Source organism: Pseudonocardia sp. ICBG1034 (genome assembly GCF_020131375.1).
Lineage (GTDB): Bacteria > Actinomycetota > Actinomycetes > Mycobacteriales > Pseudonocardiaceae > Pseudonocardia > Pseudonocardia alni.
This window is the reverse complement of record NZ_JAHLEK010000023.1, coordinates 504,518-560,332: the sequence shown is the minus strand read 5'-3', so window position 1 is coordinate 560,332 and position 55,815 is coordinate 504,518. Positions and strand designations below refer to the sequence as shown.

Sequence of the window (55,815 nt, the reverse complement as noted above, 5' to 3'; positions counted from 1 at the left end):
CCCTGCTCGGCGGCACCGCGGCACGGGTCCACGGGTTCGACCTGGCCTGCACCACCGTCCGTCCGCGCCGTCGAGGAGTGTTGAGCCCCACCTGAATGCAGGAGAGGCAACCCTCAGAACGTGTCCTATCCTTCCGCCGGACGAGGGAAGGGAACGCACATGGGACTCACCCGACGGCAGATGCTTCTCACGACGGTGGCTGCGGCCGGTGGCGCCGTACTGGCCGGGTGCGGCGGGGGCGGCAGATCGGAGACCGGCACCGGTGCCGCGACGGGGAGTGCCGGGTTCCCGGTGACGATCGAGGGCAAGCTCGGTGCGGCGACGATCCCGCAGGCCCCGCAGCGGGTGGTGTCCGTGGGCTACACCGACCACGACGCGATCCTCGCGCTCGGGGTGGCGCCGGTGGCGGCGCGCTACTGGTACGGCGACGAGAAGGTCGTCGTGCAGCCGTGGGCCCTGGCGGCCGCGCAGGCGGTGGGCGCGGCACCGGCGGTGCTGAACATGTCCTCCATCGAGCCGGAGAAGATCGCCGCACAGCGCCCCGACCTGGTGATCGGCCTCTACTCCGACCTCGACGCCCAGAGCTATCCGGTGGTGAGCGCCGTCGCGCCGACCGTCGGACCGCCCCGGGGGTTCGACGACTACGGCGCACCGTGGCAGGAGTACACCCGCGAGACCGGGCGGGCGCTGGGCAAGGAGGCCGAGGCCGAGAAGCTGGTCACCGACCTGGAGGCCAGGTTCGTCGCCGCCCGCGACGCCGACCCGCAGTGGAAGGGGCGCTCGGTCGTCGTCGCGAGCCGCAGCGCGGACAAGATCAGCGTGTTCTCCTCGCAGGACCCCCGCTCGCGGTTCTTCACCCAGCTGGGGTTCACGGTGCCGCCCAGGATCGACCAGCTGGCCGCAGGCAGGTTCTACACCGAGTTCAGCTTCGAGCAGGCGAGCGAGCTCGACCACGACCTCATCGTCTGGGACCAGCTGTCGTTCACCCCCGGCGGGAAGGCGACGGTCGTCGGGGACCCGCTGCTGTCGCGGTTGCCCGCGATGCGCGACGGGCGCACCGTGTTCCTGGAGGGGGCCACCGAGCTGGCCTTCGCCTGGCAGACCGTGCTCAGCCTTCCGTCCGTGCTCGACGCGGTCGTCCCCCAGCTGCAGCGGGCGATTCCGAGGACCTGACCCGCCGGCCCGACCGCCGTTCCGGGGGTTGCCGTGGTGGTGGTCAGGCACGACGACGCCGGACGGCCGGGGTGAGCAGGAGCAGCACCGCGGCCGTCGTGCCGAAGGCGGCGGCGAACCCGAAGGGCTCGGCGATCGCGCCGAGCCCGGTCGCCCCCAGGCCCGTCCCGGCGTCGTAGGCGATGTTCCAGGCGGCGCTGGCCGCGCCGTAGTGCAGCGGCCCGGCGGCGGCGAACAGGGCGACCATCGCGTCGTTCTGCACCAACCCGAACCCGGCGCCGACCACGGCCGCCCCCACCACCAGCAGGACCGACGCGTACGGCGCGGCGAGCACCCCGAGCAGCCCGACCGTGGCGCACGCCGTCCCGACCGGGAGCAATGCCCCGGGACGTCCGCTGCGGTCGGTGAGGGTGCCCGCGACGCCACGGCCGAGCAGCGCGCCGAGTGCGGTGGCGAACAGCGCGGCGGGCACCGCGACCGTCGCCCCGGGGGCGACGAGCGGGGCGAAGGTGATCACGCCGCCCTGCGCGGTGGAGCAGCCCAGCATCGCCAGGACCGGCGCGGCGGGGAGCCGCCTGCGGGTCTCGTGGGGGTGCGGGACGGCGTCGTCGCGGCGGGGTGCCGGGGCCCGCCGGGGGCCCCGCACGAACGCCACCACCAGGGCCCCGGCGACCGGGGTGATCCCCGCCAGCAGGAACACTCCGGTGAACCCCAGCGCGTCGACGACCGCGACACCTGCGGGCAGGAACACCAGCTGGGGCAGGCCGACGGCGTAGCCGTAGCGCGCCGACGCGCGACCGTGTGCGGAGGGCTCGACCAGCTCCGCGACGAGCGCGCTCCCGGCGACCGTCGCCAGCCCGAACCCGATCCCGCGGACCGCGGAGATCGCCAGCACGGGCCCGAGGTCGGCGGTCAGCGCGAGCAACGGCGTCGGGAGGCCGAGCAGCAGCGACCCCACGACCAGCACCGGACGGTGCCCGACCCGGCGCAGCATCGCGGGCACCAGCAGCTGGGTGGCCACGGTGGCCGCCATCAGCACGCCGGTGCTCAGCCCCGCACCGAACTCGCCGGAGCCGCCCCGGGACACCCACAGCGGCACGACCGGCAGGAGCAGGGCGTACCCGCCGAACGCCAGCGCGGTCGCGGCGAGGAGCAGGCGGAACGGGAGCGACGACAGCGACCGGGGCACGCCCCACCGTGTCAGACCGCACCGGTCCCGGCCCGCCCCTCCCCGGATCCGGGACCCGTTTGTGGATCTCCCCGGCCCGCTGGGGTGCATCTCGGCGGGGGAACGGCTGCGGCCCGGCCCCTCGGGGTGAGGGGCCGGGCCGCGTCGTGTGCGGGGGTCAGGATCCGTTGCGGATCCATTCCTCCAGGTGGGGTGCCTCGTCGCCGATGCGGGTGGAGTCGCCGTGTCCGGTGCGGACCCGGGTGTCGGCCGGCAGCGGGAGCAGGGTGGTGCGGATGGACTCGATGATGGTGTCGAAGCTGGAGTAGGACCGTCCGGTGGCGCCGGGTCCGCCCTGGAACAGGGTGTCGCCGGTGAAGACGATGCCGAGTTCGGGGGCGTAGAGGCAGGACGAGCCCGGCGAGTGACCGGGGGTCTGCAGCACGGTGAGGTCGATCCCACCCGCGGTCAGGACCTGGCCGTCGGCGAGCTCCTGGTCGGGCTTGCGGTCGGGCCAGGTCATGTCCCAGAGGACCATCTCGGCCGGGTTGAGCAGGATCGGCGCGGAGAACCGGTCGGCGAGGGTGGGTGCCTGGTTGACGTGGTCGTCGTGGGCGTGGGTGCACACGACGGCCTTCACGGTGCGGTCGCCGACCGCGGCGGCGATGGCGTCGGCGTCGTGGGCGGCGTCGATGACGATGACCTCGCGGTCGTCGCCGACGATCCACACGTTGTTGTCGACGTCGAAGGAGCCGCCGTCGAGGTTGAAGGTGCCGGAGGTGACGACGTGGTCGATCGGGGCCATCAGAGGATCACCACCGAGCGGAGGACCTCACCGGCGTGCATCTTGTCGAAGGCCTGCTCGACGTCGTCGATCCCGATCTCCTCGGTGACGAATTTGTCGAGCGGGAACCGGCCCTGCAGGAACAGGTCCACGTACATCGGGAAGTCGCGGCTGGGCAGGCAGTCGCCGTACCAGGAGGACTTGAGGGCGCCGCCGCGGCCGAAGTAGTCGATGAGCGGGATCTCGGGGGCCTGCAGGTCCGGGGTGGGGACGCCGACCAGGACGACGGTGCCGGCGAGGTCGCGGGCGTAGAAGGCCTGCTTGTAGGTCTCGGGGCGTCCGACGGCCTCGATGACGACGTCGGCGCCGTTGCCGTCGGTGACGGACCGGATGTACTCGACGGGGTCCTGTTCCTTGGCGTTGACGGTGTGGGTGGCGCCGAACTCGCGGGCCCACTCGAGCTTCCGGGGGTCGGTGTCGACGGCGATGATCGTCGTCGCCCCGGCCAGGGTGGCGCCGGCGACGGCGGCGTCGCCGACGCCGCCGCAGCCGATGACGGCGATGGAGTCGCCGCGGCCGATCTGGCCGGTGTTGACCGCGGCACCCAGCCCGGCCATGACACCGCAGCCGAGCAGGCCCGCGACCTTGGCGGGAGCGTCGGGGTTGACCTTCGTGCACTGCCCGGAGTGGACGAGGGTCTTCTCGATGAACGCGCCGATGCCGAGTGCGGGGGAGAGCTCGGTGCCGTCGGTCAGGGTCATCTTCTGGGTGGCGTTGTGGGTGTCGAAGCAGTACTGGGGCTTGCCCTTCTTGCAGGCCCGGCAGTTGCCGCAGACGGCGCGCCAGTTGAGGACGACGTAGTCGCCGGGGGCGACGTCGGTGACGCCCTCGCCGACGGACTCGACGATCCCGGCGGCCTCGTGGCCGAGGAGGAAGGGGAACTCGTCGTTGATGCCGCCGAGCTTGTAGTGCAGGTCGGTGTGGCAGACCCCGCAGGCCTGGATCTTCACCACGGCCTCACCGGGACCGGGGTCGGGGACATTGATCGTCTCGACGGTGACCGGCTCACCCTTGGCGCGGGCCACGACGCCGCGTACCTGCTGTGCCATTGCTCGTACTCCACTCGTCCTCGATGCCGCCCGCTCGGGACGGATGCTCGGATGGCGACTCTGGCATGGGTGACCGGACGGTGCCAGGTCGGCTCCGCCCCTGCAACAGGTGTTGTGCCGACAGGCCCCGGCCCGCGGGACGCGGACCGGGGCCGTGGCCGTGGCCGGGCGACCTCAGAAGTCGAAGTCGCCACCCATGTCCATGCCGCCGTCGTCGAAGCCGGGGTCCTCGGCCGGGGGCTCCTCGGCCGCGGCCACGTCCTCACCGGCACCGGCGTCGTCGAACATCGCGCCGGCGATCGCCGTGCCGATGAACGCGCCCGCGACACCCGCGAGCAGCGACCCGGCGATCATCCCGCCCATGCCCGGACCACGGCCGCCGCCGAGCGAGCGCTCCATCGTGCCGGGGTTGCGCATCTCGGCGCGGGTCGCCATCCGCGCCAGCTCCTGCGGGTCGGTCGACCGCGCCCGCTCGGCCTCGGGGACCTGCGCGCCGACGTCGTTCAGCACCGCCTGCCGCTGCTCGGGGGTGAGCTTCGCGAAGGCCTCCGCGTGCGCCTGCTCCACCTGCTCCGGCGGGGCGGTGCGGAGCATGTAGCGGTAGCGCTCGATCGCCTGCTGGTCGGGATCCTGCTGCTGCTGCGCCCGGCCGGAGCCCTGGTGGGGCGCGCCCCCGAAGCCCTGCTGCGGCTGTGTCTGCGCGCCTCCGGTGAGGCGTTCCTTGAGCTTGTCGAGCAGACCCATCTGCGGGTGTCCTCCTGCGTCCCGGGTGAGTTCCCGGTGGTGTGTCGGTACGTGCCCGATCCGGACGGATCGGGCACACCGGTCGAACGCGTGACAGCCGCGGCGAGTTCCCACCCACGCCGTCGCCGGATCGCCTACGGTCGGGGACCGTGACGACTGCGCCACCGCCGACGACCGTCCCCGCCCTCGCGCTCGGCGCCGTCGCCGGGAAGGGGCGCCCCGGGAGCTCGCGCATCGCCTGCCCGCTGCCCGACGGTGGCCTGCTCGACGTCGGCTCGCTGGCCACCGCGCAGCGCGGCCCGTACCCGGACCTGCTGGCCGCGCCCGACCTGACCCGGCTGCTCGACGCCGGTGCCCCGGCCTGGCGCGAGGTCGTCCAGTGGCTGCGCGGCTGGCGCGAGGACCTCGAGCGGGCCGCCGCGTACCGCCTGCCCGACGAGGGACTGGTCCCGGTGCTGCCCTTCGCCGTCGCCGACTACGTCGACTTCTACGCCTGCGAGCAGCACGCACGGAACGCCGGACTGATCTTCCGTCCGGACGCCGAGGACCCGCTCACCCCGAACTGGCGGCGGATGCCGGTCGGGTACCACGGCCGCTCCGGCACGGTCCGGGTCACCGGCACCCCGGTCGCGCGCCCGTCGGGGCAGCGCGGGCCCGAGGACTTCGGTCCCTGCGCCAAGCTCGACTTCGAGGCCGAGCTCGGCTTCGTCCTCGGCGGGCCGGCCCCGGGGCCGGTCGGGATCGACGACGCCGCCGACCACGTCCTCGGCGTCGTGCTGCTCAACGACTGGTCCGCCCGCGACATCCAGTTCTTCGAGTCCCGCCCGCTGGGCCCGCACCTGGGCAAGTCCTTCGCGACGTCGATCTCGGCGTGGGTGACACCGCTCGACGAGCTGTCCGAGGCCCGGGTCCCGCTGCCCGCGCACGATCCCGCGCCGCTGCCCTACCTCACCCCGGGTGAGCCCGCGCTCGGACTGGACCTCGACCTCGCCGTGCACGTCAACGGCGAGCTGGTCGCGTCCCCGCCCACGAGGGACCTGTACTGGTCCCCGGAGCAGATGGTGGCCCACCTCACCTCGGGCGGCGCCGGGCTGCGCGCCGGCGACCTGCTCGGCTCGGGCACCGTCTCCGGCCCGGAGCGCAGCGGGTTCGGCTCGATGCTGGAGCTGTCCTGGAACGGCCGCGACCCGGTCGTGCTCGCCGGTGGCGCCTCGCGCACCTGGCTGGAGGACGGCGACGAGGTCGTGATGACCGCGACCGCGCCCGCCCGCGACGGCGGCCGGGTCGCCCTCGGCGAGGTCCGCGGCCGGATCCGCGGCGCCTGACCGACGCAGCCGGCGGGGGAGACCCCTGCCCCGGGACGGCTCAGGGGCGCAGCGGCATCAGCGGCTCGGGGTCCCCGAGCGCGTTCAGGATCAGCGCCGGCACCTCCTGCTTGCCGGTGCCGTCGACCGCGATGACCACGTAGACGGTGCGGCAGTCGCAGGTGACGATGCGCTCGCCCGCGTCGTCGAGGGCGCGGACCTGGAAGTCGAGCGCGAAGCTGGTCCGGCCGATCCGCGCCGTCGACACCGCGACGACGACGTCCTCGCCCCACCCGACCCCGGCCCGCCAGTCGAGCTCGGTGTGGACGAGCTGGACGTCGTAGCCGGCGTCGAGCATCGCCCGGTAGGTGAGGCCGCGGGACTCGAGGAACTCGGTCATCGCCTCGTCGAACCAGGCCAGGTACCAGGCGTTGAAGACGACGCCCTGGGCGTCGACCTCGTGGTAGCGCACCCGGACCGGGAACTCGAAGCTCGCCATGGGCCGATGTTACGGCTCACCCGGCCGGGCTCACCCCTCGTGCCGGTCGGCGCCCCCGGAGGAGTCGACGCGCTCCCGGATGGCCCGGTTGACCGCCCGCCCGAACGCTGCGACGACGCCCTGCACGGTGATCGGCTTGAGCCGGGAGAAGGCGGCGGCGAGCCGTCGCCGCTCGTCGGCGGGGCGGCCGCGGTCCCGGTAGGGCTGCAGGACCTCGTCCTGGAACAGCGTCATCAGGTCCTCCGCGAGCGCGGCGGTGTGCCGCTCGATGAGGTCGTGCGAACGCTTCCACAGCTCGGGGGGCAGGCCGGAGTCCAGTGCCTCCAGTGCGGAGCCGAGCGCGACCGCGCCGTGCAGCCGGACGGTCGCCGGGCCGTCGCCGGGCAGCCGGGTCAGGGCGCCGAGCCGTTCGAGGGTGGTGACGTCGTCGTCGGACAGACGGCGACCCGCGCGCCGGTCGAGCCCGGCCCGGTCCAGCTCCTCGTCGACCTCGGGCAGCCAGGGCGTGAGCAGCGCGCGCTGCAGGGCCAGCTCCTCCGGCGCGGTCTCCAGCGGTACCCGTTCCAGCTGCCGTTCGATCGCGGCGAGGGTGAAGCCCAGCCCGGTGAGCTCGCCGATCAGCTCCAGCCGGGCGCGGTGCGCGGCATCGTAGAGACCCGTGCGGCCGCGCAGCCGGGGCGCGGGGATGAGCCCCTTGCTCGCGTAGAAGCGGATGGTGCGCACCGACATCCCGGTCCGCTCGGCGAGCTGGTCGACGGTGAGGAGATCCCCGTCGTCGGGGGTCGGGCTCATCGCGGAGCCGTCGATGGCGGCGGACATGGCGAGCAGGTTACGGGTCGGCCGCTCGATATGACAGTGCTGGTGTGACATCATCCGTGTCACATGCACGCCGGTCCGTCTTGACCCATGTGACAGTGCTGCTGTAACAAAAGCTACCAGTAAGTAGGGGCAGTGCCGCCTGTACCGCCCCCGTGCCGACCACCCCACGAGAGGTTCGGATGAGCGAGATTCCCGAGGCCTACATCTACGACGCGATCCGTACACCGCGCGGACGGGGCAAGGCCTCCGGTTCGCTGCACGAGGTCAAGCCGATCTCGCTGGTGACCGGGCTGATCGACGCGGTCCGCGAGCGTCACCCGGACCTGGACACCAACACGATCGACGACCTCGTGCTCGGCGTCGTCTCGCCGATCGGCGACCAGGGCGGCGACATCGCCAAGACCGCCGCGATCGCGTCCGGGCTGCCCGACACCGTCGCCGGTGTGCAGCTCAACCGCTTCTGCGCCTCCGGCCTGGAGGCCGTGAACACCGCCGCGCAGAAGGTCCGCTCCGGTATGGAGGAGCTCGTCCTCGCCGGTGGCGTCGAGGGCATGAGCCGGGTGCCGATGGGCTCCGACGGCGGCGCCTGGGCGATGGACCCCGACACCGCCTACGCCACCGGCTTCGTGCCGCAGGGCATCGGCGCCGACCTCATCGCGACCGTCGAGGGCTGGTCCCGCACCGACGTCGACACCTTCGCCGTCGAGTCGCAGACCCGGGCCGCCAAGGCGTGGGCCGACGGTCGCTTCGCGAACTCGGTCATCCCGGTCAAGGACCGCAACGGCCTGACCATCCTCGACCGCGACGAGCACATCCGCGCCGGCGCGACCGTCGAGGCGCTGGGCGGGCTCAAGCCGTCCTTCGAGATGATGGGCCGCGACGGCGGGTTCGACGCGGTGGCGCTGCAGAAGTACCACTGGGTCGAGAAGATCGACCACGTCCACCACGCGGGCAACAGCTCCGGCATCGTCGACGGTGCGGCGCTCACCCTCATCGGCACCGAGGCCGCCGGGAAGGCCAACGGCCTGACCCCGCGTGCGCGCATCGTCGCCACCGCGCTGTCCGGCGCCGACCCGACGATCATGCTGACCGGTCCGGCGCCCGCCGCGCGCAAGGCGCTGGCCAAGGCCGGGCTGTCGGTCGGCGACATCGACCTCTTCGAGATCAACGAGGCGTTCGCGGCCGTGGCCCTGCGCTTCATGCGCGACATGGACATCTCCCACGAGATCACCAACGTCAACGGTGGGGCCATCGCGATGGGCCACCCGCTGGGGGCCACCGGCGCGATGATCCTCGGCACCCTCGTCGACGAGCTGGAGCGCCGTGACCTGCGCCGCGGCCTGGCCACGCTGTGCGTGGGCGGCGGCATGGGCATCGCCACCATCGTCGAGCGCGTCTGAAAGGGACTGGATCAGTGACTGAGCAGAAGGCCGTCCGCTGGGAGTCCGACGCCGACGGCGTCGCCGTCGTCACCCTCGACGACCCGGCCAGCAGCGCCAACACCATGAACGACGCCTACCGCGAGGCCATGCGGGAGGTCGTCGACGACCTGGAGAAGCACAAGGACGACATCGTCGGTGTCGTCGTCACCTCGGCCAAGAAGACCTTCTTCGCCGGCGGGAACCTCGAGCAGCTCAGCGCGGCCGGTCCCGACGACGCCGAGAAGATCTTCGAGCTGGTGACCGAGGTCAAGGCCCAGCTGCGCAAGCTGGAGACCTTCGGCCGCCCGGTCGCGTCCGCGCTCGTCGGCACCGCCCTGGGCGGTGGCCTGGAGATCGCGCTGGCGACCCACCACCGGGTCGGCGTCGACGCGAAGGGCGTCGTCTACGGCCTGCCCGAGGTGAGCCTGGGCCTGCTGCCCGGTGGCGGCGGCGTCACCCGCGTCACCCGCATGCTGGGCATCGCGAACGGCTTCATGAACGTCCTCGCGCAGGGCCAGCGGCACAAGCCGGCCAAGGCGCTGGAGCTGGGCCTGATCGACGAGCTCGCGGCCACCCGCGAGGAGGCCTTCGACAAGGCCCGCGCGTGGGTGCTCGCCAACCCCGAGCACACCACCCAGCCCTGGGACCAGCCGAAGTACCGGATCCCCGGCGGCACGCCGTCGAGCCCCTCGCTGGCCTCGATCCTCCCGGCGTTCCCGGCGAACCTGCGCAAGCAGCTCAAGGGTGCGCCGATGCCGGCCCCGCGCAACATCCTCGCGGCTGCCGTCGAGGGCAGCCAGGTCGACTTCGAGACCGCGCAGAAGATCGAGGGCCGCTACTTCGCGGAGCTCGTGACCGGCCAGGTCTCGAAGAACATGACCAAGGCGTTCTTCTTCGACCTCAACGCCATCAACGGCGGCAAGTCCCGCCCGGACGGCCCCGCCAAGTGGCAGCCGACCAAGGTCGCCGTGCTCGGCGCCGGGATGATGGGCGCGGGCATCGCCTACGTCTGCTCCCTCGCCGGCTGGGACGTCGTGCTCAAGGACGTCTCGAAGGAGGCCGCCGAGAAGGGCAAGGCCTACTCGCAGGGTCTCGTCGAGAAGGGCGTCAAGCGCGGGAAGACCACGCAGGAGAAGGGCGACGCGCTGCTCGGCCGCATCCTGCCGACCGACGACTACGCCGACCTCGCCGGCTGCGACGTCGTCATCGAGGCCGTCTTCGAGTCCGTCGAGCTGAAGCAGGAGGTGTTCCGCGAGGCCGCGAAGTACATCAACTCCGACGCGCTGCTGTGCTCGAACACCTCGACGCTGCCCATCACCGAGCTGGCCAAGGGCGTCGACCGCCCGGACGACTTCATCGGTCTGCACTTCTTCTCGCCGGTCGACAAGATGCCGCTGGTCGAGATCATCAAGGGTGAGCGCACGAACGACGAGGCCCTGGCCAAGGCGTTCGACCTGACGCTGGGGATCAGGAAGACCCCGATCGTCGTCAACGACTCCCGCGGCTTCTTCACCAGTCGCGTGATCGGCACCTTCATCAACGAGGGCGTCGCGATGATCGCCGAGGGCATCGACCCGCAGACGATCGAGCAGGCGTCGTCGCAGGCCGGGTACCCGGCCCCGGTGCTGCAGCTGATGGACGAGCTGACCCTCACGCTGCCGCGCAAGATCCGCGAGGAGACGAAGAAGGGCGTCGAGGCCGCCGGCGGCACCTGGACCCCACACCCGTCCGACCCGGTGATCGACCGGCTGGTCGACGAGTTCGACCGCAAGGGCAAGAGCAGCGGCGCCGGGTTCTACGAGTACTCCGACGGCAAGCGCACCGGCCTCTGGCCCGGTCTTCGCGAGCACTTCGGCGCGACGAACCACGACGTCGACCTGCACGAGCTGTCCGAGCGGATGCTCATCATCGAGTCGATCGAGACCGTGAAGTGCGTCGACGAGGGCGTGCTGACCACCGTCGCCGACGCCAACATCGGCTCGATCTTCGGTATCGGCTTCCCGGCCTGGACCGGCGGCGTGCTGCAGTACATCGAGGGCTACCCCGGCGGCCCGGCCGGCTTCGTGGCCCGCGCCGACGAGCTGAAGGCGAAGTACGGCGAGCGCTTCGAGGTCCCGCAGTCGCTGCGTGACCGCGCGGCGAAGGGGGAGTCGGCCACCGCGGCCGCCTGATCCCGCCCGACACCGACCCCCGCCGGCGCCTCCGCCGGCGGGGGTCCGTGCGTTCCGGGCCCGCTCAGCGGGGCACGGTGGGCTGCAGCGTCGCCTCGACCAGTGCCTCGGTCCGGATGTGGGTCCCCTCCTGGTAGCCGGGGTCGCGGACCATCTCGGAGAAGGCCCGCCGGCTCGGGTAGGACACCAGGAGCACCGCGTCCCACTCCTGGCCCGGCTCGGCGACGACCGGTGCCAGCCCGCGCCCGAAGTAGACGACCTCGGCGCCGAACCGGGCGGCGGTGGCCCGGAAGTGGGTGACGTAGTCGTCGTAGCGGGCCTCGCCGCCCTCGGCGAAGCGCAGCAGGTTCAGCATCACGACCGGCTGGTCGGGGTCCTCGGCGAGGAAGGCCTTCATGTCCGCGCCGGACGGGTTCACTGCCATCGGCCAAGTCTAGGGTCGATCTCCGGGGGCGGTACCCGACGACGACGGAAGGAGCCCGGCACATGATCCGCAACGTGGTGGTCGGCCGGCTGAAGGACGGCGTGGACCCGGCCGGGATCGAGGAGGGCCTCCAGGCGCTGCGCGACCTGCGCGTCGAGGGCCTCGACCTCGACCTGGAGGCCGGCCTGGACCTGGGGCTGCGCGAGGGCAACGCGCACTTCGTGCTCACCCTCGACCTGCCCGACGAGGAGTCCTACCGCGTCTACGACTCCGACGACGAGCACAACCGGATCCGCCGCGAGCTGTTCGCCCCGCTCTGCTCGTCGATCGAGCGGATCCAGTTCCGCCTGCCCTGACCGGTCGAACCGGACCAACCGGATGACCTGAACCTCGGGCACCATGGTGTGCGTGACGCAGTGGGTGTTCGACATCGTGGACCGGCTCGGCGCCGCCGGCATCGGGTTGCTGATCTTCCTGGAGAACGTGGTCCCGCCGATCCCGTCGGAGGTGATCCTCCCGCTGGGCGGCTTCCGCGCCTCGACCGGCGCGATGGACCCGGTCGCGGTCTGGGCGGCGGCCACGATGGGAGCCGTCGCCGGGGCGCTGGTCCTCTACGCGCTGGGCCACTGGCTGGGGTACGAGCGGGTGCACCGGCTCTGCGGGCGTCGCTGGTTCGTCGTCTCCAGCCAGAAGGACCTGGAGAAGGGGCTCGCGCTGTTCGAGCGGTGGGGGAACTGGTTCGTCCTCGGGGGGCGCTGCATCCCGATCGTGCGCAGCCTCATCTCGATCCCGGCCGGGATCGCCCGGATGCCGCTGCTGCGGTTCACCGCGCTGTCCGCGCTCGGCAGTGGTGTCTGGAACGCGCTGTTCGTCTACCTCGGGTTCGTACTCGGCGAGCGCTGGGAGGTCATCGAGGTCTACATGTCGCCGATCAGCAAGGTCGTCGCCGTGCTCGGCGCGGCGGTGATCGTGTGGCTGGTCGTGCGGAAGCTCCGGCAGCGTCGCCACCGCGACGCCGGGGTGTCGACCGGGACCGGCTGAACGCGCCGAGCCGACGTCCGGCTGCGCCGGACGGGTGATCGCGACAGCCCTGCGTACCGGTGCCGCCACGGGCCGTACCGCCGGGCCACCGCCGGGCCTCGGGCCCGCGCCGCTGTGCGAACCTGATCGTCACGCACGGGCGGCGACGAGCGGTGGAGGTGGTCGGGTGCGCCTGGTCGGGATCCACCACACCCACCCGTCGGGGGCGGTCGCCCTGCGCGGTGCCGACCTCGACGTCGACCCTGCCGTGCCGACCGTCGTGCGGGGAGGCAACGGGGCGGGCAAGTCCACACTGCTGCGGATCGCCGCCGGTGCACTCGCCCCGACCGCGGGCGAGGTCGAGGACGTCCCCGAGGTCGTCGGCTACCTGCCCGACCGGTTCCCGGCCGCCCGCAAGCTGACCCCGCGACGCTGGCTCGACCACATCGCCCGGGTGCGCGGCGTCGACGTCGACGACGCCGCGGACCGCGCCGAGGTGCTGCTGACCGAGCTCGGGTACGACGGCGACGACGACGAGCCGATGGCCGACCTGTCGACCGGCAACGCCCGCAAGGTCGGGCTGGTGCAGGCGCTGGCCTGCGAGCCCGGCGTGCTCGTGCTCGACGAACCCTGGAACGGTCTCGACGACGACGCCGCGGACGTCCTGACCCGGCTGCTCACCGCCCGAGCCGCCCCGACCCTGCTGACCGACCACACCGGTACCGCGGCCGATCTGCCCGGTGCCCGCCTGCACCGGCTGCGCGAGGGCCGGATCGCGACCGCCTCCGACCCGGACTCCGTGCCGTTGCCGACCGCGCCGCCGCCCGGGGCGATGATGCGCCTGGACATGGCCTGTGCGGGAGACCCCCGCCCGCTGCTGGAACGGGTGCTGCCGCCCGCCCGCGTCGAGGGTGCGGCGCCGGGCCGGTTCACCGTGCGGGTCCCCGCCCCCGAGAGCGACGCCTGGCTGGCGGCCGCGCTCGCCGCGGGCTGCGCGGTCCGCTCGGTGCGGCCGGTCCGCCCGGCTCCCGGGGAGGGCGGCCGGTGAGGCGGCGGGTGCGCTCGGCGTTCGCCGTGGCGATGCTGCTGGGCGAGGACGTCGGCCGCACCGAACGCTTCGTCGCGCCGCTGGTGCTCTACGCCGGCGCTCTCGCCGTGCTGTTCGGCGGCGCGCCCGGCCCGCTGCCCGCGCCGTGGGCGGCCAGCGCGCTGCTGCTCTACCCGGTCGGGGCCTGGCTGGCGCACGCGCTGGCCGAGTCCGAGGACGACGACGCCCGCACCGTCACCCTGTCCGCCGCGGGCGGCCCCTGGCCGGTCGCGGCCGGCGTGCTGATCGCCGCCACGGCGGGCGTGGCGGTGCTCGGGCTGCTCGCCGTGGTGTGGGGCGTGGTCGCGGCCTGGGGCACGGCGACGACCGGGAGCCTGCTCGACGGGCTGCTCGCCCACCTGGCCTGCGGGATCACCGGCGCCGCGGTGGGGTCGGTGTTCTCCCGGCCCGTGGTCCGCAACGAGGGCGTCGCGCTGATCGGTGCGCTGGTCGTGCTCGTGGTGACCGGGACGCAGTCGTGGCTGCCGCCGGTCGGGACCGCGGCCGCGGCCCTGGGGAGCGGGCGGCTCGGGGTGGGCCCGTTCGGCGACCTGGTCGTCGCGCTGCTGGTGGCGGTGGCGTCGACGGCGCTGGTGGTCCGGGTCGAGCAGGGCGGCGGGCTGCGCGAGCTGGGTGCACGTCTCGGCCGGCGCGTCGGCCGTCTGCGCCGCTGACCTGCTGCTCCACCCGGCAGCGCCCCCGGGTCCGTCCTCAGATCAGGCCCGCGACCCGGCCGAGGCGTTCGACGGTGCCCGCGAACAGGGCGTCGCGGGCGTCGACTGCGTTCTCGAACTGGCCGAACAGCTCGAAGGACAGGTGCCCGAACAGCCCGGTCCAGGCGGTGAGGGCGGCGAGCACGGCCCCGTCGGGCAGGTCCGGGAGACCCAGCGCGGCCCGGATGCGGACCGCGTCGTCGGCGAGCGCGGGATCCGGGTCGGTCGCCGCGGGGAGCGTGCCCGCGGCGTGCGCGGCGGTCAGCGCGCGGGCGAGCGGCTCCAGGACCCGGGCCGCGACGGGGACGGTGTCGGTCGGCGCGCGGTAGCCCGGTACGGGGGAGCCGTAGATCAGGGCGTACTCGTGCGGATGGGCCAGCGCCCAGCCGCGCAGGGCCTGCGCGATGCCCCGCCAGTGCTCCGCCGGGCCGGTGCCGGGGTCGGCCGCGGCGAGGGTGTCGGCGAGCCCGTCGTAGCTCTGCACGATCAGGGCGGTGAGCAGGTCGTCGCGGGTGGGGAAGTAGCGGTGCAGCGCCGAGGACACCATCCCGATCTCGCGGGACACCGCTCGCATGGACAGCGCGGCCGCGCCGGTCTCGGCCAGCTGTCGACGGGCCGCCGCGGTGATCTCGGCGACGAGCTCGGCGCGGGCCCGCTCACGGGCGGTGCGGGAGGCGTTCACGTGGCCACGGTAGAGCATCGGTCTGTTCCCCGAGCGCTGTGCTGATCCAAGAGCGGCGATCTCGTTCGTGGCCGTCGCCCCGGTGGGTCCCGGCGACCGTCAGTCCGGCAGTGCCACTCCGACCAGCGCCGGCAGGGCGGTACGACCGGACGCCGTGAGGCGCACGGACCGCCGGTCGCGGCCGCGCTCGACCCAGCCGCGGTCGAACAGGGCCCGGCACAGCACCGCGCCCGCCGTGCCCGCGAGGTGGTGGCGGCGCTCGGTCCAGTCCAGGCACGCCCGCACCACCGGGCGCCCGCGGCGGGCGAGCGCGTCCGGCCCGGCGAGCCCGGCGAACCACAGCCTGCCGGCGGGGGTGAGGGCGAGGCCGTCCCCGGTCGCGAGTAGGTCGTCGGCGACGAGCCCGTCGAAGAGCGCGACACCCAGGGCGCCCGCGAGGTGGTCGTAGCAGGTCCGGGCGGAGGCGAGCCTGGCTGCGGCGCGCGAGGCACGCAGTGTCGGGGCCGGCGGGGCGGGCGCGGTGCCCGCGGCGAGCGTCTCGATCGTGCGTGCGACGTCCGGTCCGCCGAGCCGCAGGTAGCGGTGCCGGCCCTGCCGCTCGGCGACGAGCAGTCCCGCGTCGACCAGCCGGTCCAGGTGGGCCGACGCCGTCGACGGAGCGACGCCGGCGTGCCGGGCCAGCTCGCCCGCGGTCCAGGCGCGACCGTCGATCAGCGCGAGGCAGAACGCGGCCCGGGTCCGGTCCGCGAGCAGCGCGGCCCGGGCGGCGAGGGCGGCCGGGTCGATCGGGCCCCCCGAGCCGAGGCCGCCGTCCGTGCCGGGACCGCCGGTCACCGCGGGCCCCGGTCCCCGCCGGACCCCGGCACCCCGCCCGCCGCGACCCGGCTCTCCCGCGCCGGCCGCCCCCGGTAGCGGGACAGCGCCACCCCCGTCAGTGCGAGCACCCCGCCGAGCAGCGCCAGGGGCGGCGGCAGCTCCCCGAGTACCGGCCACGCCATGAGCACCACCAGCGTCGGGACGAGGTAGGTGGTGACGCCGAGCTGTCCCGCGTCGATCCGCGACAGCGCGTACGCCCAGGTCCCGAACGCGAGCGCCGTCGGGACGAGCCCGAGGTAGACCATCCCGGCGATCTCCGGCCCGGACGCCGTGCCGAGAGCGTCGACCAGGTTGCCGGCCCACGGCAGCGTGGCGACCGCTCCGACCACGCAGGCGACCTGGGTGACCTGCACCGCGGGCAGGCGCCGGAGCACGGGTTTCTGGGCGAGCACCCCGATCGTCCAGGTCGCGGCGGCCAGCAGGCACAGCAGCGCGCCCACCGGGCCCCCGGCGCCGGCCGGGCCGTCGCCCGAGGTGGCGAACCCGATCAGCACGGCCCCCGCGAACCCGATCCCGGTACCCGCCAGCAGCGGGCGCGGGAAGCCCTCCCGCAGCACGACGCCGGCGGAGAGCGCGATGAGGATCGGTCCGACGTTCACCAGCATCGCCGCGGTCCCGGCGTCGAGGCGTTCCTCGGCCGCGTTCAGCGCGACGTTGTACACCGCGAACCAGCTCACCCCGCACACCACCATCAGCAGCCACTCCCGCGCGGTCGGCCGCACCCAGGACCGCGATGCCAGCACGGCGAGCGTGAGCGCGGCCCCGCCGACCGCCAGTCGTCCGAGCGCGAGGGCACCGGCGCCGAACGCCGGCCCCACGGCCCGGATCGCCACGAACGCCGACGCCCACGCCAGCACGGTCACCCCGGCCGCCGCGGCGACCCGCATCCCTGTTCCCGTCACGGCGACGACGCTAGGCGCCCGACGTTTCGGCCCGCACCGAATTCAGCCCCGGTAGTACGGTGCCGTCGCCGCGAGGGTCGCCTCCCAGTCCGGCATCGGCGCCCCGGCCAGGACTGCGGCGAGCCGGTCGAGGTACCAGTGCCAGCCCGGGCCGACGTCGGCGGGGGAGAACCCGTCGGGCAGCACCTGCTCGAACACGAGCACGGTGCCCCCGCCGTCCGGGGCGAGCGTCACCGACAGCTCCCACGGCTCGCCGTCGCCCTCCCGGATGTCGACGACCAGCCGGTGCGGAGGCTCACAGTCCCGGACGAGCACGGTGGACGGGGCGCCGCCGCCGTCCTCGTCGCTGGTCAGGACGAGCTCGACGGTGCCGCCCGGTCGCCCGTCGCCGCTCCATCGCCCGAACCACCGCGCGCAGCGGTCCGGGTCGGTGACCGCCGACCAGACGTCGGCGACGGGTTCGTCGTGGACGCGGCGGAACCGCAGCACGGCACGCCCGCCGGTGCCGCGGACCACCTCCCCGGCACGGCTTCCGGTATCGGTCACGGGTTCCTCCTCGATCCACGGGCCAGTTCGGTGTCGAGCGCGTCGACCCGCTGCGCCCAGAAGCCGCGCAGCCCGGCCAGCCACTGCTCGGCCGCGGCAGGCCCGGACGGGTCGACCGCGTAGAGCCGCCGGGTTCCCTCCGCCCGGACGGTGGCGAACCCGTTGTCCCGCAGCACACGCAGGTGCCGGGAGACGGCCGGCTGCGATATCCCGAACTCGGCGCGGACGACCTCGGTCACCCGCCCTGCCGTCCGCTCGCCCCCGGCGAGGAGCTCGAGGATGCGCCGCCGGACGGGGTCGCCCAGCACGTCGAACGCTTCCACAACTCCGAGTTTATATAACTCTGACCGAAAATAATAGTCCTCTGGACGGGTCGGTTCCTCGCCGCTATGGTTCATTACATGACTAATGAACCACTGCACTGCGGCACCGGGAGATCGCCGTGATCGACGACGGACGCCCGCTGTTCGCGCAGATCGCGGAGGACATCGCGTCCGCCGTGGTGGACGGGACCTATCCGGAGGAGACCCAGGTGCCGTCCAGCAACGAGCTCGCCGCCTTCCACCGGATCAACCCGGCCACCGCGGCGAAGGGCCTCAACCAGCTGGTCACGCAGGGCGTGCTCTACAAGAGACGGGGGATCGGCATGTTCGTCGCCGAGGGGGCACGGTCCCGGCTGCTGGACAGCCGCCGCGAGGACTTCGCCCGGCAGTACATCGCTCCGCTGGTCACCGAGGCCCGCAAGCTCGGCATCGACCCCGAGCAGCTCAAGAAGATGATCGACGTCTGGGGGGACGACCGATGAGCACCGACGTGATCGCCATGCACGGCGTCACGAAGCGCTACGGCGACGTGACCGCGCTCGACGACGTGACGTTCGCGCTGGCGGAGAACCGCATCCACGGGCTGCTCGGCCGCAACGGCGCCGGCAAGACCACCGCGATGCAGATCCTCACCGCGCAGAACTTCGCGACCTCCGGGCGCGCCGAGATCTTCGGCGAGCAGCCCTACGAGAACGCCCGGGTGCTCGCCCGCACCTGCTTCATCCGCGAGTCGCTGAAGTACCCGGACGAGTACCGGGTCCACCACGCGCTCCGGGCCGCCGCGAGCGTGTACCCGCAGTGGGACCAGGCCTTCGCCGACCGGCTCGTCGGGGAGTTCGGGCTGCCGCTCACCCGGATCTGCAAGAAGCTCTCCCGCGGCCAGCAGTCCGCGGTCGGGGTGGTCATCGGACTGGCCTCGCGGGCCCCGCTGACGTTCTTCGACGAGCCCTACCTGGGCCTCGACGCCGTCGCCCGGCAGATGTTCTACGACCACCTGCTCGCCGACTTCGCCGAGCACCCGCGCACCGTCGTGCTCTCGACGCACCTGATCGACGAGGTCTCCGACCTCATCGAGCACGTCGTCCTGATCGACCGGGGACGCGTGCTCATCGACGAGGAGGCCGAGGCGTTGCGCGGCCGGGCCGTCACCGTCTTCGGGCCCGCCGAGTCGGTCGAGCGGTTCGCCCGCGGCCACACCGAGCTGCACCGGGAGCGCCTCGGCGGCTTCCTGCGCGTCACCCTCGCCGGGGTCGCGCCGGCCCGCACCTCCGAGCCGAACCTGCAGTTCGAGCCGGTCTCGCTGCAGCAGCTCGTCGTCCGCACGACCCAGATGAACGCGGCGCCGGGCGCCGGCGTCGCCCAGGAGGTCCTGTCATGACCGCCGTCACCGCCGACCGCAGCCCGGTCGACGCCGCGCCCGCCCGGGTGCGCGCCGCGATCCGCATGGGCACGGTCAACTGGGGCCGCCGGTTCGGGATGGCCTGGCTGATCCTCGGGGTCGTCTTCGTGCTGCACCAGACCGTCTGGTGGGTGGTGCGCAGCAACGGCGGCGACGAGCCGACCGGCTACACCGGCGCGCTGACCTCGTTCTTCTTCATCCTGGCCAGCACCTACCTCGCGCTCATGACGCAGGTGATGCCGTTCGCGCTGAGCCTGGGCATCACGCGACGGCACTTCTACCTCGGCACCGTCCTGCTGGTGGCGGCGGAGACCCTGGTCAGCGCGGTCGGGCTCAGCGTGCTGCTGGCCGTCGAACGGGCCACCGACGGCTGGGGCCTGCGGGTCCAGTTCTTCGAGATGGGCTTCATGGGCCAGTCGAACCCGGTCACCCAGGTGCTCGCGTACTGGGTGCCGCTGCTGACGCTCTCGCTGGTGTTCGTGCTCTTCGGCGCGGTGTTCCGGCGCTGGGGGCAGCTCGGGATCTGGTGCGCGGTCCTGGTGCCCGTGGTGCTCGCCGCGGCCGGGGTGATGGTCCTGACCTGGCAGGACGCCTGGGGGGCGTTCGGCCGGTTCTTCGTCGAGACGCCGACGTCGGTGCTGCTCGCCGGCTATCCGCTGATCCTCGCCGCGGTCGCGGCGGGGGCCGGGTACCTGGTGCTGCGCCGCGCGACTCCCTGACGGAGGACCCGGCGGGGCCCGGCACCCTCGTGGGGGGTGGTGCCGGGCCCTCAGCCGTCCAGCACGAGATCGGCCCGTTCCGGTGCACCACCGGAGCGGGCCAGCTCCTGTTCGGCGCGCCGCCAGCCGTCGCGGTACGGGGCGTAACCCGGCCAGTCCGCCCGCCCGTGCAGCCGCCGCTCCCGCTCGTCCGCCGACGCCTCCACCCAGATCGCCAGCGAGGTCACCGGCGCCAGCTCGGCCGCGCCGCTCCCGCACCCCTCCAGCACGACGACGGCCGCCGGCGCCAGCGTGCGTTCCGGTCCCGGCCGCTCGCGCACCCAGTCCCACGACGTCCAGCGCAGGGTCGTACCGGCCGCCAGCGGGTCACCGATCCCGCGCCGGGCCAGCGCCGGGACCCGGGGCAGCCCGTCCCAGCCGGGGCACAGGTCCTCGATCTCGAGCAGCGGGGCCCCGAGCCGGTCGGCGAGCTCGCGGGCCCGGGTGGACTTCCCGGCCCCGGAGAACCCGTCCACGGTGACCAGCCGGTTCCCGGCGGGCCCGGCGGGGGCGGCGTGCACGAGCCGGGCGACCGTGGCGGTCCAGTCCCGGTCCGCGACCGTCCTCACGGCCGGACGACCACCTTGACCTGCGACGCGTCGGGGGACAGGGCGTCGCCGACGTGGTCGAGGTCGACGTGCCCGGTCACCAGCCGGTCCAGGTCCACCGCGCCCGACGCGGCCAGGCGCACCGCCGTCGGCCAGGTGTTGGCGTACCGGAAGGTGCCGGTCAGGGTGATCTCGCGCGACTGCAGCATCGACACCGGCAGCGTCATCTCGTCGGCACCCATCCCGACCAGCACCGCGGCGCCTCCCGGCCGGACCGCGGGCAGCCCGCCCAGCACCGCGGCCGGCACCCCGGAGCAGTCGACGAAGGCGTCCACACCGGACACGTCGGCGCCCGGTGCGACGACGTCGGTCGCGCCGAAATCGCGGGCCAGCGCTGCCCGCGCCGGGTCCGGATCGCTGACGACGATCTCGGCGGCGCCCTGCACCGCCGCCACCTGCGCGACGAGCAGCCCGATCGGCCCCGCCCCGGCGACGAGCACCCGCGACCCGACCCCGGTGCCCGCCCTGTGGTTCGCCCACAGCGCGACCGACAGCGGTTCGAGCAGCGCGGCGGCGTCGTCGGAGACGTGCTCGGGGACGGGGTGGGCGAAGTCGTCGGCGATCGTCACGTACTCGGCGAACGCGCCGTCGACCGGCGGGGTCGCGAAGAACACCATGTCCGGGCACAGGTTGTAGGCGCCGGTGTGGCAGTACCGGCAGCGACGGCAGGGCACGCCCGGCTCCAGCGAGACGCGCTCGCCGATCCGCCCCGCGTCGACGCCCTCCCCGACACCCACGATCAGCCCCGAAGGCTCGTGCCCGAGGACCATCGGCTCGCGCAGCACGAAGTCGCCGATCCGGCCGTGCCGGAAGTAGTGCACGTCGGAGCCGCACGTGCCGACCGCCGCCACCCGCACCAGCACCTCCCGGGGGCCGGGCCGGGGGACCGGTCGCTGCTGCACCTCCAGCTCACCGGCGGCACGCAGCACGCTGCACCGCATCGACTCCGGCACCTCGGCGATGGTCGTCACGGGCACGACGGTGGCACGCGCGGGCGGGCCGGGCAACGCGGTGCGCCGACCGCGCCGGACGCACCGGTGCGCGCACGGTCGATCATTCCGGCGGACGTCGTCCGCCACCGGGAGGTCCGCCGGTGGTGTACTGCTCCGCGACGAGAGGGAGGACCGGCCGCCCCGCGGGCGGCCGGCGACGAGAAGGACGCCCATGGGCTCGGCCATCGAACGACCGGCGGTCACCGGCTTCCACCACGTGTCGGCGGCCGTGACCGACGTGGAGTCCAGTGCGCTCTGGTACCAGCGCGTCCTCGGGCTGCAACGGCTGCCGATGACCTTCCCGCACCACGACGCCGCCGACGGCTCGTCGGAGAAGGCGGCGCTGCTCCTCGACGTCGTGACCGGAGTGATGATCGAGCTGCACGCCCCGGCCGACGGCGACGGGGGCGGCCCCCGCGGCGCGCTCGACCACCTGGCGTTCGGCGTCGCCGACCGCGCGACCCTCGACGCCTGGGCCGCCTGGCTGGACAGCCTCACGGTGCCGCACGGCGGCGTCGTCGACCGGACCGACCCGACCGGCTACGCGACGCTGGAGTTCCGTGACCCGGACGGCATCGCGCTGGAGTTCATCCACTTCCCCGGCCGCGGCTAGGCGACCGGCGGGCCCGGTCCGGCACGCCGGCCGAGGTGCTCCGGCGGGGCTTCGCCTAGCGGGGGTCCACGCAGACCAGGCCCCACGGGCGGTCGTCGACCCGGGTCATCACCACGGTGGCGTGCCGCGACCCGCGGCCGCGCAGCTTCCGGGCGATCGCCTCGACGTCACCGGCCAGGCCGCGGCGCCGCACGTCGACCGCGCCGACGTCGAGCTCGCGCAGCAGCCGGGGCAGCCGCTTCTGGTCCCACGGACGGGAGTCGAGCACCCGCAGCGGCCGCGCGAACGGCGTGGCCGGGGGCTCGTCGTCGCCGGTGAGGAAGGCGATCCGCGGGTCGATCCGGGCGGTGCCGGTGGCCCGGGCCAGCGCGGAGACCAGTCCGGCCCGGGTGACGGCCGGGTTCGGGTCGAGCAGCCAGGCGCCCGGTTCGCCGACCGCGATCCCGGTGTCCCCGTCCGGCGGGTCCGGCTCACCGTGCAGGTCGTGCACGCCGTCGTCGTCGACGACGGTGGCGCGCGTGCGGGCGCCGGCCAGCGCGGGGGACCAGGCGCAGGCCTCCTTCAGCTCGCGCCCGAGCGCGAGGAACTCGATCTCCCAGTCCGGCGGGACGGTGTCGTGGTCGATCCCCGGTGCCGCCTTGATCCCGACCGCGCCGGCCCGCCGCTCCAGCTCCAGGCACCAGTCCAGCGGCGGTTCGGACTCACCGGTCCGCATCCGGCCGCCGCCGGTGCGCCGGGCCGGATCGATGAACACGCCGTCGGTGCCGGACAGGTCGGCGTCGCGCACGTCGCACCGCACCGTCCGGGCCGAGCCGCCGTGCACGGCCGCGTTGCGGTCGGCCATCCACAGATGCACCGGATCCAGGTCGACGCCGGTGACGTCGTGGCCCGCCGCGACCAGCGAGACCAGGTCGCCGCCGATCCCGCAGCACAGGTCGACGACCGCGCGCCCGGCGAAGCGGGCGGCCCGGTGTCGCGCGATCACCTCCGACGACGCCTGCTCCAGCCCGTCGCGCGTGAACCACATCCGCGCGGCCCGTGCGAACTTGCGGGCGGCCCGGTCCCGCAGCCCGGCCTGCGCCATCGCGTCGGCGACCAGCCCGGCGTCGTGCTCACGGCGCAGCGCGGTCCCCAGCCGGAGCGCGGCGTCACCGTCCCGGTCGGCGACGGCGAGCCGGTCCAGCAGCGCCGTCCCCTCCGGCCCGGCGAGCCGCTCCAGCCGGGCGATCGGATCGTCGTCCACGACGACAGTGTCCACGGCGCCGTCCCCGGCACCGTCGTGTGCCCGCCCCGGCGTCGGCCGCCGCGGACCGGCGGGCGTACGGTCGTCGGCCGGGACGTCGGAGCGGAGGAGCACGTGGTCGAGCACGACGGCCGCGACCCCGCCGTACCCGGTGCACCGGTGCCCGAGCCCCCCTCGGTGCGGGGTGCGACGGCGCTGCCCCGCGAGATCGGCGTGCTGGTCGGGTCGGCGTTCGCGATCGCCATCGGGTTCGGGCTGGTCGCGCCGGTGCTGCCGGCGTTCGCGCGCTCGTTCGACGTCGGGGTGACCGCGGCCGCCGCCGTGATCAGCGTGTTCGCCTTCTCACGGCTGGTGTTCGCCCCGCTCTCCGGCACGGTCGTCGGCCGGTTCGGGGAGCTGCGGGTGTTCGTCGCCGGGCTCGCCGTCGTCGCCGTGACGACGGCCGGTCTGGCCTTCGCCACGGCGTACTGGCAGCTGATCGCGTTGCGCCTGGTCGCGGGCGTCGGCTCGACGATGTTCACGATCTCGGCGGTGTCGCTGCTCGTGCGGCTGTCCCCGCCGCACCTGCGGGGCCGCGCGACGAGCCTGTGGGCGACCGGGTTCCTGCTCGGCAACATCGCCGGGCCGCTGCTCGGCGGCACCCTCGCCGCGATCGACGTACGGGCCCCGTTCCTGGTCTACGCCGCGCTGCTGGTGCTGGTGATCGTCGTGGGCGGCCCGCTGCTGCGCCGGCCGGAGGGTCCGGTCGACGAGGCGCCCCCGCCGCGCATCCGGTTCCGCGACGCCGTGCGCCACCGTGCCTACCGGGCGTCGCTGGCGGGGAACTTCGCGAACGGCTGGGCGGTGTTCGGCGTCCGCATCGCGCTGGTCCCGCTGGTGGTGGTCGAGGCCCTGGGGCGCGAGGACGCGTTCGGCGGCATCGCGCTGTCGGTGTTCGCGGCCGGGAACGCGGCGACCCTGCTGCTGGCCGGACGTCTCGCCGACCGCTCCGGTCGCAGGTCCCCGCTGATCGCCGGCCTCGCGGTGTCGGGTGCGTCGACGGCCGTCCTCGGCTGGGTGCTCGACCCCTGGATGTTCCTCGCGCTCTCGCTCGTCGCGGGGCTCGGCAGCGGACTGGTGAACCCGCCGCTCAACGCGGCCGTCGCCGACGTCATCGGGGAGCGCGCCCGGGGCGGCTCGGTGCTGGCGGGCTTCCAGATGGCGGCCGACCTCGGTGCGATCGCCGGGCCGCTGGTGGCCGGTGCGCTCGCCGAGGTCTGGGGGTACGGGCCGGCGTTCGCCGTGACCGGGGTGCTGTCACTGGTCGCGGCGCTCGTCTGGTGGCGGGCGCCGGAGACCCTTCCGTCCCGGTCCTGACCTGGGGCGTTGCCCGCCGGGGTGACATGAGGGCCGGTCGCTCCGTCCCGCTGGTCCCGATCGTCCCCCGGTTCCCACCCGTCACGCCGGGCCGCCGGTTCGGGTGACCTCCTCCGGAGTGACCTCACCCCACCGACGGGTGGCGGGTGTGGCTGGTGTGCACAGGGTGCTTCTAGCGTCGTGGATATCGGACAAGCCGGACACGGATGGGGACGGGAACGAAGCCATGAGGCGCGGACTGGCACGACGTACGGTGATGAGCGCGGCGGCGGTGGTGACGGTGAGTGCTGTCATGTTCACCGGAGGGGTCCTGGCTCTCACCGACGGTGCGGCCGTGTCCGCGGCCGCGACACCCACGGTGCCCGGGGCCGTCGCGCAGGCCGCGGCCCCGGAGGCGCCGAGCGTGCTCGCCGGGCCGGCGACCACCCCGTCGGGCGCCGCGGCGTTCCCGATCGACTCCGCTCTGCGGTCGTCCTCGGAGGCCGCCGGGGGCTCCGGTGCCGCCGCGGCCGCCCGGCCCGCGGAGGCGGGGACGGACGCCGTCCGCGGGGCCGAGGGCTCCGGTGACGCCGGACCGGCCCGCCCGGCCGCCACCGGGTCGTCCGGTTCCGCGGGCCCGGTCTCGCCGTCCGCGCCCGAGCCCGCCGACGCCGCGGAGCCTGCCGACGTCGCGAAGCCTGCCGACGTCGTGAAGCCTGCCGACGCCGCGAAGCCTGCCGACGTCGCGAAGCCTGCCGACGTCGCGAAGCCTGCGGACACCGCGAAGCCTGCGGACACCGCAAAGCCTGCCGACGCGCCCGCCGACGTGCCGTCCGGCCCCGCGGACGGACCCACGACACCGGTCGCCCCCGCCGAGAAGCCCGCCGGCCCCGCAGCCGACCCGGCGCCGCCCGTGGACGAGCCCGGCGGTCCCGCGGAGAAGCCCGCCGATCCCGCAGGAGGCCCCGCCGTTCCCGCGGACGAGCCCGCTGCTCCCGCGGGGACACCGGGTGGGCCTGCCGAGAAGCCGGCGGATACTGGGGAGACCCCGGCCGTCCCGGCGCCCGCACCCGCCGACGCCGGGACGGAGCCCGCCGCCCCCGGGAAGCCCACCGACCCGGAGGAGAAACCCGTCGCCCCCGCGGACGAGCCCGTCGAGACGCCGACCGACCCCGCGGCCGCGCCCGCCGCGCCCGCCGACCCCTCGGCCCGACCGGCCGACCAGAGCACGCCCCGCCCCGGCGCCACCAGCGCGGCCGAGCGCTACGGCTGGGGAGCGCCGCTGCCGGCGTCGGACGAGTTCGACTACACCGGACCGCCCGACCCGGCGAAGTGGAACCAGGCGGGCGAGTGCTGGCCCGGTCACGCGGGCAACGGCGGCCGCTGCGCCAGCCGGTCCACGGTGAAGGACGGCAAGCTGGTCCAGACCGGGTTGCGCAACGGCGACTCGGCGTGGATCTCGTCGAAGTTCAACCAGCAGTACGGCCGCTGGGAGGCCCGCGTCCGCTCCGAGGCCACCGGCCCGGACAACGGCAGGCAGTACCACCCGCTGCTGATCATCTGGCCGCAGTCGGACCGCTGGCCCCAGGACGGCGAGTACGACTTCCTCGAGAACGGCGCGCCCGGCGAGCAGTGCGCGGAGGCGTTCATCCACTACCCGCACGGCCGCGGCGCGGTCCAGCAGGAGTACGCCAAGGAGAAGAACTGCGGCGCACCGCTGAGCGAGTGGCACAACGTCGCCATCGAGTGGACGCCCGACCACGTGAAGGGCTTCATCGACGGCAAGGAGTGGTTCTCCTTCTCCGGCGGTGCCCGGCCCGGCCGCAAGAACATCCAGGACATGCCCAGCGGGCACCTGACGATCCAGCTCGACAACTTCTTCGGCGGCAACATGCAGCCGGCGACGTACGAGGTGGACTGGGTCCGGATCTACTCCCTCGACGGGAAGTGACCGGCTAACGCCGGACCGTTGCGGGGCGATGAGTGGACGTGCCGCTTCTCACACGCAGGACCGCGGGGTGGCTGCTCGCGGGCGTCGTGGCCCTGGAGGTCGTGATCCCCGCGGTCGGCCTGGCCACCACCGAGCCGCCGCGCCGCTACTCCTGGAGCATGTTCGTCGCGTCGTCGACGGAGTACGCCTACACCGGACGGACCGCCGACGGCGCGTCCCGCGCCCTCGACACCGGGGCCCTGCCGTGGCCGCAGCGGACCGTCCACTACGGAGCCACGGTCCCGGGGCTGCTGTGCGCGGCGACCCCGGACCTCGTCTCGGTGTCCCGGACCCGGGACGGCGCCCCGGAGTGGGAGCAGCCGTGCTGAGGCTCCCCGACACGCTCCCCGCCCGCCCGCTGGCCGGGTACCGGATCCTGGTCGGGCTCGTCGCCGGGCTGAAGGCCGTCGAGCTCGGCGCGAGCCCGCTGCTCGGGACCCGGGCCGGGCCGCTGTTCGGGGTCGGCCCGATGCTGCCCGCCCCGGTCTGGCTCGCGCTCGGCGCGGTGATGGGTCTGGCGGCGCTGGCCGTCGTCGTGGGGTGGAACGCGCGGGCGGCGGCCCTGCTGGTCGGGCTGTGCACCGCCGGCTTCGTCTGGGGTGCGGGCTACTACTCCAACCACACCTACCTGCTGTTCACCGCGGCGGTGCTGCTGTCGTTCTCCGACTGCGACGCCGCCTGGTCGCTCCGGTCACGGCGCGGTCACGGCGCCGACCGGGTGTGGGCGGCGCCCGTGCTGGTGCTGCGGGCGCAGATCACGATCGTCTACTTCTACGCCGCGATCTCGAAGATCCGTCCGGACTTCCTGTCCGGCAACGGTCGGGCGTCCTGGACGTGGGACTCGGTGCTGGTCCCGGCGGCGATGCTGACGCCGGTGTACCTGGTACCGATGGCGTTCGGCGCGGTGCTCACCGAGCTGTTCGTCGCGTTCGGGCTGTGGTCGTCGCGGCTGCGGCCGGTCGCCGTCGTCGCCGGGACCGGGCTGCACCTCGGCATGATCGCGATGCTCTCCGACGGGCTGCACGCCGCGGTCGAGCTCGGGCTGTTCGCCACCCTCACCTGCGGTGGCTACCTGCTGTTCGCGGACCGGGTCCCGGCCGTCGGCGGGCTCCCCGGCGCGGTGGTGGTACCCCGGCAGCGCCGGTCGGAACCGGCGCTGCCGGGCACGGTCACCCGGCGCTGACGCCCATCGCCTCGGCCAGCCGCAGGTGCGGCGCGGCCTCGTCGTGGCGCGAACGGCGCTGCAGGGTGCGCCCGAGGAGCAGGTGGGCGTACCCGTCGGCCGGCTCGCGGCGCACCAGCTCGCGGAGCTCGGTCTCGGCCCGGCCGAGCTGCGCGGAGTGGTAGTACGCGCGGGCCAGCAGCAGCCGGACCGCGGCGGCCTCGGGCTGCTCGGCGACGAGCTCGGCGAGCACCGTCGCGGCCCCCGCGGGGTCGCCGGAGTCGAACAGGTACCCGGCGTGCTCCCACCGGTCGGCAGGCCCTGCTTCCGTCCCGGTCATCCAGGACAGCGCGTCGATCCTCATCGGTGCGGCCTCCTTCCGGCCCGTTCGGTTGATACGTCAACCACAACCGCGACGCCGGGCGTTCTGTTCCCGGCTCAGGCCAGGGCGGCGCGGACCAGCTCGGGCATCCCGGTCGCCGGTCGGCCGAGCAGCGTCGCGAGATCCTCCGACGGCTCGGCGAACATCCCCGACGAGACGAACTCGCCGATGAAGGCCGGCGCCGGGCCCTGGTCGAGCGGTACCCGGCGGTGCGACACCGGCCGGCCGGACTCCGCGGCGGTCGTCGCGGCCAGCTCGTCGTAGGTCCAGAGCGGTCCGCGCAGCTCGTAGGCGCGCCCGGCGTGCTCCTGCGGCCCCCCGGCCACGACGACGGCGGCGGCCCGCGCGAGGTCCGCGATCGTGGCGGTGTTGAGCGCCCGGCCGCCGTCCGCGGCGACCGTCTCCCCGGCCTCCAGCGCGGTGGCGACCACGCCCGGGTTGACGAACATGTCCGAGTAGAAGGTGTTGCGCAGCGGCGTCGCCGGCAGTCCGGAGTCGCGCAGCAGTTCCTCGGTGACGGTGTGGTCGGCGAGGAACGCGGGCGCGCCGGGCCGGTCCGCGCCGATCGCGCTGGTGTAGACGACGTGGCCGACGCCCGCGTCGGCCGCGGCGCGGACCACGTTGCGGTGCTGGCGCTCGCGCACCCCGGGGGTCACGTCGGAGCCGGACACGAACAGCAGCCCGTCGGCGCCGGTGAACGCCGCCTTCAGCGAGGCCGGGTCCTCGTAGTCGCCGACGTGCACCCGGACCCCGGCCGCGGCCAGGTCGGCCACCTTCTCCGCGGACCGGGCGAGGACGCCCACCTGCTCCGCCGGCACGGTCTCCAGCAGCGCCCGCACGGCCGCGCCGCCCAGCTTCCCGCTCGCCCCGGTCACGATGATCATCGTTGTCTCCCATCTCGTCGTGGACGGTGCCGACACTGCCGGATAGACTTACGTTCGGTAAGTACGTACCTTCCGGTAAGTAGGTGGGTGGACGGTGAGCACGCAGGTGGAGCGGCCCACGGGCCTGTTCTCGGGTGACGCGTTCGACAGCAGCTGCCCCTCGCGGGCGGTCCTCGACCACGTGACGTCGAAGTGGGCGGTCCTCGTGCTCGTCGTCCTGTCCCGCGAGGACCACCGGTTCTCCGCGCTCCGGCGCGCCGTCGGCGGGATCAGCGAGAAGATGCTGGCCCAGACCCTGCGCACCCTGGAGGGCGACGGCTTCGTGCACCGCGAGGTCGCCGCGACCACCCCGCCGCAGGTCAGCTACGGCCTCACCGAGCTCGGCCACGGCGTGACCGGCCACCTCGCCGGCCTCGTCGGCTGGATCGAGGACCGGATCCCCGAGGTGCTGGCGGCGCGCGAGCGGGCCTAGGTCCCGGTGATCAGTGCCCGCCGCCCAGGTGCCCGGCGAGCCGCTCGTGGCGGTCGCGGCTGTCGTCGTTCATCCCGGTGACGACGAGCGTGCGGCCGGACCGCGCGTAGCGGCGCCGCAGGTCGTCGAGGACGGCGACGGTCGAGGCGTCCCACACGTGTGCGCCGGACAGGTCGACGGTCACCTCGTCGGGGTCCCCGTCGGGGGCGAACGCCGTGCTCAGCTCGCTGCTGGAGGCGAAGAACAGCTGGCCGGTGACGCGGTAGACGACCGCCCCGCCGCCGTCGACGGTGCGGTCCACCCCGACCAGCCGTGACACCCGGTTCGCGAACAGCACCGAGGCGACGAGCACGCCGGCGCCCACGCCGAAGGCGAGGTTGTGGGTGCCGACGGTGACCACGACGGTCGTCAGCATCACCGCCGTCTCGCTGCGCGGCATCCGGCGCAGCGTCGCCGGACGGATGCTGTGCCAGTCGAACGTCCCGACCGACACCATGACCATCACCGCGACCAGGGCGGCCATCGGGATCAGTGCGACGACGTCGCCGAGTGCGACCACGAGGACCAGCAGGAACACCCCCGCCAGGAACGTGGACAGCCGCGTCCTGGCCCCGGACGCCTTCACGTTGATCATCGTCTGGCCGATCATCGCGCAGCCGCCCATGCCGCCGGTGAAGCCGGTGACGATGTTCGCGACGCCCTGGCCCCACGACTCGCGGGTCTTGTCCGAGCCGGTCTGCGTGATGTCGTCGACCAGGCGTGCGGTCATCAGCGACTCGATCAGTCCGACCAGCGCGACGCCGAGCGCGTAGGGCGCGACGATCCGCAGCGTCTCCCACGTCAGCGGCACCGCGGGGAGGTGCGGGAGCGGCACCGTGTCCGGCAGCGCGCCCTGGTCGCCGACGGTCGGCACGGCGACCGCGGCCGTCACCGTGACCACGGTCAGCCCGACGATGGCGACCAGCGGTGCCGGGACGACGCGGGTCAGCCGCGGCAGCCCGACGATGACCACCAGGCCGACGGCGACCAGCGGGTAGACCGCCCAGGGCACGCCGACCAGCTGGGGCACCTGCGAGGTGAAGATCAGGATCGCGAGTGCGTTGACGAAGCCGACCATCACGCTGCGTGGCAGGAAGCGCATCAGCCGCGCGACGCCCGCGGCGGCCAGTGCGATCTGCAGCACCCCGCCCAGCACGACCGCGGCGAACAGGTACTCGACGCCGTACTCCCGCGACAGCGGGGCCACGACCAGCGCGATCGCACCGGTGGCGGCCGAGATCATCGCCGGTCGCCCGCCGCAGACCGCGATGACCACGGCCATGGTGAACGAGGCGTACAGGCCGACCCGGGGGTCCACCCCGGCGATGATCGAGAACGCGATGGCCTCGGGGATCAGGGCGAGCGCGACGACGAGTCCGGCGAGCACCTCGGTGCGCACCAGGCGGGGTGTCCAGCGCGCACGCAGCGTGGCGAGGTCGGGCAGGGCGGAGCGGGGCACGATACGACGGTCGCTTTCACGTCGGGGGAGGGGCGGAGCCGCGGGCCACGGCGGCGGGAGCGCGCGAACGGCCCGACCGTACTCTCACGCGAGGGGAGGGTCTGCGGTGCGGTGCCCGGATCCCGTCCGGGGTGGCGCGCCCCACACCCCGTTGTCCCACAGGCCGATCTCAGCGTCGTCACAGCGACGGTGAGCACGATGGGGTCCATGGCCATGACTCCCGACGTACCGACCTGGGTGGGTGAGCTCGACCGGCTCGCCCCGGCCCGCGACCTCGAGGTCGACCGGCGGTTCGCCGCCGCCCGGCTGCTGGTCACCGTCGGTGGCACCCCGCAGGGTCAGGTCACCGTGCCGCTGCGCGCCGGGCGCGCGACCGCCGCGGAGCTCTCGCTCGCCGTCGCCGCGCTGCCCGCGGCCGGCACCGTCGCCGTCGCGCCGTCCGCGGCCGACCCGGTCACCGTGGTCGTCGCGACCCGCAACCGGCCCGAGTCGCTGGCCCGCTGCCTGCGCGCGGTCCTCGCCTCCGACCACCCGGCACTGTCGGTCGTCGTCGTCGACAACGACCCGGACGACGAGCGGACCGAGCTGGCCGTGCGGGCCGCGGGTTCCGACCGCGTCCGCTACGTCCGCGAGCCGCGGCGCGGTGCGTCCATCGGGCGCAACCGGGGTCTCGCCGAGGCCCGCACCGAGATCGTCGCCTTCACCGACGACGACACCGAGGTCGACCCCGCCTGGGCCTCGCGCATCGCCGGCGCCTTCGCCGCGGACCCCGAGCTCGCCTGCGTCTCCGGCCCGGTACTGGCCGCCCGCCTGGGCAGCCCCGAGGAGCGCGCCGCCGACGTCGCCCTGGCCTGGAACAAGGGCTTCACCCCACGCCGGTTCACCCTCGCCGAGCCCCCCGCGGACTCCCCGATCTTCCCGTTCGCACCCGGCCTGTTCGGCATCGGCGCCAACCTCGCCGTGCGGGCCGGGGCCGCCCGCGCCGTCGGCGGCTTCGACGAGGCCATGGGCCCGGGCACCCCCACCCACGGCGGCGAGGACTGCGAGTTCCTGGTCCGCATGATCCTGGCCGGCAACGTCCTCGGCTACGCCCCGGGCGCCTACCTGTGGCACCACCACCGCCCCGACCAGGCCGCGCTGAACACCCAGCTCGAGGGCTACGCCGTCGGGCTGGGCAGCTTCCTGGCCAAGGTGGCGCTGTCGCCGCAGGGCCGGTCGGTCGCGCTGCGCCGGCTCCCGGCGGCGGTCGCCCGGCTGCGCCACATCTCCGACCGCGAGGCAGGCGCCGGCGACGCGATGCCCGACAGCGGGCTGCTGGAGCGCGGCGGCCGGATCGCCCGCGGCGGCTGGGCCTACGTGCAGCGGTCCCGCGAGGTGCGGCGCAACGGTGGCGCGGTGCCGCCGATGCTGCTGCCCGCGCGCTCGGCGCTCGTCCCGGCGCACATCCGCCGCGCCGCCGAGGCCGCGCGGGTCCGGACCGGGGCCGGCACCCACGTCGGCCCGACGGCCGTCCCGGCTCCGCGTCCCGACCGGAAGGCCGGGGCCGGCGACGACCGCGGGGCCGCGGAGCTCGCCCGGAACTCCGCGGCCTGAGCCGCTACAGCCCGTAGGACTTCCCGATGATGTCGCGCTGGATCTCACTGGTCCCGCCGTACACCGTCGAGACGACGCTCTGGCGGAGCAGCCGCTCCATGCCGTACTCGGTGGCGTAGCCGTAGCCACCGAGCATCTGCATCCCCTCCAGGGACAGGTGCTTGGCGAGTTCGGTGGCCTTCAGCTTGGCCATCGACGCCTCGCGCGGGAACAGCGCACCCGCGGGGGCCTCGTCGATCACCCGCGCGGTGTCGTGCACCAGCAGGCGGGTGGCCGCCAGCTCGGTGGCGTTGTCGGCGATGCGGTGGCGCATCGCCTGGAAGCTCCCGACGGGGCGGCCGAACTGCTTGCGCTCCTTGACATAGGCGACGGTGTCGTCGAAGGCGCGCCGCGCCAGTCCGAGCATGAGCCCGGCCAGGATCATCCGCTCCAGGTTCAGTCCGGCCATGAGCTGGCGCCAGCCCTGGCCCTCGACGCCGACGACGGCGTCGGCGGGCAGCTCGCACCCGTCGAAGTAGAGGTCGTTGACCTCCTTGCCGCCCATCGTCTCGATGCCGTGGATCGACAGGCCCGCCGCGTCGGCGGGCACGACGAACATGGTCAGGCCGTCGTGCTTGCCGCCCTCGGTGGAGGTGCGGGCGACCAGCAGGATGTGCGACGCGATGTGCGCGTTCGAGCACCAGGTCTTCTGGCCGTCGATCCGCCAGCCGGTCTCCGTCTTCGTGGCCTTGCACTTCAGTCCGCCGACGTCGGACCCGGCCTCCGGCTCGGACATCGAGATCGACAGCACGTCGCCGCGGCACATTCCGCCCAGCAGCTCCTGCTTCTGGGCCTCGGTGCCGAACTTCTCGATCGCCGCGGCGGTGATGGTGGTCGTGCCGAATCCGGCGATCGGGGCCTGGCCGTACGCGGACTCCTCCAGGAAGACCAGCAGGTCACGCATGCCCTGGCCGGCGCCGCCGTACTCCTCGGGCGTGGCGATGCCGAGCCAGCCGAGGTCGGCCATCTTGCGATAGATCTCGTCGGAGTGGGCGTGCCGCCCGCCGCCGGTCAGCTCGTCGCGGCGCTCCTTGCTGCCGATCTCGCGACGGCAGAAGTCGCCGATCGCCTTCGCCAGGTCGGTCTGGTCCTCGGTCAGGGTGACGGGCATCAGGGGTCTCCTCGGTCGTCGGACCACATTCCGGTGCGGTCCAGGTGGGTGAGCAGCAGGTCCCGGCCGTCGAGCACGTGGCGGCGCATCGCCGCCCGCGCGGCGTCGGGGTCGGCGGCGCCGAGCGCGTCGAGCAGGACGACGTGGGCGTCGACCGCGCCGGCCCGCCACTCGGGCGAGCCGGTGTAGAAGTGCGCCGGCAGGTAGTGCGACGAGCGCCCCACCAGCCAGGCGAGCTTGCGTGAGCCGGCCAGCCGGTTGACCTCGGCGTGCAGCCGGTGCTCGGCGGACACGAGCGGGTCCAGCTCGGCCGGGTCGTGGGTCTCGGGGGTGCGCTCGCACAGTGCGGCGATCCGGTCGGCGAGCTCGCGCAGCGGTGCGAGGTCGGCGGGGGACAGTCGCTGCGCCGCGCGCGCGGCCAGCGTCCCGGTCAGGTCGGCCTGCACCTCGAACAGGTCCGCGACGTCGTCACGGGTCAGCTCGGCGACGACGAACCCGCGCCGCGGCACCGCGTGGACCATGTCCTCGGCGCGCAGCGACTGCAGGGCCTCGCGGACCGGGGTGTGGCTGACGCCCAGGTCCGCGGCGATCCGGTCCATCCGCAGGAAGGTGCCCGGGCGCAGCTCACCGGAGAGGATGCGGTCCCGCAGGACGAGCGCGATGCGGTCGGGCAGCTGCGGGGCGCGGCCCGGGGAGAGCTCGCGCACGAAGTCGGCCGTCGACACGACAACTATCATATACGATTTCGCCGAACCTGCGTCGCCGACGACCGAGGGAGAAGAACGTGCCGGGTCAGAGCCCTGCCGAGGATTTCCGGCTGACCGACATCCTCGCCGATCCCGACCGCGCCGACCTCGTCGCGCTGTCGTCCGACGGCGCGACGACCACCTACGGCGAGCTCGAACAGCGCGCCGGGCGCACCGCGGCGGCCCTGCGCGACCTCGGCCTCGGGGCCGGGGACCGCGTCGTGTGGATCGGGAAGAACCGGCCGGAGTTCCTGGAGCTGCTCTTCGCCGCGCCGCGGATCGGCGCGGTGTCTGTCCCGCTCAACACCCGGCTCACCGAGGCCGACCTGCTGGCGCTCGTCGCCGACGCCCGGGCCGGCCTCGTCGTGCTGGGGCCGGACTTCGCGGGGCTGCGCGGTGCGATCGAGGGGCGCCGGGTCGTCGTCGTGGGGGAGGACCACGCGGACTGGCGTGACGCGGCCGCCGACGTGCTGCCGCCGTCGTCGCCGGCCGGGTCCACCCCGGACGACACCGTGCTGCAGCTCTACACCTCCGGCACCACGGGGCTGCCCAAGGGCGTGCTGCTCGCGCACCGGCAGTTCTCGGCGCTGCTGCTCGCCGCCGGGCACTGGTCGATCGACCCCACCTCGACCGCGCTGGTCGCGATGCCGCTGTTCCACATCGGCGGCGTCGGCTACGCCCTGGTCTGCCTGGCCGCCGGGGCGCGGTGCGTGCTCGTCGCCGACATCGTCCCCGGGCCGCTGCTCGACACGATGTCCGACGAGCGCGTCACGAACGCCTTCCTCGTACCGGCGGTGCTGCAGATGCTCTCCGCGGTGCCCGGTGCCGCCGACCGTGACTGGTCCGCGCTGCGGTCGATCGCCTACGGCGCCTCGCCGATCACCGTCGGCGCGCTGCGGGCGGTCGTCGAGACCTTCCGGGCGCCGCTGTTCCAGGTCTACGGCGCGACCGAGACCACCGGAGCGATCACCCAGCTCGACCCGGCCGACCACGACCCGGACGGCCCCAGGGCGCACCTCATGCGCTCGGCCGGACGGGCGTACCCGTGGGTGCGGCTGACGATCGTGGACCCGGCGACCGGCCGGGAGCTGCCGTCCGGCGAGGTGGGGGAGGTCCGGATCCGGTCCGACCAGGTCACCGCCGGCTACTGGAACCGGCCCGAGGACACCGCGGCCGCGCTCGGCGACGACGCCACGCTGCGCACCGGCGACGGCGGCTACCTCGACGCCGAGGGCTACCTGTTCCTCACCGACCGGATCAAGGACATGATCGTGACCGGCGCGGAGAACGTGTATCCGATCGAGGTGGAGAGCGTGCTGTCCGAGCACCCGGACGTCGCCGACGTCGCGGTGATCGGGGTCCCCGACGAGCGCTGGGGCGAGGCGGTGAAGGCCGTCGTCGTGCCGCGGCCGGGGGTGACGATCGATCCGGACGCCCTCATCGAGTGGGTCCGGCCGCGGATCGCGGGCTTCAAGCGGCCCCGCTCGGTCGACGTCGTGGAGGCCCTCCCGCGCAACCCGAGCGGCAAGATCCTCAAGCGCGAGCTGCGTGAGACCTACCGGAGGGCCTTCACCTGACCGCCATCGTCGGTTAGCCTCGCCTCAGTACCGGTGAGGGAGGGCTTCCATGTCTCTGCGTCTGCCGACCGGCAGCATCACGGTGCTGCTCGGGCCGTCGGTGCAGCGCCGCCGCATGATGAACCGGCTGGACGACGCGAGTGGCCGGTGCGCCGACGGGCACGATGCCGTGGTCCGCAGGCTGGGGGCCCGCGCGACCGAGTCGGCGGCGGATCGGCTGGCCATCGTCGACGCGGCCCGCCAGGGCCCCACCGCGATGGTCCTCGCCGACCGCCTGACCGACGGTCTCGACGCACAGGACCGCAGTGCGGTGCTGTCCGCGCTGCGGGCGGTCGCTGCGGACGGGGTCGCCGTCCTCGTCGACGACATCGACCCCGTGGCGGCCCTCGCCGTCGCCGACGGCGCGTTGCGCGTCGACGAGCGTGGCGAGGTCCGGGTGGAGGAGCTGGCCTACTTGGCCTCGTAGGTGAGGCAGTCGGCGGCGTCTGCACCCGCGCCGATGTTCACCGACGACGCCGTGCACTCGAGCTTCTCGTTGAACCTGCAGTCCGAACGGTGGCAGGCGCCGACGAGGCCGTTACCGCTGCCGCCGCGGAACGAGATCTCGACGAAGGTGCCGCAGTGGGCGTGCTCACCGGAGATCGTGATCGCCCCCGCGCCGCAGCTGGAGTCGGAGTTGTAGGAGCAGCTGGTGGCGGAGCACTGCTGAACCTGGGGCATGTCCTGGGCCGTGGTCATGACGCTCAGGTTGTCGGGGTCGTGCGGTGCGCGCCAGGCAACAGAGGCTCGCCTGACCGGCGGTGCGGGCCACCTCATTTGCGCCCTCCACCTGGGCGATCGGTCCGGCAAACCCGACGCCCGTGTGGCGTGAATCACATTGCGTGTCCGCCGGACGGGTGATCTGCGGCGGTCACGGAGGTGACCGGCCGGCGACGACACCCGTCCGTGCGGTCGCCCGGTCCCGTCCGGTGCGACGACGGTGCCGGAGCCGTGCGTGGCCGCCGACCCGCGGTGGGCGATGATCCCCCCGCCGGACCCGGTGGACCGGGCCGGAGAGGGAGGCGACGTGGACGAGGACCTGATGGGCCGGCTCATCCGGTTCGCCGACCTGACCGCCTGGCCGGCGTTCGCGGCGTTCGGGGTGCAGGAGGAGTCGATCGACCGGCTGCTCGCGACGACCGCGGGCCTGGACCCGTCGGCCGTCGCCGGGGTACGGGCCGGGCTCGCCGGACGGGTCCGCGCCGCGGCGCGGGCGCTGCGGAACGAGCCGCCGGTCGCGGACGGCCTGCACCGGATGGCGCTGCGTCCGGGCGAGCGGATCGTGGTCGTCGGCGACTCCCTGTCCGCCGACCGGCTGAGCTGGGCGCGGCTGTTCGCCGAGCTGGTCCCGATAGTCGAACCGGAGGCCTCGGTCGAGGTACTCGCGCTGTCCGGGCGGACCAGCTCGGAGGCACTCGCACTGGGCCCGGTCCTGGTCTCCCGGGTGCCGACCCGGGTGCTGGTCATGCTCGGCACCAACGACATCCGCCGGGAGGGCGCGACCACCGGGATCCGGATGGTGTCGATCAGCGAGACGGCCCGGAACCTGCGGGCGTTGCGCCTGCTGCTGGAGACCGAGAGCGGCGCCCGGGTGCGGTTCGTCGTCCCGCCGCCGGTCGATCCCGGACGGGTGGCCGCCACCCGCGAGCTCACCGGCGAGTGGTGGGACCCGGCCGACGTCCCCGGGCTCGTCGCGACGGTCCGGGAGGTCGACCCGGACGCGGTCGACCTGTCCCGGATGCCGATCCGGCCCGACTTCTGGGAGGACGACGGCCTGCACCCCAGCCCGATCGGGCAGGTCGCGATCCTGCGGGCGGTGCTGGCCCGGATCTGACCCGGCACGCTCAGCCGCGCAGCGCGGCGATCGCCGCCCGGGCCGCGGCGGCGACCGCGGCCTCCCCGCGCGCCCTGTCGGCCGGGTCGGCCGGCACGGTGAAGACCGTCAGGACCAGCGGTGCGCCGTCCGGCGGGTAGAGCACCCCGGAGTCGTTGCGCTCCCCGAGCGGCCCGGAGCCGGTCTTGTCGGCGACGGCCCAGCCGGCCGGGACCGCCGCGCGGATCTGCCGGTCGCCGGTGGTGTTCGCCCGCAGCCAGCCGGTCAGCCGGTCGCGCTGCGCGGGCGGCAGGGCGTCGCCGAGGACCAGGGTGCGCAGCGTGACGGCCAGTGCGGCCGGGGTCGCGGTGTCGCGCTCGCCGTCGCGGTCGTTCAGCGCGGTCTCGGACCGGTCGGAGCGGGTGACGGTGTCCCCGGTCGTGCGCAGCCACGCGGTCAGCTCGGCGGGGGACCCGACCTCACGCAGCAGCAGGTTGTGCGCGGTGTTGTCCGAGACGGTGACGGCGGCCTCGCACAGCCGGCCCACCGTCATCCCCGTCGCCAGGTTCCGGGTGGTGACGGGCGCGTACTCCAGCAGGTCGGCGCGTCCGTAGCGGACCGGGCGGTCGAGCAGGCCGGGCTCGGACAGCGAGCGGTGCAGCACGAAACCGGCCATCAGCGCCTTGACCACCGAGCACATCAGGAAGCGGTCGCCGTCGCGGTGCCCGGCCGCCGCGCCGGTACCGGTGTCGAGCACGTGCACCCCGATCGTGCGGGCGTACTCGCGTTCGACGTCGGCCAGCGCGGGGATCGGCGCGCTCCCGGCGCCCGGGCCCGCCGGGGCGGGCGCCGCGGGTGCGGCCGGTGCCGCCGGTGCGCAACCGGTCAGCGCGGCGCCGCCCAGTGCGGCACCGGCCAGGAGCAGGGAGCGGCGGGTGATCGTCATGGTCGCACCGTGTCGCATCCGCACCGATAGCGCGAATACGATCGTGCTTCGCGTGTGATAGCCGTTCGATATGGGGCGAGGCCGGTGGACCTGCTGCGGCACCTGACGTTCTTCGTCGCCGTCGCCGAGGAGCGGCACTTCGGGCGGGCCGCCGCCCGGCTCGGGATGACGCAGCCGCCGCTGTCCCAGGGCCTGCGACGGCTGGAGGCGAGGCTCGGCACCCCGCTGTTCGACCGCGGACCCGGCGGCGTCTCCCCGACGGCGGCCGGTCGCGACCTGCTTCCCCGCGCCCGTGCCCTGATCGAGGACGCCGCGGCGCTCGGCCGCGCCGCCGCCCGGCACGCCGAGGCGGCCCGGGTGCTGCGGCTCGGCGTCGTCGCCGACCTCGGCCCTGCCGCCACCGCCCGGCTGGCGGTCCGCGCCGCCGCCGCGACCGGCCTGCGGGTCGCGCCGACCGTGGCGACCACCGTCGCGCTGGTCGACGCGGTGTCGGACGGGACGGTGGACGTCGCCGTCGTCGCGCACCCGACGGTGCTGGAGTCGGCGCGGGCCGGGCCGGTCGTCGCGCTGCCGACCGAGGTCCTGCTGTCCGCAGGCCACCCCGCTGCGGCCGGGCCGGGGCCGGTGGTGCTGCGCACCCTGCGCGGGACGGCGCCGGCCACGGCACCGCGGGCGCACGCCCCGGCCGCCCACGACCTGCTGCTCGACACCCTCGACGCCCGCGGGTGCCCGGCCGGCCCGGCCGACGCGGCGTCCCCGGCGGAGGCACTGGCGCTGGTGGCGACCGGCGCCGCGTTCCTCCTCACCGCCGATCCCGGCCTCGCCGGCGACGGTGTGGTCCGCAGGCCGGTGGCGGGCGAACCGGTGCCCTACCGGGTCCGGGTGGTGCACCGCGACGGCGTCCCGGACGGCCTGGTCGGGGCGCTCGCCGACGCGCTGCGGGAGGGTGCGTGACCCCGGCCGCGGAGGTCCGCGCGGTGTTCCGCGACGCCGGGGTGCGCGGCTGGCTGCACGCCCGCCCGGTCACCGGCGACGGGACCCGCCCGACGGCGCGCGAGGTCGGCGTCGGCGCGCACGTGCCGGTCGTGATGGCCTCGGTCTACAAGGTGTTCGTGCTGGTCGCGTACTGCCGGGCGGTCGACGCCGGCACGATCGACCCACGCGAGCCCGTCGTCGTCCCGGTGCGGCGCACACCCGGGATCACCGGGATCTCCGCGCTGGCCGACCCGGTGACGATGAGCTGGCGGGACCTGGTCACCTCGATGGTGACGGCCTCGGACAACGCCGCGGCCGACGTCGTCCACACCCGGGTGGGGCGCGATCGGGTGGCCGCGCTGCCCGCCGAGCTGGGCCTGGGCGGCACCCGGATCCGGGGCGGCACCGACGACGTGTTCGCCGACCTGCTCGCCGACACCGGTACCGACGACGTCGCCGCGGCCTTCGGGGTGCTCGCCGACAACGACGTCCCTGTCGAGACCCGCGCGCTCAGCCCGGTCTACGGCTCCTCCACCACGGCGGCGGACACCACCGCGCTGCTCGGGCTGCTGTGGCGCGGCGAGCTCGCCTCGGACGGGTCCACCGCGTTCGCCCGCCGGGTGCTCGGCGCCCAGATCTGGCCGCACCGGCTGCGTGCCGGGTTCCCCGCGGCGGCACGGGTGGCGGGCAAGACCGGCACGGTCGGCGCGGTCCGCAACGAGGTCGGCGTGGTGACCTACCCGGGGGAGCACCCGGTCGCCGTCGCCGTCTACACCCACGCCGCGCGCAGCGATGCCGCCGTCCCGCGGGCGGACGCGGCGATCGGGGCCGCCGCGCGGGTCGCGGTACACGCGCTGCGCGCCCCCGCCCTCTGACCCCGGTCAGCCGACCGGCAGCCACTCCCGCGCCGCCGCGACCAGCGCCGCGACGCCGACCGACAGCGTCGGCTCGACCACCGGCGCGTAGCGGGGGGAGTGGTTCGACGGCAGCGACGCGGTCCGCTCCCGGATCTCCGCGACGGTGCCCGCGCCCTCGAACGCGGCCGGGTCGGCCCCGCCGAGCAGCCAGTACACGCACGGCACCCCGGCGGCGACGGCGAACCGGCCCACGTCCTCGCTGCCGGTGACCGGCCCCGGGTCGACGACCGGGAGCGGGGTGACCGCGGCCAGCGCGGCCCGGGTGCGCTCGGCGGCGTCGGTGTCGTTGACGACCGGCGGGAAGGACTCCAGCAGCCGGATCTCGGGGTCGGTCGGCGCTCCGGAGGCCGCGGCCTCGCCACGCACGGTGCGCTCGATCCCGGCGAGCACCCGGTCCCGGACGCCCGGGGTGTAGGACCGCACGGTCAGGCCCAGCTCGGCGGAGTCGGGGATGACGTTCTCCTTCGTGCCCGCCCGCAGCATGCCGACGCTGAGCACGGCGGTCTCGGTCGCGGCCACCTCCCGCGGCACGACGGTGTGCAGGCGGAGCACCGTCGCGGCGGCGAGCAGCACCGGGTCGACCGTCGTCTCCGGTCGCGAGCCGTGCCCGCCGGAGCCGTGCAGGGTCACCCGCACGGTGTCGCTGCCCGCGAAGGCCGGGCCGGCGGCGAGGGCCAGCAGCCCCGCGGGCAGCGGCGCGACGTGCTGGCCCAGCACGACGTCCGGGGCGCCGAAGCGGGCGAACAGACCGTCGTCGAGCATCGCGTCGGCGCCGGCGCCGAACTCCTCGGCGGGCTGGAACACCACCAGCAGCATGCCCCGCCAGCCGTCGCGGGCGGCGGCCAGCTCGGCCGCGGCGCCCACCAGACAGGTGACGTGCATGTCGTGCCCGCAGGCGTGGGCGACGGCGGTCTCCTCCCCGTCGCGGCCGAGGGCGCGGACGGTGCTGGCGTAGTCCAGGCCGGTGTCCTCGGCGACCGGCAGCGCGTCCATGTCGGCCCGCAGCAGCGCGGTCGGGCCGTCGCCGTTGCGGAGGACCCCGACCACACCGGTGCGTCCGACCCCCTCGGTGACGTCGTAGCCGGCGTCGCGCAACCGGGCTGCGGCGATGCCCGCGGTGCGGGTCTCGGCGAAGGACAGCTCGGGGTGACGGTGCAGGTCGCGGTACAGGTCGGCGAGTTCGGCGCTGCTCACCCGAGTGAACCTAGGCGGCAGGCGCCGGAGGCGGCTGGGCCGGACGAGGTCCCTCCGATGCCGTCACACGGACCGGTGAACCCGCCATCACGGGGACAACCACAGGACCGGTCGAGTTAACCGTTTGTTCAAGAGGGTCCTATCATTCGCTCATGGCGCAACCTTTCGGGACGAGTCGGTGACCCTCGAGGAGACACGGCGCGGCGCACCTGTCGCGGCCGACCGCTGGCGCGGTCTGGCCGTGTTCGTCGTGCGGTCGGCGGCGGCGCCCCTGCTCGACGAGGCCGTCGCCGGTGTCGCCCGCGGGCTGGAGATCCTCGACGTCGTCGTCCTGGACGACGCGCAGGTCGCCCGGGTCCGCGGCACGCTGCCCGCGCCGGCGTCGCGCCCGGTCCCGTCCGGTGCGCCGTACGCCCTGATCGTGGCCTGCGACGTCGTCGCCCCGGTCGGGACGTCGGGCGTGCGGGCGGTCGCCGACCGGGTCGCCGCCGTCCTGGACTACACCGACAAGCGGGTCCTGCGCCGCGTCCCGCCGCGGGAGCACTACCTTCCGGTGCAGGCGTCGTCGTCGCCGGAGCACGCCCTCGCCCTGCTGGACGCGCTCGGCGATCCGGGGATCCTGCCCCGCATCGCCGGACCGGTCGAGGATCTCGGCCGCCGGTGTGCGATGCCCTTCCCGGTCGTGCGGATGCTCGGCGGCACCTCGCCCGGGTTCCGCGCCCGCGTCGCGCTGGTCCACCACCCGGTGCACGGGCCGTCGGTGTGCAAGGTGTTCCGGCCCGGGGCGCACGAGGCCTACGACCGCGAGCTGCGGGCCCGCCTCGACCTCGGCGACCTGCCCGAGGTCCCGGAGCTGCTCGAGCACGGCCCGAACTGGCTGCTCACCCCGTTCTACGGCGACACCGGCCGGCACGTCGTGCGCCGCCTGCCCGGCGAGCTCGCCCAGCTGCGCCCGGAGGTCGTGCGCACGCTGCTGCGGTTCTGCCGCGACCTGCACGAGCGTGGCCGCTTCGTGCTCGACCTGTCCCCGCACAACCTGGTGTGGGACGAGCGGGCCGGGCTGAAGGTCCTCGACCTGGAGTTCGTCCTCGAGTACCCGGGCGAGCCGCCGGCGTGGTCGGACTGCTGGAGCCTGCGCGGCGTGCCGCCGGCCTACCGCGCCTCGGTCGAGGGGCTGCCCGACCTGGTGCTGACCCGTGGCGTCGGCAACTCGGTGTTCCACCCGGCGATCTCCGGGATGCGCCGCGCCCGGCTGCTCGCCGAGCCGCGCCGGGGCGAGGCCGCGCACAGCGGGGCCACCCAGCTCGCCTGGTTCAGCGCCCTCGGTACCGTCGGGCGGTTGCATCCCGCACTCCGCGGGAAGCGACACTGACGGCGCGACCCCCGACGCGCCGACCCGCCCCGACGACCGGAGGACCCGCGTGACCGGACCCGGTGGCGACCTGCCCGACGACCCGACCCGGCCGCTGCGGCCCGTGCCCCCGGAGCCCGCACCGGCCCCCGGCCCGACGGGTGGGACGGGTCCGTCGGCATCGTCCGGGTCGTCGCTGACCGCGCGGACCGCGCGCGGGTTCGCGTGGGCGTTCACCGGCACCGTCGGACAGGCGGTGCTGCAGATCGGCGCCACCGTCGCGCTGGCCCGGCTGCTCACCCCGGAGGAGTTCGGTGCGGCCGCGGCCGCGCTGCTGATCGTCGGGCTGACCCAGCTGGTCACCCAGCTCGGCGTCGCCGCCTCCCTGGTGCACCGCAAGGACCTCGACGACCGCGACGTGACGGCGGCGTTCTGGTTCTCGGTGCTGGTCGCGGCGGTGTTCGCCGCGGTGCTGGCCCTCGGCTCGCCGGTGATCAGCCCGCTCGTCGGGCTCCCGGCCGACTCAGCGCTGCTGCCGCTGCTGTCGATCGCGCTGCTGTTCGCGGGGGCCTCGGCGACCCCGCTCGGCCTGCTCCAGCGCGACCTGCGGTTCCGTTCGATGGCGACGGTCGACCTGCTCGCGGCGGGCCCGGCGCTGATCGGGGTCAGCGTCGTCCTGGCCGCGGCCGGGTTCGGCGCCTCCGCGCTCGCGTTCGGCGAGATCGCCGCCGCCGTCGCCAAGTGCGCGGGCTACCTCGCGCTGACCCGGCCGCGGTTCCGCCCCGAGGGGCCCACCGCGAGCTGGGGCCGGCTGCGGCCGCTGCTCGGCTACGGCGCCGGGTTCTCCATCGCCCAGCTCGGCAACTGGTTCGCGCTCAACGCCGACAAGCTCGTCGTCGCCAACGCGCTGGGTACCGGTCCGCTCGGTGTCTACGGCCGCGCCTACAACCTGCTCTCCGAACCCGCGAACATCATCGGCGGTGCCGCCGACAAGGCACTGTTCCCGGCGATGGCCCGGGTCCGCGACGACGGCCCCCGCCTGCGCGCCGCCTACGTGCGCAGCGCGAGCCTGGTCGCGCTGGTCACCGCCCCGGCCGCGGTGCTGCTCTGCGTGCTCGCCCCGGAGGTCGTCCGGGTGCTGCTCGGGGCGCAGTGGGACGCCGTCGTACCGCTGGTGCAGCTGTTCGCCCTGGTCCTGCTGCCGCGCACCTCGTACAAGATCAGCACCTCGCTGACCCGGGCCACCGGCGCCGTCTACCGGGCGGCCTGGCGGCAGTGGCTCTACGCCGGCTACGTCGTCGTGCTCACCGTGACCGGCGGGCTGCTGTGGGGCCTGGTCGGCGTCGCGGCCGGGGCGTCGCTGGCGATCGTCGTCCACTTCCTGGTGATGCTGCAGTTCTCCGCACGCGTCTCGCCCGGCCTGATGGGTGCGGTGCTGCGGATGTACGTCAAGCACGTCCCGGCGCTGGTGCTGACCGTGGCCGCGACCTGGGGCGTGGCGGTGCTGGTCCGCCCGCTCGGGATCGACCTGGTGACCCTGGCCGCCGCGGCCCTGGCCGGCGGGGTCGCGTCGGTCGGCACGCTGGTCGTGCTGCGCGGCCGCTTCGCCGCCGAGCTGTCGGTGGTGCGGAGCCTGCGCGGGGGCGGCGCGCCGCGCGGGCCGAGGCCCGACCGCCCGGCCGACGCGGCCGCTCCGGCGGCGACCGGGGGCCGTCGTCGCCTCCCCGACGACGCCACCGTGCAGCTGCCCGCCGTCGGTCGCGGGGACGCGCCCCGCGCCGTGGGGCACCCGGCCGACCGTCGCTGAGCCGACGGCCTGCTCCGGAGCGGGGCGGCGTCCGGGGCCACCGCACGCGTGCGGGGCCGCCGCACCGGCCGCACCGGCGGAGTGAGGCCGGGCACCCGTCGTCGCGCCGGGTTGTGCCCGGCCCCCCGCCGACGGAAGTCTCGACGGTTCGACCGCGTCCCGGAGATCCCGGGACGCGCAGAGGGAACTGAGGTGCTCATGGAGCGCGTAGGCGTCGTCGGCTGCGGTCAGATGGGATCCGGGATCGCGGAGGTCGCGGCACGGGCCGGGTACGGGGTGCGGGTCGTCGAGACCTCCGCCGCCGCGGTGGAGGCGGGCCGGGCCCGCCTGGAGTCGTCGCTGGCCCGGGCGGAGAAGCGCGGCCGGATCGACTCCGCCGAGGAGGTTCTGACCCGCCTCGAGGTCGTCGAGGGGCTGGACGCGCTGGCCGACCGGGAGCTCGTCGTCGAGGCGATCGCCGAGGACGAGGCGCTCAAGACCGGCGTCTTCCGGGAGCTGGACCGGCTCGTCACCGACACCGGCGCGGTGCTGGCGTCGAACACGTCGTCCATCCCGATCATGAAGCTGGCGGTGGCGACGAAGCGTCCCGAGCAGGTCGTCGGCATCCACTTCTTCAACCCGGTGCCGGTGCTGTCGCTGGTCGAACTCGTCCCGAGCCTGATGACCTCCGAGGACACCCTGGCCCGGGCGCGGACCTTCGTCGAGGAGGGTCTGGGCAAGAAGGCGATCGACTGCCAGGACCGCGCCGGCTTCGTCGTCAACGCGCTGCTGGTCCCGTTCCTGCTGTCGGCGATCCGGATGATGGAGTCCGGCTTCGCCACCGCCGAGGACATCGACGAGGGACTGGTCCGCGGCTGTGCGCATCCGCAGGGCCCGCTCGCGCTGTCCGACCTGATCGGCCTGGACACCGTGCAGGCCGTCGCGGAGTCGATGTACGCGGAGTTCAAGGAGCCGCTGTACGCGCCGCCGCCGCTGCTGGCCCGCATGGTCGACGCCGGCCTGCTCGGCAAGAAGACCGGGCGGGGCTTCCACACCTACGCCTGACCGGGCGTCCCGGGGGGCGCGATTGTGCTCCCCGGGACAACGTCAGTGCTCCCGGTGCCAAGACCGGCGCGCGGCGGGCGACCAGTCTCGTGGGCGACGCCATCCCACCACGAGGCGAGGAGCACCCATGACCGCGACGCACGAGGCCCCGGCCACGCCGCTGACCGAGAAGGTGGTCAAGGCCGCCTGTCCCCAGGACTGCCCGGACACCTGCGCGATGCTGGTGACCGTCGACGGCTCGGGGACGGCGACGTCGGTCGTCGGCGACCCGGACCACCCGTACACCAACGGCGGCCTCTGCGTGAAGGTCAACAACTACCTCGACCGCGTGTACGACCCGGGCCGCGTGCTGTTCCCGATGCGCCGGACCGGTCCCAAGGGCAGCGGCCGCTTCGAGCGGATCACCTGGGACGACGCCGTCACCGAGATCGCCACCCGCTTCAGGGCCATCGCCGACGAGCACGGTCCCGAGGCGATCATGCCGGTCAGCTACCTGGGCACCCAGGGCATCCTGAACGGTCTCAACGTCGGCGACCCCTTCTTCGCGAAGCTGGGCGCCACCGTCGCCGAGCGCACCTACTGCGACTCCGGCTCCTGCACCGCCTACGCCATGACCATCGGCGACACCGCCGGGGTGGACCCGGAGAGCCTCGTGCACTCCAAGTTCATCCTGGTGTGGGCCTGCAACATCATGAGCACCAACCTGCACCTCTGGCCCTACATCGCGAAGGCGAAGAAGAACGGCGCGAAGGTCGTGGTCGTCGACCCGGTCCGCACCCGCACCGCGGCCGCGGCCGACCAGCACATCCCGATCCGCCCCGGTACCGACGGCGCGCTCGCGCTGGCCATGGCGCACGTGATCATCGCCGAGGGCCTCACCGACGACGACTACATCGCGAACCACACCGTCGGCTACGACGAGTTCGCCGAGCGTGTCTCCCGCTACACCCCCGAGTGGGCCGAGACCGAGACCGGCGTGCCCGCCGAGACCATCCGGGTGCTCGCCCGCGAGTACGCCGGTGCGCAGCCGTCGGTCATCCGGATCGGCGTCGCCGTCGAGCGGCACGCCGGCGGCGGCCAGACCGTGCGCGCGCTGTCCTGCCTGCCCGGCCTCGTCGGTGCCTGGCGCAGGCCCGGCGGCGGCATCCTGCAGCTGCCGCTGTGGGCGTTCCCCGTCAACTGGGGCGCGTTCATGCACCCGGAGATGCTCACCCCCGGCACCCGGGTCATCAACCAGTACCGGCTCGGTGCCGCCCTGGCCGGTGACCTGCCGGCCGGCCCGCCGATCAAGGGCCTGATGGTCTACAACTCCAACCCGGTCGTCACCACGCCCGACCAGGACCGGCTGATCAAGGGCCTGGAGAGCGAGGACCTGTTCACCGTCGTGTCGGAGCAGTTCATGACCGACACCGCGGAGTACGCCGACATCGTCCTGCCTGCCACGACGCAGCTCGAGCAGGACGACATCATGTTCTCCTGGGGTCACCTGTTCGTGACCTACAACCACCGGTCCATCGAGCCGCTGGGCGAGGCCGTCCCGAACACCGAGATGTTCCGCAGGCTCGCCGCCGCGATGGGCTTCGACGACCCGGTCTTCCGGCGCACCGACTCCGAGATGATCGCCGAGGCGTTCGACTGGTCCCACCCGCACATGGAGGGGATCACCGTCGAGTCGCTGAAGGAGAAGGGCTGGCAGCGGCTCAACGTGGCCCCGCCGGAGGCCTACGCCCCGCACGCCGAGGGGAACTTCCCGACGCCGTCGGGCAAGGCCGAGTTCGTCTCCGCCGCCGCGGCGGCGGGCGGCAACTTCGTGGTCCCGCTGTTCCGGCAGGGTTCCAACGACCACCAGCCCGGCCAGCCGGTCGACCCGCTGCCGCACTACATCCCGCCGCGCGAGTCCGCCGCGTCCGACCCGGAGCTCGCCGCCCGCTACCCGCTCAACCTGCTCACGCCGAAGTCGCACGCGTTCCTGAACTCGAGCTTCGGCAGTCACGAGTTCCACCGCCGCGTCGCGAACGAGCACACCCTGATCATCCACCCGGACGACGCCGCCGCCCGCGGCATCGCCGAGGGGGCTCCGGTGCGCGTGTTCAACGACCGGGGCGAGTTCACCGTCGTCGCGTCGCTGCAGGACACCGTGTCCCGCGGGGTCGTGGTGAGCCCGATGGGCGGCTGGCGCAAGAACTCCAAGGCCGGCGCCACCCTGGCCGCGGTCAACCCGACCGTGTTCGGCGACCTGGGCAATGCGCCCACGTTCTCCGACACGCTCGTCGAGGTCGAGACCGCCTGAGCCGCACGGCCCGGCCGGATCGCCCTTCTCGGCCCGGCCGGGCCGTGCCCCACCCCGACCGTCCACATCGGAGGAAAGACTCGTGGCCTACGTCGTCACCGAGGCCTGCATCGACATCCAGGACCGCTCCTGCATGGAGGAGTGTCCGGTCGACTGCATCTACCCCGGCGAGCGGATGATGTACATCCACCCCGACGAGTGCGTCGACTGCGGCAAGTGCATGCCCGCGTGCCCCAGCGAGGCCATCCACTGGGAGCACAAGATGCCCCCGGAGCACCAGGACTTCGTCGAGGCCAACGCGCTGTTCGTGCGCGAGCAGGGCTTCTCCGGCGGCGGCGAGGACGCCGATCCCGCCGACGGCGACCACCCGATCGTCGCGCAGCGGAGGCCCCGATGAGCGGCGAGCTCACCGCCGACCTGGTCGTCGTCGGCGCCGGGCCGACCGGGCTCTACGCCACGTACTACGCGGGCTTCCGCGGGCTGTCCGTGGTCGTCGTCGACGCGCTCGACCAGCTGGGCGGGCAGATGTCGGTGCTCTACCCGGAGAAGCCGGTGTTCGACGTCGCGGGCTTCCCCCGGGTCCGGGCGCAGGACCTGGTCGACTCCCTGGTCGAGCAGGCCGCCCTGGCCGAGCCGACCTACCTGCTCGGGCACGACGCCGTCGAGCTGGAGCAGTTCGACGACGGCGTCGCCGTCACCACCGACCGCGGCGTGCGGGTCCGGGCGGGTGCGCTGCTGGTCACCGGCGGCATGGGCCGGTTCACCCCGCGCCCGCTGCCCGCGGGCGGCGACTTCGTCGGGCGCGGGCTGCGCTATGCGGTGCCGCGGCCGGCCGATCTGACGGGCAAGGACGTGCTGATCGTCGGCGGCGGGGACTCCGCGGTGGACTGGGCGCTGTGCCTGGAGCCGCTGGCGGCGTCGGTGACCCTGGTACACCGCCGCGAGGCCTTCCGCGCGCACGAGCGCAGCGTCACCGAGCTGCGCGCCTCGTCGGTGCGGATCCTGACCCCCTACGAGGTGTACGACGTCCGCGGCGACGGCCGCGTCTCCGAGGTCGACGTGTCCGGCCCGGACGGCGTCGAGACCCTGCGGGTCGACGAGATCGTCGCCGCGCTGGGGTTCAAGGCCGACCTCGCGGCCCTGTCGAGCTGGGGGATCGGGATGAGCCGCCGGCACATCGCCGTCGACCGGTCGATGCGCACGACGCTGCCCCGGGTGTTCGCGGCCGGGGACATCACCGACTTCGAGGGCAAGGTCCGGCTGATCTCGGTCGGTTTCGGCGAGGCCGCGCTGGCGGTCAACAACCTCGTCCCGCTGGTGCGCCCCGACCTCCCGGTGGTGCCCGGACACTCGAGCGACGCGGCATGACCGGCGCGGCGCCCGACCGGTCCGGAGCGGGGTGGGCCCACGGCAGCACCGGCGCGGCGATGATCGGACACCCCCGCACGTGCGGGCGCACCACCACGGTGCACCAGGCCCGGGAGGTGTTCCGCGACGATCACGTGCACGCACTGCTCGTCGTCGACCGGGGTGTGCTGCTGGCCGTGGTGGAGCGCGGCGACCTCGCCGGCCGTCCCGCCGCGGCGCCGGTCCGCTGGCTCGGCACCCTGGCCGGGCGCACCGTCGACCCCACCGCGCCGGCGACCGCGACGCGCGACCGGATGCGGGCCGGGGGGCGCAGGCGGCTCGCCGTCGTCGACGGGCACGGCCGGCTGCTCGGCCTGCTCTGCCTCAAGCGGTCCGGGGCCGGCTTCTGCACGGACGAGGGGGTGCGGGCCCGGGCGGCCGAACGTGCCGCGCGACGACGTCCTCACATCGGAGCAACACGTTCGTGACGTCCACGTGCCATGCTCGGGTATGGCATTGGTCACGATCGACACCACCACCGTGGCCGAGACCGACCGGCTGGACTTCTGGCGCGCGACGGTGTGCGACCAGTTCGTCGCGCTGGACGTGACACCGTCCACCACCGGGTTGGTCTCCGGACGGGTCACCGCCTCGTCGGTGGCCGGCACGCATCTGCGGCGGATCTCCTCGGTTCCGCACCGCTTCGACCGGACGATACGCCAGGTTCGCGCCGCAGACGAGGACTATCTGCAGATCGCGCTGGCCCGCCGTGGCCGCACACTCGTCGCGCAGGACGGACGGGAGGCGGTGATCGGCCCCGGCGAGTTCGTGATCTACGACAGCAGCAGGCCGTTCACCTTCGTCACCACCGACAGCTTCGAGTACCAGGTCTGCCTGCATCCCAAGAGCGCGCTGCCGCTGTCCCGGGCGGAGATGGCCGAGGCCACCGCGGTCGCCCTCGACGGCCGTCGCGGCGTCGGCGCGATGCTGCCGCCGCTGCTGTCCTCGCTGGACCGGGCGATCGGCGACGACGTCCCCGTGGCCGCGCAGGAGGCCGTCGCACGGACCATCGGGGATGTGTTCGTCGCGCTGGTCCGCAGCACCGTGCCCGCGTCCGCGCCGGAGAACCTGCACGTCGCGCGGGCCCGCGGGCACATCCGCGAGCACATCGCCGACCGCGACCTCGACCCCGCGGGTGTCGCCGCCGCCTGCGCGATCTCGGTGAGCTACCTGCACAAGCTGTTCGCCGAGGAGGGCACCACGGTGGCCGGGGCCATCCGCGAGGAACGCCTGCAGGGCGCGTGGACCGACCTGCGCCGGCCGGAGTCCGCCCACGTCGGGGTCGGCGCGATCGGCGCGCGATGGGGCATGCCGGACCCGGCGGCGTTCAGCCGGGCCTTCCGGAACCGGTTCGGGCGGTCCCCCAAGGCGCACCGCGAGTCCTGATGGCCGGCCGGGCGGGGAGGGTCCGCCCGGCCGCTCCGTTCAGATCCGCTGTTCGCCGAGGAACCCGGTGACCAGCTTCGTCAGGTCCTCGGGCCGCTCCAGGTGCATGCAGTGGCTGGACCCCGGCCCGGTGACCAGCTCGAACCGGGCGCCCGGGATGCGCTCGGCCACCGCGCGGGACTGCCAGTGCGGGGTCAGCAGGTCCTGCTCGCCGACCACGACCAGCGTCGGTGCCGTGATCGCGTCCAGCCGGTCGAGGGTGTCGTGCACGAGGTCGGCGTCCCACTGCTCGACGGTCACCTGCATCTGCGCCTCGTCCTGCGGGAACGCCGGCAGCAGCGCCTCCAGCAGGGCGCCCACGTTCGGGTCGTCGAGGGCCTGTGGGGAGAACGCGAGCCCCGACGCGGCCAGTGCGGACTCCATGTCACGGTGCACGTAGGGCAGGCGCAGCGCGGTGAGCACTGCGCGCTGGAAGCCGTCGGTGCGGCCCCAGGTGCCGTAGAGGACCTGCGAGGCGACCTGCTCGGGGCGGGCCAGCGCCATCTCCTGTGCGACGGCCGAGCCCAGCGACCAGCCGAGCAGGTGCGCGCGCGGGATCTCCAGGGCGTCGAGCAGCGCGGAGGTGTCGGCGGCCATCGAGCCGACCGTGATCGGCCCGGAGCCGCGGTCGCTGCCGCCCAGCCCCCGGTTGTCGACGGTGATGACCCAATGGGTCTGGGCCAGCCGGTGCGCGAGCTCGCCCCACAGCGGGATCGCGCCGGACGTACCCATGATCATGAGCAGGGGGTCGCCGTCGCCTGCGGTCTCGTAGTTCAGCTCGACGCCGGTGGACACGGGGATGCGGGGCACGGTGGTCTCCTCGGGGTGTGCGGTCGGTCGGGGTCAGCGGTACTGCAGGCCGTCGTCGAGGTCGGCCTTCGGCAGCTCGACCCGGTCGACGTCGTGCTCGTGCATGTGGGTCCAGGGCTCGCGGTCGCCCTGCCCGAACATGCGGTGCTGGGAGCGTCCGATGTAGCCGGGGTTGAAGTTGTCCTCCGAGACCCACGGCAGCCGGGGCATGTCGGCGTCCTGCGCCCGCAGCGTGGGCACGACGACCCGGTCCCCACGCTCGTCCATGCGCGCCAGGATGCGGCCGATCAGGTCGTTGACCAGGTCGATCCGCAGCGTCCAGCTGTGCCGGAAGTACCCGAAGGCGTAGGCCATGTTCGGGATGTCGCTGATCATCAGACCGCGCCAGGTGACGTGCCGGGTGAAGTCGACCGGCTCGCCGTCGACGGTGAAGGGGATGTCGCCGAACACCGCCAGGTCGAAGCCCGTCGCGGTGACGACGACGTCGGCCTCGATCACCTCGCCGGAGGAGACCTGCACGCCCTTCTCGGTGAACTCGGAGATGATGTCGGTGACGACCGAGGCCTTTCCCTCGCGCATCGCGGCGAAGAAGTCGCCGTCGGGCACGAACGCGATGCGCTGCTGCCACGGCCGGTAGCGGGGGACGAAGTGCTTCTCGACGTCGGTGCCCTCGGGGAGCAGCGGCCGGATGGACTCGACCAGGAACTCGTGCAGCGCGTCCGGGTCGTCGCGGCCGGTGGTCGCCAGCCAGTCGAGCTGCTGGACGTAGGTGCGGCGCAGGATCTCGTGGGTCCACTCGCCGGGCAGGTCGAGCGGCTCCAGCATCGTCGCGAGCTCGTGCACGGTCGGCGCCGGGAACCAGTACGACGGCGAGCGCTGCAGCATCGTCACGTGTTCGGCGGTCGCGGCCGTCGCCGGGACGACCGTCGCCGCGGTCGCGCCGGATCCGATGACCAGCACCTTCTTCCCCGTGACGTCGAGGTCCGACGGCCAGGACTGCGGGTGCACGACCGTCCCGGCGAAGCGCTCGGTACCCGGCCACTCCGGGGTGTAGGGCTCGTCGTGGTTGTAGTAGCCCTGGCACATCCACAGGAACGACGCGGTCATCCGCAGGGTCTCGCCGGTGTCGGTGCGCGTAACGTCCGCGGTCCAGAGGTTCTCCTCCGAGGACCAGCTCAGCGCGGTGACGCGGTGGTGGTAGCGGATGTGCCCGGCGAGGTCGTCCTCGTCGATGACCTCGCGGAGGTAGGACAGGATCTCCCCGCCCGCTGCGATCGACGGTCCCTTCCACGGCTTGTGCCGGTAGCCGTAGGTGAACAGGTCGCTGTCCGAGCGGGCACCGGGGAAGCGGTGCGTCCACCAGGTCCCACCGGGGGCGTCCTGGGCCTCCAGCAGCACGAAGCTCCGCCCCGGGAACTCCTCCCGCAGCCGGTGCGCGGCGCCGATGCCGGACACCCCGGCCCCGACGATCAGGACGTCGACGTGCTCGGTGGTCGTGGTGGCCATGGGGGTCCTCCCGGTGCAGGGGTGACGACGGTCACCCGACGCTAGGTCGGACCGGGCGCTCCACGGGTGTCCGAACTTCGGACAGCGACAGGTGTTGACCGGTGACGCATCATGTGATGACGAGCACAGAGAGGTGCATCGATGGGGGATCTGCTCGCACGCCGCCGCGAGCTCGTGTCCGCGCGGGCCGAGCTGCTCGACCGGCCCGACGTCGCGCTGCCCGGCGTGCCCGGCCACGTCGTCGCGTCGTGGCGGCGCAGCATCGCGGGCGGGGTGGACCCGGCGATGATCGTGAACCGGTTCCACCCCGACCTCGACACCGGCTCCCGGCTGGTCCGCTGCGCGCGCCCGGTGATGGAGCAGCTGGTCGAGCAGGTCGCCGGGATCGGGGTGTGCGTCGCGCTCACCGACCACCGGGCCCGGCTGCTGGTGCGGCTGGACACCGACGCGGTGATCGCCCGGTCCGCGGACGTCAACGCGTTCGCCGCCGGGTTCGGCTACGCCGAGGGCGCGGTGGGCACCAACGGGGTCGGGACCGTGCTGGAGTCCGGCCGGCCGGTGCACATCGTCGGCGCCGAACACTTCGTCGAGCAGCTCCACGACTACGCCTGCGCCGGCGCCCCGGTGCGCGACCCGGCGACCGGGCGGATCGAGGCGGTACTCGACCTGTCCTGCCGCGCCGAGCACTCCTCGCCGCTGCTGCTGTCGCTGGTGCGCTCCGCGGCCGCGCGCATCTCCGATGCCCTGCTGCACGACCGCGACCCCGCGCAGCAGGCCCTGTTCGACGCCTACGCCCGCACCGAGTCCCGCACCCGGCGGGCGGTGCTCGCCGTCGGGCGCCGCACGGTGCTGGCGAACACCGCGATGCAGACCCTGCTCGACGCGGGCGACCACGCCGCGCTCACCGACCACGCCCGGTTCCTGCTGCTCCGCGGCCCCGGCGTCGACGACCGGGTGGACCTGCCGTCGGGGACGCGGGCGCGGCTGCGCGGCGCGGTCGTCCCGGCCGGCGGGTCGGTCGCCGGCCTGGTGGCGGTGGTGACGCTGCTGCGCGAGCCCGACGGCGGCGGTCCCGCCGGACCGGTCACGGCGACCCCGCGGCCCGACGCCGGCGGGGTGAGCCCGGCCTGGCGGGCGGCGCGGGCCGCCGTCGCCGGGGCGCTGGGGGCGGGGGAACCGCTGCTGGTCACCGGCGAGCCCGGCTCCGGCCGGGCGCGGCTGGTCACGGACTCCTGGCCCGGCCCGGTCGTCGAGGTCGGCCCGGACGACGACGGCGCCGACCTCGACGACCGCGTCCGGCGGGCCGGGCGGCGGGCGCTGGTGCTGCTGCGCGACCTCGACCGGCGTGACGCCGGGGTGCCGCCCGCCGTCGCGCGCGGGGATCTGCCGACGGCCGGCACCCGCGCGGACACCGCCGTCCCCGACCCCGTCCGCGACGCCGTGCTGGCCCGGTTCCGGGTGTCGGTGCCGGTCCCGCCGCTGCGCGGCCGCCCCGGCGACCTCCCCGGCCTGGTCGCGGCGCTGCTCGCCGAGCTCGCCCCCGGTCGCGACGTGCGGCTGTCCGCCGGGGCGCTGCGGACGGTGAGCAGGCATCCGTGGCCGGGGAACGTGACCGAGCTGCGCGACGCGCTGACCGCGGCCCTGGGCCGGCGGCCGGTGGGTGTGGTCGAGGTGACCGACCTGCCCGAGTCCTGCCAGAGCGCGCCGTCCGGGACGCTGCGGGCGGTGGACCGGGCCGAGCGGGACGCGATCGTCGCCGCGCTGCGCGACACCGACGGGAACCGGGCCGCCGCGGCCGCGGCGCTGGGGGTGGCCCGGTCGACGCTCTACCGGAAGATCGCGCAGTACCGGATCACGGACTGAGCGGGCCGCATCACCCCGTCAGGAACGCGGTCAGCTCCCGCGCCACCTCCTCGGGGCGCTCCTCGGGCAGGTAGTGGTCGGCGTCCAGGGCCGTCCCGTGCACGTCCGTGGCGTAGCCGGCCCACACCGCGGGGACGTCGTAGGACCGCCCGACGAAGGAGTGCGCGCCCCACAGCGCCAGCAGCGGCGCGGTCACCCGCCGGCCGGCGTCCGCGCCGTCGTGGACGCGGTCGATCCCGGCCGCGGCGCGGTAGTCGGCGC

The 55,815-nt window shown here is 74.4% G+C and carries 59 protein-coding genes (2 of these 59 only partly in view); 33 read left to right on the top strand and 26 right to left on the bottom strand.

The features are described from left to right. Positions 1-95, top strand: partial view of an amidohydrolase family protein gene (locus KPF22_RS27000; protein WP_208824615.1) — the final stretch only. It extends 1,063 nt beyond the left edge of the window; 95 of the gene's 1,158 nt are visible here — the last part of the coding sequence; its start codon lies off the left edge, out of view; it ends in the stop codon at positions 93-95. 64 nt (positions 96-159) lie between these two features. Beyond that, complete coding sequence (locus tag KPF22_RS26995) at positions 160-1,173, top strand: iron-siderophore ABC transporter substrate-binding protein (RefSeq protein ID WP_208824617.1); 1,014 nt, start codon at positions 160-162, stop codon at positions 1,171-1,173. Positions 1,174-1,216: 43 nt separating this feature from the next. On the opposite strand, the gene KPF22_RS26990 is transcribed toward KPF22_RS26995, so the two are convergent. From KPF22_RS26990 to KPF22_RS26975, 4 genes are all read right to left on the bottom strand, one after another. Further along, on the bottom strand, positions 1,217-2,362 hold the full coding sequence (locus KPF22_RS26990) for an MFS transporter (RefSeq protein ID WP_224403666.1): 1,146 nt from the start codon (positions 2,360-2,362) through the stop codon (positions 1,217-1,219). Between the two features lie 157 nt (positions 2,363-2,519). Then, complete coding sequence (locus tag KPF22_RS26985) at positions 2,520-3,146, bottom strand: MBL fold metallo-hydrolase (RefSeq protein ID WP_224403665.1); 627 nt, start codon at positions 3,144-3,146, stop codon at positions 2,520-2,522. Continuing rightward, positions 3,146-4,234: an S-(hydroxymethyl)mycothiol dehydrogenase gene (locus tag KPF22_RS26980; protein WP_224403664.1), complete on the bottom strand. Its 1,089-nt coding sequence runs from the start codon at positions 4,232-4,234 to the stop codon at positions 3,146-3,148. Before KPF22_RS26980 ends, KPF22_RS26985 begins: the two co-directional genes overlap by 1 nt. Before the next feature lie 174 nt (positions 4,235-4,408). Next, positions 4,409-4,978, bottom strand: coding sequence for a hypothetical protein (locus KPF22_RS26975; RefSeq protein ID WP_224403663.1), 570 nt, complete (start codon positions 4,976-4,978; stop codon positions 4,409-4,411). 149 nt (positions 4,979-5,127) lie between these two features. On the opposite strand from KPF22_RS26975, the gene KPF22_RS26970 reads away from it, so the two are divergent. Next, the gene (locus KPF22_RS26970; protein WP_224403662.1) at positions 5,128-6,303 is read left to right on the top strand and encodes a fumarylacetoacetate hydrolase family protein; all 1,176 of its coding nucleotides are present in this window, start codon (positions 5,128-5,130) and stop codon (positions 6,301-6,303) included. Between the two features lie 40 nt (positions 6,304-6,343). Here the strand turns inward: KPF22_RS26970 and KPF22_RS26965 are convergent, their stop codons facing one another. Next, positions 6,344-6,781, bottom strand: a complete 438-nt coding sequence (locus tag KPF22_RS26965) for a thioesterase family protein (protein ID WP_062399919.1) — start codon at positions 6,779-6,781, stop codon at positions 6,344-6,346. 30 nt (positions 6,782-6,811) lie between these two features. Beyond that, positions 6,812-7,600 (bottom strand): MerR family transcriptional regulator, encoded by a 789-nt coding sequence (locus KPF22_RS26960; protein ID WP_224403661.1) that lies wholly within the window; start codon positions 7,598-7,600, stop codon positions 6,812-6,814. A 179-nt stretch (positions 7,601-7,779) separates the two neighbouring features. Between KPF22_RS26960 and KPF22_RS26955 the strand changes: the two genes are divergently transcribed. Together KPF22_RS26955 and KPF22_RS26950 are read left to right on the top strand one after the other, a co-directional pair. Next, positions 7,780-9,000: an acetyl-CoA C-acetyltransferase gene (locus tag KPF22_RS26955; protein WP_202968078.1), complete on the top strand. Its 1,221-nt coding sequence runs from the start codon at positions 7,780-7,782 to the stop codon at positions 8,998-9,000. Between the two features lie 14 nt (positions 9,001-9,014). Further along, positions 9,015-11,192, top strand: a complete 2,178-nt coding sequence (locus tag KPF22_RS26950; RefSeq protein ID WP_208824629.1) for a 3-hydroxyacyl-CoA dehydrogenase NAD-binding domain-containing protein — start codon at positions 9,015-9,017, stop codon at positions 11,190-11,192. A gap of 64 nt (positions 11,193-11,256) precedes the next feature. On the opposite strand, the gene KPF22_RS26945 is transcribed toward KPF22_RS26950, so the two are convergent. Continuing rightward, positions 11,257-11,616 carry a DUF1330 domain-containing protein gene (locus KPF22_RS26945; protein ID WP_208824631.1) on the bottom strand — a complete coding sequence of 120 codons (360 nt, stop codon included), beginning with the start codon at positions 11,614-11,616 and terminating at the stop codon, positions 11,257-11,259. 62 nt (positions 11,617-11,678) lie between these two features. Here KPF22_RS26945 and KPF22_RS26940 point away from each other — a divergent pair, with 62 nt between their 5' ends. The 4 genes from KPF22_RS26940 to KPF22_RS26925 all read left to right on the top strand — a co-directional run bounded on the left by KPF22_RS26940 (position 11,679) and on the right by KPF22_RS26925 (position 14,397). Further along, positions 11,679-11,972, top strand: coding sequence for a Dabb family protein (locus tag KPF22_RS26940; protein ID WP_224403660.1), 294 nt, complete (start codon positions 11,679-11,681; stop codon positions 11,970-11,972). Positions 11,973-12,024: 52 nt separating this feature from the next. Further along, positions 12,025-12,657, top strand: coding sequence for a DedA family protein (locus KPF22_RS26935; protein ID WP_224403659.1), 633 nt, complete (start codon positions 12,025-12,027; stop codon positions 12,655-12,657). Between the two features lie 166 nt (positions 12,658-12,823). Beyond that, positions 12,824-13,684, top strand: a complete 861-nt coding sequence (locus KPF22_RS26930; protein ID WP_224403658.1) for an ATP-binding cassette domain-containing protein — start codon at positions 12,824-12,826, stop codon at positions 13,682-13,684. Beyond that, positions 13,681-14,397 carry a hypothetical protein gene (locus KPF22_RS26925; protein WP_208824637.1) on the top strand — a complete coding sequence of 239 codons (717 nt, stop codon included), beginning with the start codon at positions 13,681-13,683 and terminating at the stop codon, positions 14,395-14,397. The genes KPF22_RS26930 and KPF22_RS26925 overlap by 4 nt, the downstream gene beginning before the upstream one ends. A 37-nt stretch (positions 14,398-14,434) precedes the next feature. Here KPF22_RS26925 and KPF22_RS26920 read toward each other — a convergent pair whose 3' ends face one another. The 5 genes from KPF22_RS26920 to KPF22_RS26900 all read right to left on the bottom strand — a co-directional run bounded on the left by KPF22_RS26920 (position 14,435) and on the right by KPF22_RS26900 (position 17,765). Then, positions 14,435-15,118, bottom strand: coding sequence for a TetR/AcrR family transcriptional regulator (locus tag KPF22_RS26920; protein WP_224403657.1), 684 nt, complete (start codon positions 15,116-15,118; stop codon positions 14,435-14,437). 99 nt (positions 15,119-15,217) lie between these two features. Continuing rightward, positions 15,218-15,904, bottom strand: coding sequence for a helix-turn-helix transcriptional regulator (locus KPF22_RS26915; RefSeq protein ID WP_208824655.1), 687 nt, complete (start codon positions 15,902-15,904; stop codon positions 15,218-15,220). A 44-nt stretch (positions 15,905-15,948) separates the two neighbouring features. Beyond that, complete coding sequence (locus KPF22_RS26910; protein WP_224403655.1) at positions 15,949-16,896, bottom strand: DMT family transporter; 948 nt, start codon at positions 16,894-16,896, stop codon at positions 15,949-15,951. Between the two features lie 42 nt (positions 16,897-16,938). Further along, positions 16,939-17,442 (bottom strand): SRPBCC family protein, encoded by a 504-nt coding sequence (locus KPF22_RS26905; protein ID WP_208822120.1) that lies wholly within the window; start codon positions 17,440-17,442, stop codon positions 16,939-16,941. Beyond that, entirely contained in the window at positions 17,439-17,765 is a 327-nt protein-coding gene (locus KPF22_RS26900; protein WP_224403654.1) for a helix-turn-helix transcriptional regulator, read from the bottom strand. The genes KPF22_RS26905 and KPF22_RS26900 overlap by 4 nt, the downstream gene beginning before the upstream one ends. Positions 17,766-17,887: 122 nt before the next feature. On the opposite strand from KPF22_RS26900, the gene KPF22_RS26895 reads away from it, so the two are divergent. From KPF22_RS26895 to KPF22_RS26885, 3 genes are read left to right on the top strand one after another with little or no spacing between them, the layout of a single operon-like run. Beyond that, positions 17,888-18,247, top strand: a complete 360-nt coding sequence (locus tag KPF22_RS26895) for a GntR family transcriptional regulator (RefSeq protein WP_208822236.1) — start codon at positions 17,888-17,890, stop codon at positions 18,245-18,247. Beyond that, positions 18,244-19,143, top strand: coding sequence for an ABC transporter ATP-binding protein (locus KPF22_RS26890; RefSeq protein ID WP_224403653.1), 900 nt, complete (start codon positions 18,244-18,246; stop codon positions 19,141-19,143). The genes KPF22_RS26895 and KPF22_RS26890 overlap by 4 nt, the downstream gene beginning before the upstream one ends. After that, positions 19,140-19,883, top strand: a complete 744-nt coding sequence (locus KPF22_RS26885) for a hypothetical protein (protein WP_208822122.1) — start codon at positions 19,140-19,142, stop codon at positions 19,881-19,883. Before KPF22_RS26890 ends, KPF22_RS26885 begins: the two co-directional genes overlap by 4 nt. Positions 19,884-19,933: 50 nt before the next feature. On the opposite strand, the gene KPF22_RS26880 is transcribed toward KPF22_RS26885, so the two are convergent. Next, on the bottom strand, positions 19,934-20,491 hold the full coding sequence (locus KPF22_RS26880; protein ID WP_208822123.1) for a hypothetical protein: 558 nt from the start codon (positions 20,489-20,491) through the stop codon (positions 19,934-19,936). After that, on the bottom strand, positions 20,488-21,501 hold the full coding sequence (locus KPF22_RS26875; RefSeq protein WP_224403652.1) for an NAD(P)-dependent alcohol dehydrogenase: 1,014 nt from the start codon (positions 21,499-21,501) through the stop codon (positions 20,488-20,490). Before KPF22_RS26875 ends, KPF22_RS26880 begins: the two co-directional genes overlap by 4 nt. 193 nt (positions 21,502-21,694) lie before the next feature. On the opposite strand from KPF22_RS26875, the gene KPF22_RS26870 reads away from it, so the two are divergent. Then, positions 21,695-22,135 carry a VOC family protein gene (locus tag KPF22_RS26870; protein ID WP_062399945.1) on the top strand — a complete coding sequence of 147 codons (441 nt, stop codon included), beginning with the start codon at positions 21,695-21,697 and terminating at the stop codon, positions 22,133-22,135. A gap of 55 nt (positions 22,136-22,190) precedes the next feature. Here KPF22_RS26870 and KPF22_RS26865 read toward each other — a convergent pair whose 3' ends face one another. Next, positions 22,191-23,378 carry a class I SAM-dependent methyltransferase gene (locus KPF22_RS26865; RefSeq protein WP_224403651.1) on the bottom strand — a complete coding sequence of 396 codons (1,188 nt, stop codon included), beginning with the start codon at positions 23,376-23,378 and terminating at the stop codon, positions 22,191-22,193. Between the two features lie 114 nt (positions 23,379-23,492). Between KPF22_RS26865 and KPF22_RS26860 the strand changes: the two genes are divergently transcribed. The 4 genes from KPF22_RS26860 (at position 23,493) to KPF22_RS26845 (ending at position 27,886) form a co-directional block, all read left to right on the top strand. Continuing rightward, entirely contained in the window at positions 23,493-24,734 is a 1,242-nt protein-coding gene (locus KPF22_RS26860) for an MFS transporter (RefSeq protein WP_224403650.1), read from the top strand. A 280-nt stretch (positions 24,735-25,014) separates the two neighbouring features. Beyond that, complete coding sequence (locus KPF22_RS26855) at positions 25,015-26,664, top strand: family 16 glycosylhydrolase (protein ID WP_224403649.1); 1,650 nt, start codon at positions 25,015-25,017, stop codon at positions 26,662-26,664. A 38-nt stretch (positions 26,665-26,702) separates the two neighbouring features. Beyond that, positions 26,703-27,032, top strand: coding sequence for a hypothetical protein (locus KPF22_RS26850; RefSeq protein ID WP_208822132.1), 330 nt, complete (start codon positions 26,703-26,705; stop codon positions 27,030-27,032). Then, positions 27,026-27,886 (top strand): HTTM domain-containing protein, encoded by an 861-nt coding sequence (locus KPF22_RS26845; RefSeq protein WP_224403648.1) that lies wholly within the window; start codon positions 27,026-27,028, stop codon positions 27,884-27,886. The genes KPF22_RS26850 and KPF22_RS26845 overlap by 7 nt, the downstream gene beginning before the upstream one ends. Here the strand turns inward: KPF22_RS26845 and KPF22_RS26840 are convergent. Together KPF22_RS26840 and KPF22_RS26835 are read right to left on the bottom strand one after the other, a co-directional pair. Beyond that, on the bottom strand, positions 27,873-28,229 hold the full coding sequence (locus tag KPF22_RS26840; RefSeq protein ID WP_224403647.1) for a tetratricopeptide repeat protein: 357 nt from the start codon (positions 28,227-28,229) through the stop codon (positions 27,873-27,875). The two genes, KPF22_RS26845 and KPF22_RS26840, sit on opposite strands and share 14 nt — an antisense overlap. 74 nt (positions 28,230-28,303) lie before the next feature. Then, positions 28,304-29,131, bottom strand: coding sequence for an NmrA family NAD(P)-binding protein (locus tag KPF22_RS26835; protein WP_224403646.1), 828 nt, complete (start codon positions 29,129-29,131; stop codon positions 28,304-28,306). 94 nt (positions 29,132-29,225) lie between these two features. Between KPF22_RS26835 and KPF22_RS26830 the strand changes: the two genes are divergently transcribed. Further along, positions 29,226-29,603, top strand: coding sequence for a helix-turn-helix domain-containing protein (locus KPF22_RS26830; RefSeq protein ID WP_224403645.1), 378 nt, complete (start codon positions 29,226-29,228; stop codon positions 29,601-29,603). A 10-nt stretch (positions 29,604-29,613) separates the two neighbouring features. Here KPF22_RS26830 and KPF22_RS26825 read toward each other — a convergent pair whose 3' ends face one another. Further along, positions 29,614-31,101, bottom strand: a complete 1,488-nt coding sequence (locus KPF22_RS26825) for a SulP family inorganic anion transporter (protein ID WP_224403644.1) — start codon at positions 31,099-31,101, stop codon at positions 29,614-29,616. Between the two features lie 207 nt (positions 31,102-31,308). Between KPF22_RS26825 and KPF22_RS26820 the strand changes: the two genes are divergently transcribed. Next, positions 31,309-32,694, top strand: coding sequence for a glycosyltransferase family 2 protein (locus tag KPF22_RS26820; protein ID WP_224403643.1), 1,386 nt, complete (start codon positions 31,309-31,311; stop codon positions 32,692-32,694). Positions 32,695-32,698: 4 nt separating this feature from the next. Here KPF22_RS26820 and KPF22_RS26815 read toward each other — a convergent pair whose 3' ends face one another. Beyond that, entirely contained in the window at positions 32,699-33,844 is a 1,146-nt protein-coding gene (locus KPF22_RS26815; RefSeq protein WP_224403642.1) for an acyl-CoA dehydrogenase family protein, read from the bottom strand. Then, positions 33,844-34,569: a GntR family transcriptional regulator gene (locus tag KPF22_RS26810; protein WP_208822141.1), complete on the bottom strand. Its 726-nt coding sequence runs from the start codon at positions 34,567-34,569 to the stop codon at positions 33,844-33,846. Before KPF22_RS26810 ends, KPF22_RS26815 begins: the two co-directional genes overlap by 1 nt. Positions 34,570-34,628: 59 nt before the next feature. Between KPF22_RS26810 and KPF22_RS26805 the strand changes: the two genes are divergently transcribed. Both KPF22_RS26805 and KPF22_RS26800 read left to right on the top strand, forming a co-directional pair. Then, a complete protein-coding gene (locus tag KPF22_RS26805) occupies positions 34,629-36,167 on the top strand; it encodes a long-chain-fatty-acid--CoA ligase (RefSeq protein ID WP_224403641.1) in 1,539 nt (512 codons plus the stop codon). 49 nt (positions 36,168-36,216) lie between these two features. Next, the gene (locus tag KPF22_RS26800) at positions 36,217-36,633 is read left to right on the top strand and encodes a hypothetical protein (RefSeq protein ID WP_224403640.1); all 417 of its coding nucleotides are present in this window, start codon (positions 36,217-36,219) and stop codon (positions 36,631-36,633) included. Here KPF22_RS26800 and KPF22_RS26795 read toward each other — a convergent pair. Then, entirely contained in the window at positions 36,618-36,905 is a 288-nt protein-coding gene (locus KPF22_RS26795; RefSeq protein ID WP_062399966.1) for a DUF1540 domain-containing protein, read from the bottom strand. The two genes, KPF22_RS26800 and KPF22_RS26795, sit on opposite strands and share 16 nt — an antisense overlap. A gap of 328 nt (positions 36,906-37,233) precedes the next feature. Between KPF22_RS26795 and KPF22_RS26790 the strand changes: the two genes are divergently transcribed. After that, positions 37,234-38,040, top strand: coding sequence for an SGNH/GDSL hydrolase family protein (locus KPF22_RS26790; protein ID WP_224403639.1), 807 nt, complete (start codon positions 37,234-37,236; stop codon positions 38,038-38,040). Between the two features lie 10 nt (positions 38,041-38,050). Here the strand turns inward: KPF22_RS26790 and bla are convergent, their stop codons facing one another. Further along, positions 38,051-38,965 carry a class A beta-lactamase gene (gene bla / locus KPF22_RS26785; protein ID WP_224403638.1) on the bottom strand — a complete coding sequence of 305 codons (915 nt, stop codon included), beginning with the start codon at positions 38,963-38,965 and terminating at the stop codon, positions 38,051-38,053. A gap of 84 nt (positions 38,966-39,049) precedes the next feature. Between bla and KPF22_RS26775 the strand changes: the two genes are divergently transcribed. Further along, a complete protein-coding gene (locus KPF22_RS26775) occupies positions 39,050-39,919 on the top strand; it encodes a LysR family transcriptional regulator (RefSeq protein ID WP_062399970.1) in 870 nt (289 codons plus the stop codon). Beyond that, positions 39,916-40,815 carry a serine hydrolase gene (locus tag KPF22_RS26770; protein ID WP_178374644.1) on the top strand — a complete coding sequence of 300 codons (900 nt, stop codon included), beginning with the start codon at positions 39,916-39,918 and terminating at the stop codon, positions 40,813-40,815. The genes KPF22_RS26775 and KPF22_RS26770 overlap by 4 nt, the downstream gene beginning before the upstream one ends. 6 nt (positions 40,816-40,821) lie before the next feature. On the opposite strand, the gene KPF22_RS26765 is transcribed toward KPF22_RS26770, so the two are convergent. Then, positions 40,822-42,051 (bottom strand): amidohydrolase, encoded by a 1,230-nt coding sequence (locus KPF22_RS26765; RefSeq protein ID WP_224403637.1) that lies wholly within the window; start codon positions 42,049-42,051, stop codon positions 40,822-40,824. 178 nt (positions 42,052-42,229) lie between these two features. Between KPF22_RS26765 and KPF22_RS26760 the strand changes: the two genes are divergently transcribed. The 8 genes from KPF22_RS26760 (at position 42,230) to KPF22_RS26725 (ending at position 51,336) form a co-directional block, all read left to right on the top strand. Further along, on the top strand, positions 42,230-43,423 hold the full coding sequence (locus tag KPF22_RS26760) for a hypothetical protein (RefSeq protein ID WP_208822155.1): 1,194 nt from the start codon (positions 42,230-42,232) through the stop codon (positions 43,421-43,423). A 49-nt stretch (positions 43,424-43,472) separates the two neighbouring features. Next, complete coding sequence (locus KPF22_RS26755) at positions 43,473-45,209, top strand: lipopolysaccharide biosynthesis protein (RefSeq protein WP_224403636.1); 1,737 nt, start codon at positions 43,473-43,475, stop codon at positions 45,207-45,209. Positions 45,210-45,407: 198 nt separating this feature from the next. Beyond that, positions 45,408-46,253: a 3-hydroxybutyryl-CoA dehydrogenase gene (locus KPF22_RS26750; RefSeq protein ID WP_208822161.1), complete on the top strand. Its 846-nt coding sequence runs from the start codon at positions 45,408-45,410 to the stop codon at positions 46,251-46,253. A 127-nt stretch (positions 46,254-46,380) separates the two neighbouring features. After that, a complete protein-coding gene (locus KPF22_RS26745; RefSeq protein WP_224403635.1) occupies positions 46,381-48,543 on the top strand; it encodes a molybdopterin-dependent oxidoreductase in 2,163 nt (720 codons plus the stop codon). A gap of 82 nt (positions 48,544-48,625) precedes the next feature. After that, a complete protein-coding gene (gene fdxA, locus KPF22_RS26740; protein WP_208822167.1) occupies positions 48,626-48,940 on the top strand; it encodes a ferredoxin in 315 nt (104 codons plus the stop codon). After that, complete coding sequence (locus KPF22_RS26735; RefSeq protein WP_208822169.1) at positions 48,937-49,911, top strand: NAD(P)/FAD-dependent oxidoreductase; 975 nt, start codon at positions 48,937-48,939, stop codon at positions 49,909-49,911. The genes fdxA and KPF22_RS26735 overlap by 4 nt, the downstream gene beginning before the upstream one ends. Then, positions 49,908-50,378, top strand: coding sequence for a CBS domain-containing protein (locus KPF22_RS26730; protein WP_208822172.1), 471 nt, complete (start codon positions 49,908-49,910; stop codon positions 50,376-50,378). Before KPF22_RS26735 ends, KPF22_RS26730 begins: the two co-directional genes overlap by 4 nt. Before the next feature lie 22 nt (positions 50,379-50,400). After that, positions 50,401-51,336: a helix-turn-helix domain-containing protein gene (locus KPF22_RS26725; protein ID WP_224403634.1), complete on the top strand. Its 936-nt coding sequence runs from the start codon at positions 50,401-50,403 to the stop codon at positions 51,334-51,336. Between the two features lie 39 nt (positions 51,337-51,375). On the opposite strand, the gene KPF22_RS26720 is transcribed toward KPF22_RS26725, so the two are convergent. Continuing rightward, positions 51,376-52,185 (bottom strand): alpha/beta fold hydrolase, encoded by an 810-nt coding sequence (locus KPF22_RS26720; protein WP_224403633.1) that lies wholly within the window; start codon positions 52,183-52,185, stop codon positions 51,376-51,378. Between the two features lie 33 nt (positions 52,186-52,218). Further along, entirely contained in the window at positions 52,219-53,691 is a 1,473-nt protein-coding gene (locus KPF22_RS26715) for an NAD(P)/FAD-dependent oxidoreductase (protein WP_224403632.1), read from the bottom strand. Positions 53,692-53,832: 141 nt separating this feature from the next. Here KPF22_RS26715 and KPF22_RS26710 point away from each other — a divergent pair, with 141 nt between their 5' ends. Further along, positions 53,833-55,554, top strand: a complete 1,722-nt coding sequence (locus KPF22_RS26710; protein WP_208822182.1) for a sigma-54-dependent Fis family transcriptional regulator — start codon at positions 53,833-53,835, stop codon at positions 55,552-55,554. 10 nt (positions 55,555-55,564) lie between these two features. Here KPF22_RS26710 and KPF22_RS26705 read toward each other — a convergent pair whose 3' ends face one another. Next, a protein-coding gene (locus tag KPF22_RS26705) for an alpha/beta fold hydrolase (RefSeq protein ID WP_224403631.1) crosses the window boundary here: on the bottom strand, positions 55,565-55,815 show its 3' end. It continues 640 nt past the right edge of the window; only the last 251 of its 891 coding nucleotides appear in the window; its start codon lies beyond the right edge, outside the window; its stop codon occupies positions 55,565-55,567.

What these genes read in the sequence shown, in the direction of transcription:
- KPF22_RS26870 (WP_062399945.1), top strand. Translation starts at nt 21,695, where the DNA reads ATGGGCTCGGCCATCGAACGACCGGCGGTCACCGGCTTCCACCACGTG.
- KPF22_RS26960 (WP_224403661.1), bottom strand. Translation starts at nt 7,600, where the DNA reads ATGTCCGCCGCCATCGACGGCTCCGCGATGAGCCCGACCCCCGACGAC.
- KPF22_RS26735 (WP_208822169.1), top strand. Translation starts at nt 48,937, where the DNA reads ATGAGCGGCGAGCTCACCGCCGACCTGGTCGTCGTCGGCGCCGGGCCG.
- KPF22_RS26815 (WP_224403642.1), bottom strand. Translation starts at nt 33,844, where the DNA reads ATGCCCGTCACCCTGACCGAGGACCAGACCGACCTGGCGAAGGCGATC.
- KPF22_RS26965 (WP_062399919.1), bottom strand. Translation starts at nt 6,781, where the DNA reads ATGGCGAGCTTCGAGTTCCCGGTCCGGGTGCGCTACCACGAGGTCGAC.
- KPF22_RS26730 (WP_208822172.1), top strand. Translation starts at nt 49,908, where the DNA reads ATGACCGGCGCGGCGCCCGACCGGTCCGGAGCGGGGTGGGCCCACGGC.
- KPF22_RS26725 (WP_224403634.1), top strand. Translation starts at nt 50,401, where the DNA reads ATGGCATTGGTCACGATCGACACCACCACCGTGGCCGAGACCGACCGG.
- KPF22_RS26820 (WP_224403643.1), top strand. Translation starts at nt 31,309, where the DNA reads ATGGCCATGACTCCCGACGTACCGACCTGGGTGGGTGAGCTCGACCGG.
- KPF22_RS26795 (WP_062399966.1), bottom strand. Translation starts at nt 36,905, where the DNA reads ATGACCACGGCCCAGGACATGCCCCAGGTTCAGCAGTGCTCCGCCACC.
- bla (WP_224403638.1), bottom strand. Translation starts at nt 38,965, where the DNA reads ATGACGATCACCCGCCGCTCCCTGCTCCTGGCCGGTGCCGCACTGGGC.
- KPF22_RS26840 (WP_224403647.1), bottom strand. Translation starts at nt 28,229, where the DNA reads ATGAGGATCGACGCGCTGTCCTGGATGACCGGGACGGAAGCAGGGCCT.
- KPF22_RS26940 (WP_224403660.1), top strand. Translation starts at nt 11,679, where the DNA reads ATGATCCGCAACGTGGTGGTCGGCCGGCTGAAGGACGGCGTGGACCCG.
- KPF22_RS26995 (WP_208824617.1), top strand. Translation starts at nt 160, where the DNA reads ATGGGACTCACCCGACGGCAGATGCTTCTCACGACGGTGGCTGCGGCC.
- KPF22_RS26835 (WP_224403646.1), bottom strand. Translation starts at nt 29,131, where the DNA reads ATGATCATCGTGACCGGGGCGAGCGGGAAGCTGGGCGGCGCGGCCGTG.
- KPF22_RS26985 (WP_224403665.1), bottom strand. Translation starts at nt 3,146, where the DNA reads ATGGCCCCGATCGACCACGTCGTCACCTCCGGCACCTTCAACCTCGAC.
- KPF22_RS26750 (WP_208822161.1), top strand. Translation starts at nt 45,408, where the DNA reads ATGGAGCGCGTAGGCGTCGTCGGCTGCGGTCAGATGGGATCCGGGATC.
- KPF22_RS26715 (WP_224403632.1), bottom strand. Translation starts at nt 53,691, where the DNA reads ATGGCCACCACGACCACCGAGCACGTCGACGTCCTGATCGTCGGGGCC.
- KPF22_RS26945 (WP_208824631.1), bottom strand. Translation starts at nt 11,616, where the DNA reads ATGGCAGTGAACCCGTCCGGCGCGGACATGAAGGCCTTCCTCGCCGAG.
- KPF22_RS26885 (WP_208822122.1), top strand. Translation starts at nt 19,140, where the DNA reads ATGACCGCCGTCACCGCCGACCGCAGCCCGGTCGACGCCGCGCCCGCC.
- KPF22_RS26975 (WP_224403663.1), bottom strand. Translation starts at nt 4,978, where the DNA reads ATGGGTCTGCTCGACAAGCTCAAGGAACGCCTCACCGGAGGCGCGCAG.
- KPF22_RS26890 (WP_224403653.1), top strand. Translation starts at nt 18,244, where the DNA reads ATGAGCACCGACGTGATCGCCATGCACGGCGTCACGAAGCGCTACGGC.
- KPF22_RS26800 (WP_224403640.1), top strand. Translation starts at nt 36,217, where the DNA reads ATGTCTCTGCGTCTGCCGACCGGCAGCATCACGGTGCTGCTCGGGCCG.
- KPF22_RS26710 (WP_208822182.1), top strand. Translation starts at nt 53,833, where the DNA reads ATGGGGGATCTGCTCGCACGCCGCCGCGAGCTCGTGTCCGCGCGGGCC.
- KPF22_RS26745 (WP_224403635.1), top strand. Translation starts at nt 46,381, where the DNA reads ATGACCGCGACGCACGAGGCCCCGGCCACGCCGCTGACCGAGAAGGTG.
- KPF22_RS26980 (WP_224403664.1), bottom strand. Translation starts at nt 4,234, where the DNA reads ATGGCACAGCAGGTACGCGGCGTCGTGGCCCGCGCCAAGGGTGAGCCG.
- KPF22_RS26955 (WP_202968078.1), top strand. Translation starts at nt 7,780, where the DNA reads ATGAGCGAGATTCCCGAGGCCTACATCTACGACGCGATCCGTACACCG.